This is a genomic window from uncultured Holdemanella sp. (assembly GCF_934772795.1).
In the GTDB taxonomy this organism is placed as follows: domain Bacteria; phylum Bacillota_I; class Bacilli_A; order Erysipelotrichales; family Erysipelotrichaceae; genus Holdemanella.
The window spans coordinates 1-54,800 of record NZ_CAKVMR010000007.1 but is presented as its reverse complement, the minus strand read 5'-3'; the positions used below and the strand labels follow the sequence as shown (position 1 = coordinate 54,800).

Here is a 54,800-nt window from a genome sequence, read left to right as displayed (position 1 = left end):
GCCGGACTCGAACCGGCACGGTATCGCTACCGGTGGATTTTGAGTCCACTGCGTCTACCAATTTCACCACCCGGGCATTGCTTGACTATTATACCAAAAGATAGAATGCCATGCAAGGATTTTTTTAAAAAAGCCACTAAAATCTAATTCAAAAAAATGCATCCTAAACAGATGCATTATAATACGTCGCAATATCACTCTCTGAAATATAGCCACACTCAGCCATTGCCTTTAATACGGCATATTGTTTTTGTTTGGCTTGGGTAAAATGATAAACTAATTCATAATTGTTTGGCGATTGGGGAATTCCTGCCAGTAAAGAAGCCTGAGCTATGGTCAGATCTTCAGGATCTGTATCAAAATAACCATAACTTGCTTCATAGATACCTGTATAGTTATTTCCATAATTGATCACATTTACATATAAGGCAATAATTTCATTTTTTGAATAATGCTTCTCCAAATAACGAGCCACAAATAATTCTGTACTTTTACGATCCCACGTACCATCAAACATGCCATATAAGTTTTTAGCGAGTTGCTGCGTAATCGTAGAACCACCACTCTTTAATAGATCATCATCAAATTGAGATACTAATGCACGCATAAGCCCAATATAGTCGACGCCACCATGATCATAAAAACGACGATCCTCTATCGCAACCGTTGCCCTTACAAGTTCAGGTGATAGATCATCATAACCTACAAAAGTAGATCTGGATGTAACTTCACTTACCACATCATCCACAGATTGAGATTGTGTGAGTTCTAAATAACCCCAATATCCTTTGCCAAAAAAGATGCCTACAAAGGCAATAATTAAGATTAATAATAATTTAAATATAAACTTAACAAACTTTTTCATAACTACACATTAACACAAAGAAAAGAACTTGTAAAATTACAAGTCCGTAAGATTAATCCTTTAAAGTCACATGTGAATCATCTTTGAAGATTGAATTTGCCGCAATCTGACCACGCACACGAGATAATGGATATACATTTGTGTGAGGACCAATAATCGTTCCTGGACAAAGTACAGAGTTACATCCAACTTCTACATAGTCACCCATAAAGGCACCGATTTTTCTTAATCCAGTCTCAAATTCTTCAACCACATTATAATTTTCATCTTTTCTTCTTAAGATGATATTGTCACGAGCACTCTTTAAATTACTAGTGATACCACCAGCACCCAAGTGAGAATGATATCCAAGAATACTATCTCCAACATAGTTATAGTGAGGTGTTTCTACATTATCAAATAAAATGCAGTTCTTTAATTCCACACTATTTCCAACCACACAATTAGCTCCTACTAAAGCACTTCCGCGCACAAAAGCACAATGACGAACCTCTGTTTCAGGACCAATGATACATGGAGCTCCTAGATATGCACTTTCAAAGACATGGGCACTCTTGTGTACCCATACATGCTCTTTAACTTCCACATAATCTTCTCCTAGGTTTTTACCTAGTTCTAAAATCAATTCTTTGATTCCTGACAAAGCTTGCCAAGGATATTCAAACTGTGCTAAATAATCCTTTGCCAAAGTATGATCTAAATCATATAATTCACTTATTTTGTACATAATTACTTTCCCTCTTTCTTACCACTCAGGCTCAAATTTAAATTCAACCTGAACGTTATTTTCATTTATATCTAAAATCGCATAGCTACATGGCTTACCATCTCTTGAATGCGATAAAGATCCTGGATTCAATAACACAACCCCATCGACTTTATCCAAATAAGATACGTGTGTATGGCCAAAACATACTATGTCACACCCTAACTCTTTAGCGCGATTTGCCATTTGTTCGTACCTTGAAAAATAAGAAAAGCGATGCGAATGCGTTACATAAATTTGATGTTTACCAATCGGTATGATTCTTTCATTCTCAAAACGACCAAAATAATCATTGTTTCCACGCACAATAATATAACCCGGATAATTCATCGGATCATCCTCTAAGTCACCACAATGAATAAACAATTTCGCATCCGGATGTTTTTCCTGGATCGTTTTTAATATATCGTTTCTTCCATGAGAATCACTCACAACAACTATTTTCATAAAATCTTTTACTCCAATTCATCCGGAAATGACATTTGTTCCATGCCCTTACCACTATCATGCATTAATTTTGCGGTTTTTTCACCCACATACCGAAGCATAAAAGGCTGATACCAATGTCCCGTCTTCTTTTCCTGCTCTTGTTGGTAACGAACCACAAAACCATAACGATACGCATTTTCTTCAAGCCATTCCATACGCTTCTTACTTTCTTCAGACAATTCTTCTTCGACTTTTGAATAATCATATTCATCATCGACATATTGCTTACAAAGATTGATCCATTCATCCTGCCCCTCTAATACGATCGTATACCCGAGTTGCTGCTCATTTTTACCGGCACTAAACATATAGTGGTCAACACCCTCATATTCTTTGGATGCATTGACATATTGATCTAGAATTTGTTCATAATTCAAATATCCACTGATCAAATTCAAATGATCCTGTCCATCCATAACCGACGCATACGAATCTAACATATTCGTTAGATCTTCGACCATGCATGTTTGGACAAAAACAGTATTAAATGTCGTAATCTTTTCTGGTATATACTTATATACCGTATTCTCCTGATTTAATATGACATATGGATTGGTTGGATCGGCAATCAATCTTAAATCTGAATATAATACAGCCTCATTTTCATAGAATGTCGTTAAATCGATATATGAATAGTGCATCAACAATTGTTTTAAAGAATCATACGAAAAATTCTTTCGAAAACGATTCACAAAATTGACGATATATTCATTATCCGCATCCTGCGTTTCTTTGGCTTCTTTATAATATAACGTGTTTTTCAAATTGAAATCTTTCAACTCAATAAAATCCATAAATTTATCCGGCGTAATATGTTGATTCACCAAATAATCAATATCATCACTATCTAGATATTTTAATAAAACATCACGATTTTCATCGGTTGTATAAGGATATCGAGCTAAAGGATCATACGATTTATCCATTGTATATAGACAATATAGGCCTACCGCTAGACAAACCACAATCAATAGAACACGTGCTCGCAATTCTTTTTTACTAATCAAAATAAGTACCTCACGCACCCCATTATACTAGACTATTAATTCTCATGCAAACGAGCATATAGAATCTTAGCCACATCTTCAGGAATCACTTCACTCAACTCGTCTACACTTGCCTGTCGCATTTGTTTCATACTCTTGAAATGCTTCAACAATTCCTTTTTACGCTTAGGACCAATACCACTCACCGTATCCAATACAGATTTTGTCATAGACTGATCACGAAGCTTTCTATGATATGTAATCGCAAAGCGATGCACCTCATCCTGCATACGAGTTAATAAGAAGAATAAGCTCGACTTAGAATCAATTGGAATCTCATTTAAATTCACATCCATCAAAGCTCTTGTCGCATGCTTATCATCCTTTACTAAACCAGCCACTCTTAAATCAAGCTGCAACATATCTATAATTTCTTTGGCCGCCGCAATTTGTGCAGCACCACCATCCACCAATAATAAATCGGGCATCGGTAAATGTTCTTTCAACAAGCGAAAATATCGTCGATAAATGACTTCTTTCATGCTGTCCACATCACTTCGATATCCATCTAATTTATAATGGCGATACGAATTCTTATCGGGCAAGCCATCCTTAAAGACAACCAAACCACTGACATTAAACGTACCTTGAATGTGAGAGTTATCAAACATTTCTACCGTATGAATATCCGCATTAAATATTTTTGACAACATTTCATTGGCCTGACGCAACTCATTATCCTTACGAAATACAAGCTTAAACTTCTGTTCATGGGCTTCCTTGGCATTTTTATAGACTAAATCAATCAATTTCTTCTTTTCCCCACGAATTGGAATATGCACATTTGTATTTAAAGCTTCCTTTAAAACATCCACCGGCGTTCCAGATGGCACCAAGATTTCTTTTGGCACTACATTCTTTTCATAATACTGCATGATAAAGCTAGTAAAGGCATCCATCTCATCTTCATACAATGGCGTAATCGACATATTTCTTTCCAACAATTTCCCTTGACGAATAAAGAACCCTTGAAAAGAAATGTATCCCGAATCCACATAATATCCAAACACATCACGATTCGCACGATCTTTAAAGTCAATCGTTTGTTTTTCAATCACATGCTCTAACGCTTGGATCGTATTATAGATTTCCTGCGCCTTTTCAAACTGCAAGTTTTCACTGGCCTCCATCATTTTTGCCTGCAAAGAATCCATGACCTCTTTAGTGTCTCCCTGCAAAAATTTCTTTATCTTTTTACGTATCTTTTCATTTTCCTTAGGATCCACCTCATTTATACAAGGACCTAGACATTGGTGCATATGATAGTACAAACATGGCGTATCCGGAATATGACGACATTTACGTACGCAAAAGATCTGATTGATCAATCTCACGATTTCATAAGCCGATTGACTACTTGGATAAGGACCAAAATACTCACTCTTTTTATTCTTGATATTACGTGTTGTACGCACCACAAAATTATTCTCTTTTGTGATCTCAATATATGGATATGTCTTATCATCCATAAACATGATGTTGTAAGGTGGCGTATGCTTTTTAATTAAATTGATCTCTAATAATAAAGCCTCTTTTTCACTGCCCGTCACAATAAATTCAAAATCACGAATATGCGACACTAAACGCGTCGTTTTATTGTTGTGGGTACCATGAAAATAAGAACGCACACGATTCTTTAATACTTTGGCCTTTCCCACATACAATATATTCTGATTTTCATCTTTCATGATGTAACAACCAGGAGAATCTGGAAGTAAGGCTAATTTATCTTGTAGATGTTTAGAAACACTCATTTTATCCCCTACTTTAATATAACAATCGTAGCCCCAAGTCCACCTTCACTTGGACCGGCACTGTTAAATTTAGAAACATTCGGCTGTTTCTTTAAATCCTTCCAAACAGCTGTACGCAAAGCACCCGTACCCATACCATGAATGATGCGTACTTGTTTAATGTGTTTCACAACAGCTTGATCTAAATATTTATCTAAAGCGGCAATTCCTTCTTCAACACGCATTCCAATTAGATTTAATTCTAAAGGAAAACGACTGGATAACGATTCTACATGCGCTTTATAACTTGTTTTTTGGATTTGTGGCTTATGCATAGGCTCCAACTTTGAAATCTTCACCTTCATCTTCATACCATTCGTTAAAACGGTAGCTTCATTTCTTCGAATATCCACAATTTCACCATGCGAATTCAAGCCTGTGATTTTTACATAATCGCCAACCTTAAATTCTTTCTTTTCTTCTTCAACCTCATCCACATGTTCATTTAAAAGATCCAATTCATGCATCTTTTCAATCTGTTTATGCTGCTTACCCGTCTTTTCTTTACGAAGCACAGTTAAAATTTCTTTGGCCTCTGCCTTTTTCTTTTCAAGCATCTCATTCAACTGTTCTTGATACGACGCATCCAGTTCTGCCTTACGCTTTTCGATTTCTTTTTCTTTTTCGTAAGCCTTTTTTTGAACACGATGCGCATCTTCAATCAACTGATTAAAACGCTCTTTTTGTTTCAAGACATCATTTTGAAGTTTTTCTAATTTCTCCAATTCTTTTTCGGTCTGTTTTTCATTTTCATTCTTTAAAAAATCCGCTCTTTTTAAGATGGACTGTTCCAAATTGTATTCTCTGGCAATATGGAAGGCATAACTAGCACCAGATACACCAGGAATATATTTATAAGTTGGTTTTAATGTTTCTGGATTAAACTCAACACTTGATACTAATACAGAATCATTGGCTTTTCCATATGTTTTTACTTGCGAATAGTGGGTTGAAGTAATGATCGTACTTCTTTTTGAGATCAAATACTCTAAAATCGCAACCGCAAGGCTGGCACCTTCTAATGGATCGGTACCATTTCCAATTTCATCCAATAAGATAAAGCTATTCTCATCACTCTTCTGACAAATAGTAGAAAGGCGAGAAATATGACTTGAGAAAGTCGATAAGTTGTTTTCAATGGATTGATGATCTCCAATGTCAAAATACATGGATTGATAGAATGGTAGAATGGCTTTATGACACAATACTGGAAAAGCTGCATGGGCTAAAGCCACAAATAGACCTATTGTCTTTAATGTGACGGTCTTACCACCCATGTTGGGTCCTGAAATCATAAGGCAGGCTTGTTTATCACTTAATTCATATGTGTTACAAACCACTTTCTTTTCATCAATCAAAGGATGTTTGGCATGTTCTAAATACATCGAGTGATCTCTAGATTGTAAAGATGGAATGCATCCATCATAGCGCACCGCCCATTTTGCCTTTGTGAAAGCTACATCGATCACGGTTAATGTTTCTAATGCCGAAGTCAAAGCCAACGCATTTTTCTTGACCTGCAAAGACAATTCTTTACAGATTCGTTTCTTTTCTTCTTCAATACGAATCATCAAAGAAGAAATCTCATTATTATCCGCTACAAAGCTGGATGGTTCTACATAATAGGCAAGTCCCGAACTAGATTGTCCGTGAATCATACCGCCAAAGGCATTTTTATCTTGGGCACGAACCAAGACGACAACACGTCCAGATACAGTTGTGGTCATATTTTCCATAAGTTTTGAACTGTTCTTCTTTAAAAACTGTCTTGATTTTGATTGTAAAGCTAAACGCGTATCCACCAATGCCTTATGCATACTTTTTAATGCAGGTGTCGCATCTTCTTTAACTGATCCTGTTAAATCGATTTTTGAGATAATTGAATCCATCAAGCGTGTACATCCATCCATAGATTGAGCTAGATTTGTCAGTTCTGGATAATCAGCTCCATCTAGGCTTTGTTTGGCTTGTTTAACAGCTGTTAAAAAATGGTAGATGGAAATTAATTCTTTACTTGTTAGTGTCATTTGTTTCGAGGCTTTTGAGACCGGTAAAGAAATATCATTCGCTCCGGATAAAGAAAGTAAGCCTCCGGCTTGTTCAAACTGAATGGCTTCTTTGGCATAGTTTAATTGTTCTTGTATTTCTAATTTATCAAATACAGGCAGCGCATTTAAAATCTTTTCTTTGGCACAAGAAAAGCTGGAAAATGCAGAGATTTGTGTTAATACACTTGAGAAATCAATGGCCTGGTTTAATTCGTTTCTAAAATTTTGTTCCATAAAACACTCCGTTCTTACCTATTTTAACACAAAATTTATGGTAAACTAAATAAGGTGATTAAAATGGCAACATTGACAAAGAATATGACAAAAGAGGAGATCTATCAATTAAAAGATCGATTATCTCCATTTATATTAAAAGAGAGTACGCCGCAATATACGTACTATCAAATCAAGACGAAAGAATGTTCCATCACGGCTTACACAAGTGGTAAAGTTGTATTTCAGGGAGCTGATCTTTCTTGGTTAGAACCAACACAAACGCATACAGAAGCTCAAGATCAAGCAGGCAGTGATGAAGTAGGTACGGGTGATTATTTTGGTCCAGTTGTAGTGGCTAGCTGCATCGTCACAAAAGAGGCTCGAGAAAAACTAGCACATCTTGGCATTCAAGATTCAAAACAAGTGGATGATGTAAAAATTCGTAAGTTAGCACCTATTATTAAGGAAGTGTGTCCACATAGTATTTTGATTGTTCCCAATTCAAAATATAATGATATGCATGATACTTGTAACATGGTGGATATGAAGTGTCGTCTGCATAACCAAGCTTATGTTAATTTGGTGCATAAAGGATATACGCTTCCTAAGCAGATCGTTATTGATCAATTTGTGCAGGAAAAAAGCTATTATCGCTACTTACAAGGCTTTCCTGAAGTTATTAGAGGCATCACATTTGAAACCAAGGCCGAAAACAAATACCTGGCCGTCGCTTGTGCGAGTATCCTGGCAAGAAATGCTTTTCTAGAAACGTGGGATTTAATGGAAAAAAAATATAATTTCAAATTTGAGAAGGGTGCTGGAAGCAAGGTGGATGTGTGTGGCAAGAAATTCGTACAAAAATTTGGAAAAGAAAAGCTTTACCAAGTGGCAAAGCTTCATTTCAAAAATACACAGAAGATTGGAGTTTGATTTCCAATCTTTTTTTATCGTCTTTTTCTTCGATCATTTTCAGCTAAAGAATAATAACGCTTTTTATCTTCATACATCTTATGATCGGCTTCTTGTAGAATTTCAGAAAGATTTGAACAAGTTTCTTTCCATACACAACCTGTCGCAACACTGATTTCTAGTTCTTTCATGCGTTTCAATAATTTTGAATATTGATCAAAGAATAAGAGTTCGGATACATCTTGTTCAATGACCACAAATTCATCTCCTCCTATACGATAAGAATTGTCTAAGAAGATTTCTTGTAGCGCACACGATGCGGAAATGATGAGTGTATCTCCTGCGATATGTCCCATTTTATCATTGATTTCTTTAAGTCCATTTAAATCTAAGTAAACGACACCTAAAGAATGGAGTTCTATATTTTTATTTTGTTCAATATATTCATTAAAATGATTGCGGTTTTGCGCATAAGTCAAAGAATCGACATAACTTAAATTCTTTAATCTTGTCTTCTCTTTTTCTCTTGCCATAGCTGTTTTAATAAAGAAACATAAAGATTCTAAGAAATCTTTTTGGTAGTAGTTCTGTTTTGGGTTGTCTACCGCAAAAACACCTTTGATTTTTTGATTATCCATAAATGGTACAACGATAATACTTTGAATCTTTTGTTGAATAAAACTCAAATACAATGGACTTGTAGAAGGTATTTCACGAGCCACATCTTCAATATAATAAGATTTTTGGTTTTCAAAGAATTGATTCACTAAATCCATATGTTCTAAACACAAACGAACCATGTTCTCAATATGAATGTCATCATGTCGTTTTCCATATTCATAGATGCCATTTACCTTTTTATTGTCCATATCCAAATCTAATACATAACATCTTTCGGCTTGATAGAACTCACAAATAATTTGAAGAATTTCATCAATCGTACTTTCTTTATATAGATCATTCGATAATTTTCGAACACATTGAATCAATGTATTGGATACATTTAAATCTTCAGTAAGTTCATTGGATTTTTTAGACATTCTACGAACTTTTGTGATATAGAATCCACAATACAGTAAAAGAATTAAGATTTCACAAATGACCATGACCATATAATTCTTTTTCAGTGTTAGAGCACTCGCAAAAGCATCCTCTTCGTCTATAGTAATTAATAGTTCCCAATTGTATATTTTGACCGGTTTATAAATGAGATATTTCTTATTACCCTCTTTTTCAAAAGCGACGGCCCCTGATTTTAAAGAATGGATTTGTTTCAAAACATTTTTCTTTGGTGACAATAATTTATATCCATTTGTAGTAGAAATATCATAATCAAGTATATCTTGATTATCCATCACGACCTGACCATCCGTTGTATCAATAATTAGGTTGTGTGTCTTTCCATTCAATATCTTTGTATAAAATTGCTCATCCAAAGTATCACATTGAAGTACACCTACCAAATAGGCAACAACCGTTTTATTTTGTAGGATAGGCACGTAATAATTGACACTTCGTTTATTTGTCAAAGTATCTGTATGGACTAGATCCATATATTCAGCCTTTGAATTCAATATCAAAAATTCATTGGAGTAGATTTGTTGAGTCTTATCATGCATCGTATATAACGTATTATTCTGCATCAATAAATCCACACGTTCAAACAAAGATACATCTTCAAAAGTACTAAGTCGATCTCGATATTCTTCATATGTCGGTAAATGATCGTCATTTGAAAAATCTTTTCCTATCAAGCGCAAATAATTCAAATCCTCATTCACACGATTTTGAATGCTTTGAACCATGGTTTCACTCGCATTTTCTAACCGACTAAAACATTCCTCTTCTTCTTGTCTTAAACTAATATTGTATGTTGCGACAGTCAATGCCAGTATCAACACCATAACTACAAGCGTAGGCATAAACTGAGTTAATTGTTTTTTCATAACTATTTCCTTTACATTCACTATTAATTATATACCTTGTGAACGAATGTTTACAACAAGAAAAATAACCAACAACACCAAAAAGGAGTAGCACTAGGCTACCCCTTTGTGTGATTATTCTTCAGAATCATCATCGTCATCAACATTTTTCCATTTACGTCCTACAAAGAATACCACGATTTGTACAACACCAATGACAACCATCCAGATTGTATATTGATCTGTCCAAGTCCAAGGTAAACTCATATCTTCAGTAATTAGGAAGAATACAATAGATAGAATTGTGATTAGAACGGCAAGTACACGAGTAAATAATCCACGTTTCTTTTCTTGTTCTTTAGATTCTTCATCCATTGTTTCATATTCTTCGTCATCCTCATCTTCAGATTTATGACGTTTACTAATCAACAACAATAAGCCAAATAATGCAGTCACAATAGCACAAATCAAGTTGATCAATGCCCAGAAGCTTTCTGGCTTAGCCTTTGGCGTTGCAGATTCTTCAACCTTTTCTTCCTTAGGAGTCTTTTCCTTCTTCACCTTATCTGTTGCATCCTTAGAAGCTTCAGAAGTTGTAGTTGTTGGAGTACTAGGAGTTCTTGTTTGTGTAGTTGTTGTTCCAGTTATTCTTGATGTATTTGTAGTCCCTGGATTTGTTGGTGTAGTTGGACTACTTGGTGTTACAGGAGTAGAAGCTGCTGTAATTGTTAATGTACCAACAACCTTAGTAATGTCATAGTTAGAAGCTAATGTCTTTTCATTCAATTTATATTCGAATGCGTTAGCACTATTTCCAACCTCTGTTTGAGTTCCAGTTACCTCATAAGAAGCACCTTCACCTTCTACGAATCCATCACCACTTACTGTAATAGAAGTATTCGTTAATGCACTACCATCATATACCTTACTTACTGTAGCACTTGTCAATGTTACAGAACGCTTAGTAATCTTATAAGTCTTAGTGAATGATCCTGTGTAGTTTCCTAATCCAGCAACCTTAATTGTTACTGTACCAGCATTTACTAGATCTGAACTGTAAGTTACTGAGTAATCTGTTCCAGCTACTAATTCTTTTGAAGTCTTAGTATCTGTTACGGTTAATACTTCTTTATGTTCCTTACCATCATACTTAGAATCACTTGGTTCACTTACTGTAATACCCGTCTTGTCTGAATCATCAGGAACGATAGATTTAGCTTTAACTGTTAAATCACCAATAGATTCCTTAGCCAATGTGTAGTTTGTTTCAGCAGCTGATTTCCATTCCAATGTGTAAGTATTCTTAGAAGTACCCACTTCAGTCTGACTACCCGTTGTAGTAATAATTACTTCTTCACCAGAAACAATACCCTCAACCTTACCACCAGCTGTTAATGCAGTACCAGAATAAGTCTTAGTTGCAGATTCAGTAGTTACTGTATATTCCTTAGGAGTTACTTTATAAGTACGTGTTACTGTTCCAGTGTAGTTTCCAATACCACTAATTGCTACTGTGATTGTTCCAGTTACATTTGTGAAATCTTCAGTTGAATAAGCTACTTCGTAATCTGTACCTTCAACTAATGCATTTCCTTCTTTATCTGCAACTGCAGGAGACCACTTGTGTTCCTTGCCATCATATTCAACATCCTTAGGCGCATTGACTTTAACACCCTTATAAGAATCTGGATTTTCAGGATCTGGCACAATAGATTGTGGAATAATCGTTAAAGTACCCTCAGATTTTTCAATCTTGTAGTTTGATTCTTTGAATCCCTTATTTGAATGAGTTGTATACGCAATTGTATTTTTAACACTCTTACCAGCCTCTGTTACAGAACCAATAGCCACTACATTCGTTACTTCACCTTCGACAAATTCACCAGTCACTGTAACATTTGGTTTTTTCAATGGAGTACCATCATAAACCTTAGAACCATCAGCACTCGTTAATTTAATAGAACAAGGTATAATTTGATAAGTACGAGTTACAGTACCTGTATAATTACCTGTACCTGTAATTGTGACAGTAATAGTACCAGTTACATTTTTACGATCCTCTTTATCATAAGAAACCTTATAGTCTGAACTACTCAATGCCTTTCCATCCGCATCTTTCACTTCAGGAACCCAAGTCTGATTTTTACCATTATATTCTTTATCATTAGGCGAATTCACTGTAACACCCTTATAAGAATCTGGATTTTCAGGATCTGGCACAATGGATTGTCGAGTAATCGTTAAAGTACCCGGAGCATATTCAACTTTATAGTTACCCTGAGTCATATCACCAGTAACGTTGATCACATGATCTCCAATATTTTCACCTTTAGCTCTAGATAATGTATAAATAACCTTATCATCACCAATTATTCCAGTTACTGTGGCTGTTAACTCAGGATCTTTTGTACCATAAATCTTCGTCTTATTATCAGCCTTAACTGTAACGACTGCAGGAGTTACTTCTAATGTATATTCACATGTTGCAGTTACATAGTTAGGATGAGTTGCTCTTGCGTACACTTTTAATTGACCTACATCTTTAATACTTGGAACAACTGTTGACCAATCTTTATTGTTTGTAGAATATTCAATTTTTGCACCTTCCACATTACATTCAGCTGTAGAAGACAATGCTTCACCATTATAAGTTCTAGTTAAACTATCTCCTTTTAATGTAGAGTCAAGAGTCATTACATTTGATGCACTAATTGTGAATTTACCAGGTTTATAAGATACAGAGTAGTTACCCTGATTTGCTTCACCAGTAACAGTAATTTTGTAATCTCCTACATCTTCACCAGCATCTCTTGAAACACTGTAATCAATCGTATCATCATTCAATGTTCCAGAAACTGCGGCTGTTAATGCTGGCTCTTCAGCTCCGTATGTTTTACCACTATCATTTGCCTTAACTGTAACCGCCTTTGGAGTTACTTCTAATGTATATTCAACTTCTTTTGTTTCGTAATTTGCGTTTTCTGCTTTCACAACAACATTCAATGTTCCTACATTTGTGATACTTGGAACTTCTGTAGTCCATGTTGTACCGCCATCTAATGAATAACTGATTGTTGTTCCTTCCATCACTGAAGCGGTTGCTCCACCAACCAATGCATTTCCATCATATTCTTTAGAACGATTATCCGCATTTAAATTAGCAGTCAAATTAAAATCATTCGATTTAGAAATTGTAAATGTTCCAGGATTGCAAGTTACTACATAGTTACCTTGTTTTGTCTTTGCTTTGGCAGTGATTTTATATGTACCAACATTTTCTCCTGATTTTCTTGAAAGACTATAAACAACAGTATCATTATTCAATGTTCCAGAAACTGTAGCTGTTAATGTAGGATCTTTAGCTCCATATGTTTTACCACTATTATTTGCGGTAACTGTAACTGTCTTAGGAGTTACTTCCATTGTATAATTCGCATAAACCGTTTCATAATTTGGATTTTCAGCCTTAGCCTTAACAATCAATTTATCTACATCTGTGATACTTGGAACCTCTGTAGTCCAATCCGTACCATTTACTGAATATTTGATTGTAGTTCCTTCTGTTACAGAAGCTTTTACCTCACCATTCAACGCCTCTCCGTTATATTCTTTTTTAAGATTATTAGCCGTTAAAGTTAATGCGTTCGATGCAGTGATTGTAAATGTACCAGGTTGGTAAGTTACAGTGTAATTACCTTGATTTGCATCACCAGTAACAGTAATTTTGTAATCTCCTGCATCTTCACCTTCAACTCTTGATAATGTATAAATAATTGTATCCCCATTAATGGCTCCATTTACACTTGCAGTTAATTCAGGATCATTTTGTCCATATACTTTACCAGTATCAATTGCCTTAACTATAACTGCCTTTGGAGTTACTTTTAATGTATATTCACATGTAGCTGTTACATAGTTAGGATGAGTTGCTCTTGCGTACACTTTTAATTGACCTACATCAGTGATGCTTGGAACATCTGTTGACCAATCTTTATTGTTTGTAGAATATTCAATTGTTGCACCTTCCACATTACATTCAGCTGTAGAAGACAATGCTTCACCATTATAAGTTCTAGTTAAACTATCTCCTTTTAATGTAGAGTCAAGAGTCATTTTATCAGATGCAGTAATTGTAAACGTGGCAGGTTGATAAGTAACTGAATAGTTACCCTGATTTGCTTCACCCGTAACATTAATTGTGTAATCTTCTACATTTTCACCAGCATCTCTTGATAATGTATAAACAATCTTATCATTATTAAAGTTTCCAATTACGTTTGCTGTTAACTGAGGATCAGTCTCTCCATACTTTTTAGTTTTATTTTCAGCTGTGACTGTAACTGGTGCAGGATTGATTTTTACAGTTGTTTCACCATAAACTGTATTATATCCGTCTTTTGAAACTTTATATTTAACTGTTAATGATGTAATGTTTCCATCCGCATCTCTTGTAACATTTTTCTTTGTAGGACTTTTAGTTAAATCATATTTACCTGTATTTTTATTCCAATATCTTATAGTTGCACTTTCCACATTAGTTGTAACGGTAATACCATATGATTTACCATCATATGTCTTTTCAACTGGATTTGCCGAAGCTTTTAAATTTTCTTTCCAATGTGCTACTAATGTGATTTCTTTTTTCTTTTCGCTCTCTGCTAATTTTGCATACTTTTGATTAGTTACTTTTGTACTACCATAATACCAACCATCAAAAATATAGCCTTCTTTTGTTGGTGTTTGGGAAGTATCAACAACATCATTATATTTCAATGTTTTATCCGCTACAGCTGAACCACCATTTGAGTCATATTTTACTGTATATGTTTCAGCTACATATTTACCATAATAGTTTGTATTCGCAGTAACACTTCCATTAAAATTAGCTTTTACTGTACATTCTTGATCTTTATACCATCCACTAAATGTATATTTGTTTCCTTCACTATCAGTTTTTTCGTTTGGAACCACTTTCGATGCGGGTTGCTTTAATCTACTTTCACTTGTTCCTGCATCTACACGCTGTGAATAATCATTTAATACACCATATGTAGTTTCTCCAGGATCCATCACATTATACGTAACTGTGTAAATATTTTTTTCATTCATTACAATCGTATAATCTTGATGATATGTTTTTCCAGATGCTGTAGGATTATAACTATTGTTTCCTGCATTAGCTCCATTTGCAATCATTACACGAGCAGGAATCAATGTATAATAACCCTCTTTATCAGCATTTTCGCTTCCTGTAGCTGCATATTTGTAAGTTTTGCTATTATAAGTAATGTCAGGATATAAAGTTTTAACTACTCCTTCTTGTTTATAAGTAAAATTACTTTGAATACCATACTCTAAACCACTTGGATTGCTAACTCCAGATATTGAAGTAACTCCTATTCCAAACCAACGTGAATCAGCACTTTCAGTTGAATCCATCAATTTACCAGGAATCAATGCATAATGATATAGTTTGTAAGTTTCACTATCAGAAGCCGTTTCTATATCATCCTCAGAATCATCTTCTCCTTTAGAATCCATCTTTGTTCCTTGAGCTTTTTTAGCTTTATGAGACTTTTGAACAGTTGACTTTTTATAAACAAATTTCACACTTGTCATACCACTCGCTACACACAAGCCATTCTCACTCGCTTGGTCTTTTGTGATCTTATTACCCTCATCATTATTAATGATGGCATAATCTAAAACATATTCCTCATGATTAGTATTAAATACATTTGAATCTTGATCCAATCTATAGCCAACATCATATGTATTTGTTAATGAATCCATTAAAGTTGATCCATCCTCTTCTGTTACATAAGAAATTTCTACAGTAACCTTTTCTATAGTTGTTGTTTCATCTTGAGACTGCTGATTTTCTTCTTGATTTACATCATCAGTCTGCACTTGATTATCCTCTGATGAATCTGCTTGTGGTGTTTTTGGCTCATTCTTTGATTCATCAACCTTTGTTGTCTCTGCTTGTTTTGTTTCTTCAACAGGCTGCTCATCATTCGCATTAATGTAATAAGAGTCTGTTAGCCCAAATTGAACTGCCATTGCCAATGACAAGATCATCGCAGAAGCTCTCTTTAAATTTTTCTGCATGTGAATTCCTCCCTTAAAAAAATGATAGTATTCCCAATCTATCTAGCGATAAAAGTATAAAATTCACATGGTTATATTACGGTTAGATAATGACTAATCACTCGTTTTTTTTGAATTTTTTGCAAAAAAGGCACGACAAAGGGAGTAGCACTAGGCTACCCCTTTGTGTGATTATTGACTTTCATTAAGCTTGTTGTGCCTGTTCGTCTTCATCATCGTTATCAACATTTTTCCATTTACGTCCTACGAAGAATACTACGATTTGTACTAATCCAATAACAACCATCCAAATTGTCCATTGATCTGTCCAAGTCCAACGAAGACTCATGTCTTCAGTAACTAGGAAGAATACGACAGATAGGATTGCGATTAGAACTGCAAGTACGCGAGTGAATGCTCCACGTTTCTTTTCTTGTTCTTTCTCTTCATCATCTTTGTTAGCTGCTTGTTGTCTAGTTTCATCATCCTCTTCTTCGTCATCTTTATTCTTATGACGTTTAGAAATCAACAACAACAATCCAAATAATACCGTAACGATTGCACAAATCAAGTTGATTAATGCCCAGAATTTCTCTGGTCTAGCCTTAGGCGTCTTCTCCTTTTCAACCTTTTCTTCCTTAGGCTCAGCCTTCGGAGTCTTTTCCTTCTTAACTTCCTCTTGTTGTGGAGTTGGAGCAGGAACTACTTGTTGAATGTATCGAGGTGTTGCTGGAGGAGGACTTACTGGAGTTGGAGTACTTGGAGTTACAGGAGCCGGAGCTGCTGTAATTGTTAATGTACCAACAACCTTAGTAATGTCATAGTTAGAAGCTAATGTCTTTTCATTTAATTTGTATTCAAATGCGTTAGCACTATTTCCAACCTCTGTTTGAGTTCCAGTTACCTCATAAGAAGCACCTTCACCTTCTACGAATCCATCACCACTTACTGTGATAGAAGTATTCGTCAATGCTTGACCATCATAAGTCTTACTTACAGTTGCACTTGTCAATGTTACTAAACGCTTAGTAATCTTGTAAGTCTTAGTGAATGATCCACTGTAGTTACCTAATCCACTAACCTTAATAGTTACTGTACCAGCATTTACTAAATCATCACTATATACTACTGTGTAATCCTTATCCACGATTAAATCTTTACCAGTCTTAGTATCTTTAACTGTTAATACTTCTCTGTGTTCTTGACCATCATACTTAGAATCTTTTGGATCACTTACCGTAATACCAGTCTTCTTATCATCTGGAGTACCTGGCTCATCAGGAATAATTGACTTAGACATTACTGTTAAATCACCAATTGATTCACTAGCTAATGCGTAGTTTGTTTCAATAGCTGATCCATTCCACTTCAAACTATAAGTATTCTTAGAAGTACCCTTGTTTGTCTGAGAACCAGTTACCTTGAATTCAACATCTTCACCATCCACGATACCTTCAATCTTACCACCAGCTGTTAATGCAGTTCCATCATAAACCTTATTTGCAGATTCTGTTGTTACTGTATAAGCCTTAGGTGTGATTTCATAAGTTCTTGTTACTGTTCCAGTATAGTTTCCAATACCACTAATTGTTACTGTGATTGTTCCAGTTACATTTGTGAAATCTTCAGTTGAATAAGCTACTTCGTAATCTGTACCTTCAACTAATGCATTTCCTTCTTTATCTGCAACTGCAGGAGACCACTTGTGTTCCTTACCATCATATACTTCGTCACTTGGGTTATTGACTGTAACACCATCATAGTTAGGATTTGGTTTTTCTGGATCTTCACCAGGATCGATTGTCTGTTCAGTTACTGTTAAATCACCAATTGATTCACTAGCTAATGCGTAGTTTGTTTCAATAGCTGATCCATTCCACTTCAAACTATAAGTATTCTTAGAAGTACCCTTGTTTGTCTGAGAACCAGTTACCTTGAATTCAACATCTTCACCATCCACGATACCTTCAATCTTACCACCAGCTGTTAATGCAGTTCCATCATAAACCTTATTTGCAGATTCTGTTGTTACTGTATAAGCCTTAGGTGTGATTTCATAAGTTCTTGTTACTGTTCCAGTATAGTTTCCAATACCACTAATTGTTACTGTGATTGTTCCAGTTACATTTGTGAAATCTTCAGTTGAATAAGCTACTTCGTAATCTGTACCTTCAACCAATGCATTTCCTTCTTTATCTGCAACTGTAGGAGACCACTTGTGTTCCTTACCATCATATACTTCGTTACTTGGGTTATTGACTGTAACACCATTGTATTTATGATCAGGATCATTTGGATCAATAGACTGTTGAGTTACTGTTAACGTTCCAACTGTTTCACTAATTTGATAGTTAGTAGATTTAGCTGTTTCATTCCATTTGATTGAATATGCATTCTTAGAATTTCCAACTTCTGTCTGACTACCTGTAGTAGTAAATGTTGCAGTTTCTTTGTTTACAAATCCACTGATTGTGCCTTCAGCCGTTAATGGAGTACCATCATAAACCTTATTTGCGCTTGGCGTTGTTACTGTCAATGTGGCTGGAGTAATAGTGATTGAACCAGGAACTTTCGTAATCTTCAACTTATTCGTTACATCTTTACCTTCTGCATTCTTAATAACTAATGTATCACATGTTGCTTCTCTAGCAGTTGTTACATCCGTAGCAGTAGCACTCGATGTTGCTTTGTCTAAAGAATATCCTGTTGGTAGAGCACTAACTGTAACTTCAGTACCATGAGCTAATCCATCGTATGTATATGAAGAATGTTTTGTTGTAACTACGATTTCATTTTCATTTTCAGTTACTGTTAACGTTCCAACTGTTTCACTAATTTGATAGTTAGTAGATTTAGCTGTTCCATTCCATTCGATTGAATATGCATTCTTAGAATTTCCAACTTCTGTCTGACTACCTGTAGTAGTAAATGTTGCAGTTTCTTTGTTTACAAATCCACTGATTGTTCCTTCAGCTTTTAATGGAGTACCATCATAAACCTTATTTGCGCTTGGCATTGTTACTGTCAATGTAGCTGGAGTAATTTTATAAGTTCTATCAAATGTTCCAGTATAGTTACCTTTACCAGTAATTGTGATCGTGATTTCACCAACATTTGTAAAGTCTGTTGTTGAATACGTTGCATCATAATCTGTTTCAGCTGATAAAATTACATCTCTAAAAATATCTTTGACTTCTAATACTTCCTTATGTTCAAGTCCATCATATACATGACCTTGTGGATCACTAACTGACATATTTTGATCATCCGGATTAATTGACTTAGGTATAATACTCAATGTACCTTCATTCTTAGAAATGTCATAGTTATTAATATTAAATTTAGTACCAACTGTATATTCAATTGCATTTGTTACTGGACTATCTTTTACTTCAGTTACAGTTCCAATTGCTTGAACACTAGTTACTTCATCCTTAACAAATCCATTACCACCAACTGTTACATTCGGTCTTGTTAATGGAGTACCATCATAAGTCTTAGAACCACCTTCACTAGTTAATTTGACTTGACGTTTCGTGATAGAGTAAGTTTTATTTACTGTACCAACATAGTTGCCTTTACCAGTAATTGTAATTGTGATTTCACCAACATTTGTAAAGTCTGTTGTTGAATAAGCTACATCATAATCCTTTCCAGATTCTAATGTCTTGTCTAACTCAGCATCTCTAACAACAAGTACTTCTTGATGTGGATTACCATCATATACATGACCTTGAGGATCACTAACTTTGATTTTTTGATCTTCTGTATTAATTGACTTAGGCGTAATCACCAAATATCCGTCTGTTACTGTAAATGTTACATTACTAAAGTTAGAACTGTTATTTTTAAACTGTTCAGCAGCCATTCCCATGTTATATGTACCAGCATCTGTACCTTTAGCAACCTTATTTCCACTAAATGTGAAATCTGCTTCATGATATTTATCATTATTAATTGTAACTGTATAGCCTTCAACTCGATGTTCATTACCATCATATCCAACTGTATCAGTTGCACCAACGATTTGAACTTTAACTTCAGCTTCCACTGCCGTAATACTTAACTTACCTTCAGTCTTAGTAATCTGATAGTTATTTTCATTGAATTTTTCGTTTGCAGTATAAGTAATTGTATTTGTTACTTCACCATCACTAACATTAGTAACAGATCCAGTAGCTTTAATATCTTTTACTTCACCATTTACAAATCCTAAACCACCAATTGCTACATCTGGTTTAGTTAATGCAGTTCCATCATAAGTCTTAGAACCACCTTCACTAGTTAGTGTAACTTGACGTTTTTTGATTGTTAAAGTTCCGTTTTGTTTTGTAACAACAACTCGATCCGTAACATCTTTACCATCCTTAGTAACTGTTGCTTCACCAGTAATTACATTGTTATAAGTACCAGCATCAGTACCATTAACAGATGCGCTTAATCCAGATACTGTATAACCATCAATTGTCAATGAGTTAAATCCATCTACTACATGATTATTTCCATCATAAGTAACTTCATCACTCTTAGCTACAACTGTAATCTTGGCTTTTTCAACCCAAACTGCATATAGAACGTTTTCACCATTCGCATCAATATTGATTGTTTGTCCATCTGCATAAGTTGCATTTCCTGTACTAGAATCAGCCCAACCTGCAAAGTAGTATTCTTTACCTTCTTCTACTGGAGCAGTAAAGCCTAATACATCAGAATCATGAGCTTCAATTGCTACTGCCTCATTATTCATGACATCAACTCTTTTAGCTGTACCAATTCCATTGCCAGGATCATAAGTCAATGTTGTAGAAGTTTCTGCATTACCCCAAGTTGCCGTTAAAATAATCTGATTATCCTTATTCGCAATGTCCTTGTTTACTTCAAATGATTGTCCAGGCTTATAAATATTTCCATTTAATTCCCAACCTAAGAACTTCATATTTTCAGTAGTCGTTGCATTACCAGCTACGGTAACCTTAGCTCCACCAGCATAAACCTTATCATCTGTAGGAACCGTTACATCCTTTTCAGTACCAGGATCATAAACAACTCTTAATTCACCTTTGTACAACCATTTACCAACGATACTTGTATCTCTAGTAATTGTGTTATTTGTATTGAATACTTCAGAAGTAATATTTCCATTACCATCTGCATAATACCAACCCGCAAATGAGTATTCATTGATTGTTGGAATACTTGGTAATACTGTATTAGCTACTGTACCAGCTTCAACCTTCTTAGTATCCTTAGCTACTGTACCCTCAGGATTATTCAAGTTATAAGTTAACTTAACATCAGAAGCCGTCCACTTTGCGTATAACGTTACATTTTGAGCTGGCATCTTCTTACCAGTAAAGTTATATGCTTCACCTTCACAAAGTTCGTTTTCATACCATCCATCAAATACATAATATTCTGGAAGTGAACTAGGTCTTGTAGGTGTATAGTTCTCACTTGAAATACTTTGTTCATACTTCTTAGTAACTGTCTTATCTTGTTTACCATTGTTGATAAACTTCAAGTTATAAGAATTACGTGTATAGTAGAACTTAGCTCCATTATATTTTTTACCAATTTTCGAACTAATATCTTTCTTAAAAGTAAATCCTTTTAATGGATATTGATCTTCTTCAGTAATACTGTATCCAGTACCTGGAGTAGTATCTGTGTGATCTAATTTATAGTAAATACCATTTACCAATGTGCCATTTTCACCAGGTAATACTTCTACATAGTAGGATGCAGATTCACTGCCCTGTCGAATTAAAGGTCCATAAAATTTAGCTCCACCTAAAGGCATCGTTGCAATATTAGCTTGGTACGGACCATTGCCATTTGTAGTACTCCATGTTGAACTATTACTATAAGTTGGCCATTTTTTACTAATATCTTGACCATATTTTGCAGTAATTCTTAAATTCGTATACTCTTCTGAAGGTGTATACCAAGATGAAAAACTGTAGAACTTAACATCATACACATTTCTCTTATAGTAAACACTAACGATTGTAGAGCCATCACCCTTAATTATCTTTTTAGTAACTGGCTGTGCAGTAAATCCTTCATAAGATTTTGCCTTTGCATTTGCTTCTGTTCCAGTAAGACCAGTTTTGTTTTCAGATACATGGAATGAATATCCATCATCATCGGCATTTTCCCACCAGTGAATAACTGTATAGCTAACTTCTTTTGCTTTCCAATGAGCCTTTAAAGTTATCGGTTTCTTGATTTCTGTGCCATTCTCTACTTTTGATTCGCCATCATACCAACCATCAAATGTGTAACCAGGCTTTGTAGGTGTTGTTTGATCATTTAGAGAGATTTTGTCAAATACGAATTGAGAATCAATTGCACTTCCACCATCAGAATCAAAAGTTACCCAATAACCTTCTTTAATAATCGCATATACATTTACAGAAGTACTTCCATCTGGAACTGTAATATTTTTTGCGATATCTTTTGTACCATTTACTTCAGCTGCCCAACCAACTAATTTGTGAGTTGCGTCAACATCATATGATACACTTGAGTAATCATGACCTTTGTGGTCTGCAACCTTTTCTGTACGCATGATCTGTGTTCCTTCTGGATTATAGAAGTAAACATATAATGCGTCTTCGTATTTTGCAGTAATTGTACGAGTTTCAGTCTTTGTAATTGTCTGTTCACCAAAACCATCAAACTTAGTTCCATTTTCTTGCCATTCCACAAATGCTTTTCCAGCAATATCTGGAGCCGTTGGAGTAATCAATGTATCACCCGTTTTAACGATTTGTGTACTTACTTTATTACCTTCGGCAACAAAGTTAAATGTTGTCAATTCGACTTTCTTTTCACCCGTAATAACATAAATTGAGAAGTGATTTGCATCAAAGCTTTGTGTATTTGCAGCAACCTCTGTTACTGTACTTGCATCATCAGTAACATGGTAAATATTTACTTCTTCACCACCAACTGCTACATTTTCAAAGCTAACATTAACAATTCCATTTGGTTGAATTTCGATACCATCTGCATTCACGATCGTAATATCCAGAGCTATAGCTGAATCAACCTCTTTATCCTTTTCCGTAACTGTTTCTTCAACAGCGTTCAAAATAGCTTTTCTTGTAACACGCTTAACGATTAATTGTGCACCACTCGGTAAAACACCTTCGGCCGCCGTTACATGAACGGTTACGTTTCCAGCTGTAGCACTCATATCAAATGCAGGATACTCTGGTAATTCTTCCTTCGCTTCTGGGTCTGCCTCAGCATCTTCTTCTGTTTTTTCTTCAGTTTTGTTTTCTTCTTGAGCTTCATTTGCTTCTGGGTGCGATTCTGTAATTACCTTCTGGTAAACAAATTTCACACTTGTCAAATCTGAAGTCACATTTAAATTTGCCTGGGCTGCAGCTACGACTTGTGAATCATTCATAACTACATCTTTTAGGGTATAACCATCAAAATTCAACATCACACTAGCATCCGAATTCAAGTTGTAATCGATCTCATACTCATGAGTGGTAGCATCTCTTAATATTGTTCCATCTTGGGCTACATAACTTAATGTTACAGACTTTGTTTCGGGCCCTTGTACAAACTCTTCCTCTGCATCTGTTGCAGGCATTTCAGTTTGTTCGACAGCCACTTGCTGCGAAGTATCTTCAACCGTTACCGGTTCTTGTTCTTGGGTTTCTTCTATTATTGGTTCTTCTGATAGAGTATTCGCATAGTAAGTATCTGCCAATCCGAACTGAACAGCCATCGCAAGCGACAACATGATCGCCGATGCTCTCTTCAAGTTCTTCAACATATTCAATTTTTCCTCCTTTTCTATTCTTAGATAGTTACCCTTCCCATCTACAACTAAAGTATAAAATTATTAAGGTTATAGAATGGTTATAAATTTGCTAACTTCGTCTTTTTTGTTACACAATTTTCAATCCATTTCAAAATAAAAAGCCATCCAATTTAGGATGACTTAACGATTATTGATCTTTGTTTCTACATCAATCTCATAAGGTAGCTGCACAAGCTTTACCCCTGCCTCATGAAACATGCGCTTACTGGCAATATTGCCTTCGGTTCCATCATACTTATCACTTTCATATACAACACAAGTAATACCAGCCTGAATAATGGCCTTTGCACATTCATTACAAGGAAATAATGAAACATATAAAGTACAACCATGAAGATCTTGAATACTATTTAAGATCGCATTCAATTCGGCATGTACGACATAAGGATACTTAGTCTCAAGAAATTCACCATCTCTTTGCCAAGGAAACTCCTCATCTTCACAACCATAAGGAAAACCATTGTATCCAAGTCCAACCACTCGCTTTTGTGGATTGACAATACAAGCGCCTACACGCGTATTTGGATCTTTTGAACGCTTTGCACTCAAATGAGCCATGCCCATAAAATATTGATCCCAACTTAATACATCGTCACGCATTATTCTTCACCTTCTCTAAGTTCATTTAAAACTCTTTCAAAAGTAGGTTCTAAACCAATCTCAAAACGCATTTTTTCATTTGTTGTAGGATGCACAAACTCCAAAGCACACGCATGCAACAACTGACCATTGGCCTGAATTGTTTTTCTTGGACCATACTTAGGATCTCCTGCGATTGGATGTTCAATATACTGCATATGCACACGAATCTGATGTGTTCTACCCGTCTCTAACTGACACTTGATATACGCAAACTTTTTAAAGTTTTCTAATACTGTAAAATGCGTAATCGCATCTTTCGAATTATTTGCGGTAACCGCCATCTTCTGACGATCCTTATCATCACGACCAATTGGCGCATGAATCGTACCATGCTCATGCGTAAAAGGATTATGTACAATAGCTACATATTCACGATGACACGTTTTATCCTGTAACTGCTGACTTAAAGATTCGTGAGCCACATCATTCTTGGCAACAACCAATAATCCCGACGTATCCTTATCAATTCGATGTACAATACCTGGGCGCATTACGCCATTGATACCACTCAAATCTTTACAATGATAAAGTAAGGCATTCACTAAAGTTCCAGAATAATGACCCGGAGCCGGTTGTACAACCATACCCTTTGGCTTATTGATCACAATAATATCATGATCCTCATATACAATATTTAAATCAATAGGTTCAGGAAGAACTTCGGTAGAATCGAGTTCAGGAATAGAAACCTCAATTTCATCTCCTACACAAACTTTATAACTTGCCTTCATCACCTTTTGATTGACCAAGACATTTCCTTCATCCAACAAATCCTTAATTCTCTTACGCGAAAAATCCAATTTTTCCGCAAGAACCTTATCCAAACGATCCAATTTAGTATCTTCATCTATCTTTAAGATTCTTGTTTCCATCTCTCATGCTCCTTCTTATCATCTATAAACATACTTACTAATATTAATGCGATACCCACTGTAATACAGATATCCGCTACATTAAATACGGGAAATGGATAGCCAAAAATATAGAAACTAAAGAAGTCTCTTACAAAGCCTAGCGTCATACGATCAATAAAGTTTCCAATAGCTCCCGAAAAAACGAGAGACAAACAAATCTGATAACGCGAATCATCCGTTTTAAAAAACATATAAACCATACCCACTAAGGCAATGATTGTTAGTGCGGCAAAAAAGCCCATACCAGCACCCGCAAACATACTAAAACCTGCCCCAGTATTACGAACATATGTCAAATAAAAGAAATGCTTGATCATTTCAACCGAATCATTTAATGCGATAGACCTCTCAATGGCCCACTTTGTCCATTGATCCAGTCCCAAAGTGACCAACACAATCAATAGTGAAGCCACTGCAGTTTTACCTTTTTTCATATACTTCCCCTTTAAAACGACTTATTTTTTCGATGCAAAAACAACATCTTGAAAAACAACCATACACTCATGCCAAGCGCAATAATATACCCAAAAAATCCAAGTGCAGGAATACCCATGATCATCGGCTTCATCTTTGTCGTGCAAATCAAACTTGAACCCATAACCAAAGCCGCAATCAACACACATACGATCAAACGATTCACCATCTGATCAATCTTGGCAAGTGGAGCTTGCGAACCCATTAGATTCAAATTGACCTTGATCTGTCCTCTTTGAACCATCTTCAACACATCACTTGCCTGCACAGGAATATCGATCGAACGAGAAAGCGCATCAATACTACGCTTAGCCGTTGACTTGATTTCTTTTTTCCAGTCAATCTGTGTCAAACTTGACTTATGACTCATCGCAATCTTCATCGTATTCATATTCGGATCTAAAGCTGTTAGTGTTCCTTCAATTGTCATCATGGAACGAGCTAACATACTAATGCCTTTTGGCAAAGAAATCGAATATACATGACAAATCGAAAACATATCCTGGATCAATTTTGCGACATCAATCTCTGAATATGGAACACTCAAATATTGATTCACGAAACGATCCATATCCGCACAAAAAGCCGTATAATCAATCTCCTTTTTACAATCCCCAATCATCAAGATACAATCCACAAGCTTTTGTGTATCTCGCAAGGCAATTGCTCGAACAGCCTCCTTCATTGTTTCACGCTCATTCGCATCTAAAGTTCCCATCATACCAAAATCGATCCATACGATTTGATTATCACGAATCCTTAGATTTCCCGAATGCGGATCCGCATGAAAGAAACCATTCTCAATAATTTGTGAAATATAATTAAACGCCAATTTATCCGCTATCTCACTACGATCATATCCAAGCTCATCTAATTCTTTAGAATCATTGATCTCAATACCATCCACATATTCCATCACAAGAATATTCTTTCTTGTGTATTCATCATAGATTTTTGGCGCATCAATAAACTTACAATCCTTATACTCATTCTTAAAGCGTTTCGCAAATTGAGCCTCAATCGTAAAGTCCATCTCCTGCTTTGCGGTTGTCCAAAATTCATCAATGACCATATCTAGATCTACTACGCTTGATACAATATCTGAAAGATTCAATATCTTAACAGCCTTTCTTAACAAGGCCACATCACGTTCCATCCACTCGTAGATCTTAGGGCGCTGAATCTTTAGCACAACTCTTTCTTTAGACTTCAAAGTAGCAGCGTGCACCTGCGCAATCGATGCGGAACCTAGACAAATCTCATCAATACTTTCAAACTCTTCTTGAAACAAATCGCCATACGTCTCTTGAATGATTTGTTCAACCATAGAAAAAGGCATGGGACTTGCCTGCGAGCGAAGCTTCATTAATTCCTTACAATACCGCTGGGAAAATAGATCCTGTCTTGTCGACATGATTTGCCCAATCTTAACGAAAGTAGGACCCAAGTCTTCAAGTATCATACGAAACTTAACGGGATCCATACCCTTTTGGATATGATGCTTTCTTAATATAGATACAATCTGCGCAAACCTTGCACTCGTTGACATCGTATTCGTATCACTCATCGTTTCACATCCTGCTTTCTACGTAAAGGCGTATTTGTCACTTTACCCCTTTTTAAATCCCTTAGCGAATTTGACTTCTTTTTATCATCCACCAGAATCATTCTCAACAAACGACTCCAGTCCCTATTATTTTTCACCATAACAGTATTTTAACACACTTGTTAGAAATCAAAAAGAAACAGTATAAACTGTTCCTTAATAGTAGTCATCTACCAATGTAATTTTATCCTTTAATGCCTTACCATATCGAAGACTTACATGAATTTCATTATTCTTTGCACAATACTCATCATAACTCTTTGATTTAAACGTATTAAAAATGGTTTGAAGATTCTTTGACATTTCATAATCATCCATCTGCAAATCTAATTTATCCTCATCCTGCACAACATGAAGCATTTTAGGATATGTGATCACCAACGAATTATCCGGTAATTGATCATCTTCCACCATTTCATCCACAACGACACGTACATCGCCAACCGAACTTAAATACGTCTTTGTATATAAATGACAGCTATCTGGCATTGTCGTTGTCATAGTCTGCGTTTCTTTGGACAAATCAATTTGATTTGGACTAATTTGACTCAATTCATATACAAACGTTCCACAACCAATCACAAATAATAAGATTGAAACAACAAGTAATACACCTAATTTACGCATTTGTATCCACCCTCTTTGGCCATGCACGAACTAACATCAATAGGATTGCCAAACTTCCTAATATAAAGGCAATGTCCATACAATATAATCCAGCACTTGTTGTGGCATACATAGCACTGACATAAATCAATACCACTAAACCAATGCCGCTGCCAATCAACACACACGCTACAGGAATCATAGCCAAGACTAAGATGACCTTTAAGACATCGGATTCAAGATGTCTTGGCTTTCTTTCATGATATAAAGGGCGCTCAGGCGTTGGAGGTAAATCACTCGATTTAATATTATCATTCCAAGTATCTTTGATGTCGTCCATCACACCCACGTTGTGCGCATGCAAACGATAACGCTCCACTCTTTTCGCCATAACTTTCACAAAGAAATAAATGGCTAAACATAAATATAGAATGCGACATAAACTCAACATAAAATCTGTGATCATATAGAATCCGACAAAGAATGAAAAAATCATCGACAATAAGAATTGGCATAAAATATCTACCACAATGACTTTTCCAATCAACAAAATCAATACTAAGACAATCGCATCAAATAAAATATGAAAGATTTCATTCATTGAAAAATTACCAAGCTTAGAAAACAATTCCTCCACCTTGGCATATACCTTATCAATCGTTTTATCCGCACGATTTGAGAATGGATCCATTGAATCCGTATTGATTTTATATGCATCTAAAATGTCTTTTACCAATTCATCCACATCACCAAAGCCAGCAACAGCCTCTTCTTCTGTAACACCACCAGCAATCTTGTCATCAATATACGTTCCATATTCTAATATGATGTCTTCTCTTTCTTTATCACTAATCAATGATAACTTCTGATTTAAAACATCTAAAAATTCCTTTTTTAACACCCTACTCCACTCCTTTCAAATATGCATTTACACTATCTGAAAAATCCGTCCACTCCGATAATAACGCATCATATCTTTCAAGACCCAAACTAGTGATGTGATAATACTTTCTAGGAGGACCTTCCGTAGACTCTTTTAAATATGACTCCAATAAATGATCATTCGACAGACGCTTCAATAAAGGATAAATCGTACCTTCATTTACTTGAATTACCTCATTGATACGAGATACAAGCTGATATCCATATAGATCATCGGATACGATAGCCTTTAATACAATCAATTCTAAAACACCTTTTTTAAATTGAGTATTCATGCGCTCCACCCCTATTCTTTCCCATTAAAGATGGTTGAAACACATCTACATACATCTTTTCCAAAGTTGTCAATGAAAGATTACGAATCGACTGTACATACTTAAAGTTTGGATTCATAATCCCATTCTTATATTTCAACTTCATTTCATACGCCTCATTATATTCAATGGCACCCACACCAATCACTTGCACACACATAAATAATTTTGAAGCTTTATTTAATCCCATGATTTTTCCATTACGAACCCAACCACAAAAATACACTGGAATATTCTGAAAGGAGTATCCTGAAATATGGTCAATCGAAATCACAGGAAGATTCATTTTTTTACCTAAACACTGCGCATATTCTTTTGTTGCCCCATGCTTAGAACAATAAATTACCGCTCTTGGCTGCATAATATCACCTCGTACGCTATTATAATATACACACTACCTTGGATTGTCAAGTACTGTGTTATACGTATTTGATTTAGATGAATTTAACATCGAATATTCACTTTATTTTAAAATATCTATCTAACGAAGATTTTAGTAGAATATAGGTGAAATAATATATAGTGCTAATTGATCCTTTAATGTATTAACACAAACACCTGGAAACATATAGGTATCTGGATAACAAAGGTCAACATACAGTGGATACAGTAGCTCAGATGGAATATGAAAGAATTAAAGAAGGAAAAATAAAATGAAATTTCAAAGATTTAAACGCGGAAGTGTTGTAATGGTGGAATTTTCACCATCTATGGGTAGTGAAATCAAGGGGAAACATTTAGCTATCGTTTTAACGAAAAATGATTCACCTAATAATGGTGTGCTAACGGTAATTCCATTAAGTTCAAAAAATAAGCCTTATTATGTTCCAATCGGTAATTTTTTTCTTAATGAAGCAATCCCTTTCTTAGATAAACAATTAAATGAATTCATAGAGAACATAAAAAATGTTACAGATGAAGAGAAAAAAGCAATGTTAGATAATGCAAATAAGTTTATTTTTGTTGCCAAAATGTATCAAAAAATGGGTGTTGACTCCTATGCAATGGTACAAAATATCTCCACAATCAGCAAATTAAGAGTTCTTAAACCAATAAACAAGTATGATCCCATTTTAAAAATTAGAGTTTCAGATGAAATCATGACAGTACTTGATAATAAATTAATAGAATTATTTACAAAGTAAATCTTTTGACTTTAGAGTTATGAGATGTTAATATACTTATGAACAACGGCCTTGGCGCCATTGATTATTACACAACGGCCTTAGCGCCATGTAGAAAGTCACTGATTTATTTCAGTGGCTTTTCTTTATTATCAAATCTTTGTGTGAATGTCAAATCTATGGCTGCTTAATTAATGCTGAAGAAGAGATTTTGAATGCAATTTCAAATTTTTAAGACCTAATTAAGATATAATACAACATAAAATCATTAAATCCCCTTTATGTAAAGGGGATTTGGCTTAGTTAGTAAATTTTTCGTAGAACTCCATACTCTCAAGTACGCTTGTATCCTGGATTGGATTATCATCCAAACGTAAAGCTTCTAATAATTCTAGATCTTTTAATGGAGTTACATCTGTAATGTAGTTTGCCTTCAAAGTTAGTGAACGCAAATATTTAAGTTTAGATAATGGAGTTAAATCTGTAATCGCATTGTGATCCAAACGCAAATAAGAAATAAACTCTAAATGTTCTAATGGTGTTAAATCTTCAATGACATTGTTGTATAGATCCACATCGCAAAGGTTTGTTAGTTCTTTTAATGGTGTCAAATCTTTAACATTATTGTTTTCCAAAGAAATGATTTCCAATTGCTTCATATCCTTTAAACAAGTAATATCCTTAATATCATTACGACCCACATTCAAATACACCATGTCTTTGGCATCCTTTAAAATACGAATATCCTTGATACGGTTTGTGAACAAATTTAAATGCTTCAATTGATGCGCATTCTTTAAGAAATTGATTTCAGTTAACTGACAGAACTTCGCATCTACACTTTCCAAATGCTCAACATTTGTGAATTTTTCTAGATTCTTTAAACGGTTTTTAGAAACATTCAATTCTTTTAAATCACCCAAGTTATTCAATAAAGACATATCTTTAAATCCAGACTGTTCCATAGACAAAGATTCTAAGTGGTTTAATTCCTTCAAGAAAGTAAAGTGTTCTGGTTCATTATAAGAAATATTCAAAGATTTAAGATTTGAAAATTCCTTTAATACAGAATAATCCTTTAAATATGGACAGTTAGAAACATTCAATTTCTTCAAGTTTTTCATTGACAACAATGGACTTAAATCGGACATTAAGTTTGTGTTTAAATCCAATTCTTCAACATTAGAAAGATATGTTAAATCTTCGATATTGAATAAACGCATACCACCCATATCCAATTTCTTTAATTTCTTGAGTACACCTAAGATGGCATAGCTAAAAGGACCATTTTCAGTATTGATATGAACCTCTTCTAACTTCTTACAATGCTCTAAATAAATCAAGCTATCAACTTTCGCCTTTGAAAGATTCAATACTTCCAAATCAATCATTGCAGCAACGCTTGAAATATCCATTGTATATAAATTGTTTCTTGAAATATTTAATTTTTTTAGTTGTCTAAAACCATGTAGAGCCTGTAAATCTCTTAATTGATTTCGAGAAACATTTAAACAAACTAAATTATGTAAATCCTTGATTGGATCCAACGTCTGTAACTTATTATTGCTCGCATTTAAAGTTTCTAGATTCTCCGCATACTGCAAACCTTCTAGAGTCTCTATTTCATGATCCTGTACTTCTAAATGGATCAATTCCTTCATCAAATCTTCGGTTAGTTCTTCTTCTTTAACACGCAAAGTACGCGCAATTACACTACGTAACGCATCATCTTGAATAAGCATAAAATAAATGCCCTCCTTTATATATTCATTATAATCAAAATATAACATAATAACTATATAAAAATGGTTTTTTTAATGACAATGTTGTTAGAAAATGCTAAAATGAAAGCAGTTAAGGATTAGACTCGTATTCTGATTGTGATAAATGCTATTGTATGCAAATACTTTCTATTTTAACGGTCAAAGGATATTGGCTTAGTCCAGGAGGTATAGGCATGAGCACAGGTAAAGTAAAATGGTTTAACGCTGAAAAAGGTTATGGATTCATTACCAGTGAAGATGGAAAAGATGTATTCGTACACTATTCATCAATTAATTCTGAAGGATTTAAAACTTTAGAAGAAGGACAAACTGTTACTTATGACGTTGTTGAAAGCGATCGTGGACAACAAGCTAACAATGTCACAGTTGTAGATACAGCTGCGTAGAAATTTGTTCGAATCAAGCGCACATCGTGCGCTTTTTTCATGAAAGAGAGGGATTTTATGTTAGAGCGATATGAAAAAGTAAAAGAATATGTATATTCTCAATATGCCAAAATTTATAATGAAGATTTAAAAGTAGCCGCCCTTACCCATACTGCGAGTGTGGACCTTTCCATTACATTTATTGCCATGGCAAGAGGCACCAATCTAGAACGAGCTAAAGTAGCTGCTCTATTTCATGACTATGCACAATTTATAGACAACTGCCCACATTCTCAACATGCCAAATTATCAAGCCTTCACGCCTATAAGTACTTAAAAGAAAGTGGCCTATTTAAAACTACAGAAATTGATGATATTACTTATGCGATTCGTCAACATTCCAAAAAAGACTCTTTTGATTCACCACTATGTGAAGCCTTAAAAGATGCTGACGTATTAGCACGTTTTCTAGAAAATCCCGAAAAAGAAATCACAGGAATGAAAAGACAGCGCCTGCTTAACGCCTGCGCTGATATTCAAAGTCATTAAAATTTTTGATAATACAGTTCGACACTCGCATCGAGCTGTTTTTTTAATTGGTTAAACACCTTCATAAATACATCTTTATCATACACGATCCAGTCAATGTAGGAAAAGCTCTTACCAATAGCTCCCCCAACCGCTTTACCTGCATGCACCTTAGAAATAGCTTCATCCAATTGTTTCGATAATTTCTGACGATACAAAGCATCTTCTTTATTATGGAAAGGATTTGAATAATACACATAACCAAACTCACCATCTTTACTCGATAGATCCGCAAGCACTTCTTCCTTTTCCTCAATCGTTTGTTCCACCAATAAAGGATGCGTAGTAAAAATAAGCTTCATATCTTTTCTTAAGGCATCGTGCGCAAAATCCTGAATTGGCTGATATACCGAATAAATATCAATTGGCTTATCATATACTTTCCAATGATTCTTTTCTACCAATCCCATAATCACTTCATAAAAATCAATCATTTGACAGAACTTCATATCTGAGTCTGGTGTATCAATAAAATCAACACGACAAATATATGCCTCATACGCAAGCTGCCCAATCGCAAGCTCCACAAGATACATACTCATTTCTTTTTTATTTTCCGGATTACCAATCAAGTTAAAACCAGGACAATATACTTTACAATCCAACATATCATTTTCAATTTGATAAAAGACATGAAAATCTGCCAAAGTATATTCCTCATTTTTGATCTGAACCATAGCCTGAATTGCCTTTTGCGACATAGGCGGTAAAGTCGCATTCATGATCCAGTTTTGTTTCACACTCTTAGGTGCAATGTCACAAAGCATCTGACATAAATATTGTGTTGTCTTATTTGGACCAGTGTCAAAAGTCATCTCAAAAGAATCATAAAAGCTTTCGACAAAGAAATGGGCACCACTAATTTCCATTACCTCTTCATCCAATTCTTGAATTAATTCATTTAACTCTTCATATTGTTCGGCCTTTAAACAATTAATAATTGCACCCTGTTTTTCTTCAAAATGCTTCCAGAACGCTAAACCATTTGTATAAGCACTCATTGATGATCTCCCTTCTTATAATTCTTTAATAATAGATATTAAGGCATCCGCCACAAGTGTATGACCCTTTTCATCCATATGGATCCCATCCAAACTTCCAGCTACAGCACTCGTATCAATCACTTCTACATTCAAACCAGAACAACCCTTTTCTAAGTATGGCTTTGTATTTTCTAAAATATCAAAACCTGCTTGACCAAAATTACTAGCTGTTCTTTCATTTTTTAATCCATCCACATTCATTTTAGGTGGACACACCACAATAAACTTAGGTAACTTAGATCCATCACGATAGTTTTCCGGATTTAAGGCTCTATACATCAAAGTACGAATCCCCTTCTCTATTGATATAGAATTCGTTGAAAACTGACGCTTCGCATCGTTTGTACCCAACATAATAAACACAACATCAATGGGAGCATGCGTCTTTAAAACCATTGAAATCATTTTTGCCCCATTACGATCCGCATCATATGGATCATCCAAACACAATGTTCGACCACATAAACCTTCCTCAATGATTTCATGTTCTTTAAAAGACTGCTTTATCAATTGTGTAAAACGATTTTTTTGTCTAGACGCATCCAAGGCATCATAACCCCACGTATTACTGTCCCCATAGAATAATATCTTCATTTTAGAATCCTACTTTCTGTAATAATCATATCTAACTTAATATCGGTTGGTTTAATATCAAAATTTGTTTCCTGCACATCAAAAGCTACACCAATCTTCAATGCAGAACTTTTACTTAAATACCTGTCATAATAGCCTTTTCCATACCCCATTCGATATGTACCAAAGAATCCAACGACTGGTACTAAAATCACATCTAAATCTTTTACTTCCTGTATTCCAATGGGTTCAATCGTTGAAAATGGACCCTTACTCTTTTCTTCATGATCCGAATAAAAGGCAATCGTAGTATCATCTAACATCTTAGGAATATATAAGTCAAATTTATCACGAAACATTGTATACACATCCACTTCATAGCGAATTGGAATATACGTTCCTATTTTTCCTTTTAAAAAAGGCAAAACACAATTTGTGATTGCCTTTTCCTTTTCAATTCTTTTAGAATTTGTTAATGAACTACGCCTTTGAATACACTCTTTACGCTTATCCAATGCTGTCACTCATATCTAGCTTCAACATTTGATTCAACTCAACCGCATATTCCATTGGAAGTTCACGCGTAAATGGTTCTAAGAATCCCATAACGATCATTTCAGTGGCTTGAGAACGAGTTAAACCACGAGACATCAAATAGAACAATTGTTCTTCACTAATGTTTGAAACTGTCGCCTCATGCTCAATTTGAGACGTATCATTATAAGATACATTCATTGGAACTGTATCACTACGTGATTTCTTATCTAAAATCAAAGTATCACATTCAACTTTACTCTTGGCATAGGCCGCATTTTTAGAATGTGTTACCCAACCACGATAGTTTACTTCACCACCATTACGCGCAATAGATTTAGAAATAATTGTACTCGAAGTATGAGGAGCCAAATGAATCATTTTACTTCCCGCATCCTGAATCTGGTTTTCACCGGCTACCGCAATTGAAATTGTTGTTCCCTTTGCGTATGGCTCAGCCAAGATACAAGCTGGATACTTCATATTTACATGCGAACCAACGTTTCCATCGATCCATTCCATGTGTCCATTTTCAAATACTTTTGCACGCTTCGTAACTAAGTTCAAGATATTACTTGACCAGTTTTGTACCGTTGAATAACGACATTTCGCATTCTTATGTACATAGATTTCTACAACAGCCGCATGCAAAGAATCCTTTGAATATGTCGGTGCCGTACACCCTTCTACATAATGCACATCAGCACCCTCATCTACAATAATCAATGTTCTTTCAAATTGTCCCATCTGCATAGAGTTAATACGGAAATACGATTGAAGTGGTTTTTCCAACTTCACACCCTTTGGTACATAAATAAACGATCCACCAGACCATACAGCCGTATTTAAAGCTGCATATTTATTATCTGTATAAGGAACAAGTTTACCAAAATATTCCTTTAATAAATCTGGACATGCCTTTAATGCAGAATCCGTATCCAAGAAGATAACCCCCTTCTCTTCTACTTCTTCTAACATATTGTGATATACAACTTCACTCTCATATTGTGTAGATACACCGGCTAAGAATTTTTGTTCCGCTTCCGGAATTCCTAGCTTATCAAACGTATTACGAATCGTGTCTGGCACTTCATCCCATGACTTTTCTTGTTTATCACTTGGTTTGATGTAGTATGTGTAATCATCAAAGTTGATTTCACTTAAATCTGGACCCCAATTTGGATTTTGTTGCTTTTCAAAAGAATGATATGCATCAAGTCTTAGCTGCAACATCCATTCAGGCTCCTTTTTGATTTTTGAGATCGTACGAACTGTTTCTTCATTCAATCCCTTTTGGGTTTTATAAACACTGACATCTTCATCATGAAAACCATATTCATATTCACTAGAAAGTGCGATATCTTTTTCGTTACTCATCTTTTCCATCCTCACTTTCCTTAATCATTTCACGCATAGCCTTCCATCCAATTGTGGCACAATTGATACGATTGGCTTGTTTTCCGACATTTTGAAACGCTATGGCCTCATCTAAAACATCTTCATCATATTCTTTTTGATCAATCATTTTGAAATAATTGTCCATGATTTCTTTTGCTTCTTGTGTTGTCTTTCCTTTTAATAATTCAGACATAATTGAAGTCGAAGCCGTTGAAATCGTACAGGCAACCCCATCAAAACGAATATCATCAATTTTTCCATCTGAAATTTTTGTCTGCACCGTAATATCATCAATACAAGAATCACTCGCCATATGACGTGACATGTAACCACTGTCTTTTGTCAATTCTTTATTACGAGGATAGTCATAATGATCCATAATAATCTGGCGCATCAACATTGGATCAATATTTGACATAATTAAGCTTCCTTCCTAAAAGAAAATGCTGACACAGTTTTCCACTGTCGCATTCTTCAAAGCATCAATCAATTGATCGACTTCTTCTTTTGTGTTGTACAAATAGAAACTTGCACGACAAGTACCCGGTGTCTTTAAAACTTCCGGAAGTAATTTAGCACAATGCTGTCCCGAACGAACGGCAATGCCAAACGTATTTAAATAGCTTGCGACATCTTGCGCAAAAATCATTTGATCTTTATCCTTCACATTAAATGTCACAATGCCACTCTTCGCATTTTCATTGTATACAACGATATTTCCTAAAGCTTTCGCTTTTTCTAAGAAATATTCCTTTAATTCAACTTCATGCGCATGGATATTCTCTTTTCCAATCGCATCCAAATAATCCATGGCAGCCGCCATACCAATGACACCCTCAATAGGTTGTGTTCCAGATTCAAACTTTAATGGCGTTTCCTTTAAAGTTAATGAACAAGACTTATCAAAGCGCGCATTACTTTCTCCACCATAGAAAATTGGTTCTAACTGATCCAACCATTTTTTCTTTCCATATAATGCACCTACGCCTGTAGGACCACACATCTTGTGGGCACTAAACGCATAGAAATCACAATCTAAATCTTGCACATCAATATTTAAATGGGGTGTACTCTGTGCTCCATCAATCACTAATAAAATGCCTCGTTCATGACAGATCTTGGCAATTTCCTTAACAGGAGCTACAAAACCTAAAACATTGGAAACCATCGCAATCGCAACAACTTTAACTTGATTGGTTAAGACACTTTTAAAGTTTTCAACTGTAATCTTACCCTCTTCATCCAAAGGAATATAATCAATTTTAGTTCCTTTTTTCTTTCCTGCCTGCATCCAAGGCAAAATACTTGAGGCATGTTCACTTTCATCGCTTAAAATGACATCCCCTTCATGTAAAAGCTGTTCTGTAACCATCATCGCTACAAGATTCAAGCCTTCACTCGAACCTGATGTAAATACGATTTCTTCTTTGTGTTTCGCATTTAAGAATTTTTGAGTACGAACACGAGCCCCTTCAAAAGCCGCATCGACCTGTGCACTCATTTCATAATCACCACGGTGAGCATTGGCACCAAGGTATGTATAATAATTTACTACGGCATCAATCACAGGTTGAGGCTTTAATGTCGTAGCTCCGTTATCTAAATACACTAGAGGCTTATCTGACATCTTACGCGTTAAAATCGGAAAATCTTTACGTATTTTATTGATGTCCATATAATCCAACCTTACTTTCCATTTCTTGACGAAGATTTTCTTTCAATTCTTCATCTTCAACTAAATCAATAACTGGCAAGAAATAGCCAACACTTAATAATCCTACAGCTTGTTTAGTACTCAATCCACGAGACTGTAGATAATACAATTGATCAGCATCAGGCTGTCCAATGGTTAGGGCATGGCTTGCCTTTACATCATTTTCATCAATTAATAATAGGGGAATAACTTTTGTCTTATGTCCCTGACCCAAAGTTAATACACGCGTTGCCTGATGAGACTGCGCATCGAAACATCCCTTTTTGATATTTCCATTGGCAACCATTTGATATTGTCCATGATCAAATAAAACGGCAAAGTTTTTCATTTGACCATTTGTATGAGGCGCATTATGTCTTACTTCCATATCACATACTTTTTCAATGTGTTCCTGACATAATTGACCACTTAAAATTTCATATTCAGCCCCCTGCTCTTTTAGATCCACATAGTGATTCCATTTCAATGGGCTTTTTTCTAGATCCAAGACACCCATTTGGCAATTGGCATCTTGTTTAAGTACCATATTAATATTTAATTCGCACGCATTTTCAGCATGGTTTAAAATAAAGAATTTTGAAAAAGAATTTTCTAAACATTCCACATTCAAATCTAATTTTGTACAATCTTTACTCAATTCAATTAAATATGATTTTTGATCATGACGATCAATTTGAATGTTTAAAGTTTCGCTATTGTGTACTTCCTTGCGATTAAGCATATTTTTTAGCTCCACAAGAACCTAAAGAAATAGGTTGTTTATCATCTTCTTTATTTGCGGTTACGTGGTACTCTTTTTCAATCCATTCATATCCATCCTGGTCAACTTTTTCAACCAAACTTGCATCACCAGATACAACGATTTGTCCATCCATTAATACGTGAGCATGTGTTGGCTGTAAATATTCATAGAAACGTGCATAGTGAGATACGATCAATAAACCAAGATCTGTTTGTTGCTGACATTGGTTGATGGCATCTGAAACAATACGCAATGCATCGACATCAAGTCCTGAATCAATTTCATCCAACATCGCAATGGCTGGTTTTAACATCATCATTTGAACGATTTCATTACGTTTCTTTTCACCACCACTAAAACCATCATTTAAGAAACGATGAGCCAAGTCAGGTTTCATTTCTAATTGTTCAATAGCTTTATCCATTTCTTTGATGAATTTAAATAATGAGATTGGTTTTTCTAAACGTGCATTGATGGCACTTCTTAAAAAGTCAGAGTTTGTAACACCAGAAACAACACTCGGATATTGCATACCCAAGAAAAGTCCGGCTTTGCTTCTTTCATCGACTGACATTTGTAGTACATCTTTTCCATCTAATGTGATTGAACCTGATGTAACTGTATATTTTGGATTACCCATAATGGCTGCAAGCAATGTAGACTTACCATTTCCATTAGGTCCCATTAGGGCATGACGCTCACCTGATTTTACAGTTAAGCTCAACCCTTTTAAAATTTCTTTATTCTCCACGGATACATGAAGATCCTTAATGACCAAATCTGCCATACCTTCTACCTCTTTTCACTGCAATATAATACCAAATAATTATTAAAATCTCAATTAATACGTCTCGAGCCTTCATTGCAATTTAAAAAGATATCTCGTATAATTGAAAAGACATTCTCAAGGAGGTTAATTATGACTGATATTTTACGAAATAACTGGTTTGTCGTACTTATTGCCATCATCATTATTGGTTTTATTGGCTACTTTATCTACGACACCAATAAAGATAATGTTTCCGCAAAAACAGCGAACAACGAACAAGTTGTTGCTTCTATTAATAAGGATGACATTACTGCTGATGATTTATATGATGAATCCACACCTTATGATGGCTCTACTATTTACAATATGTATAAAAATGCCGTTATTGATCAATCCATCAAAACTACAAAAGATTTAAAGAAACAAGCTAGCACATTAGAGTCTAACATCAAATCGAATGCATCGAGTCAAAGCGATGACTATGAATCCACACTAACAACAGAACTTGCTAAATATGGTTATGCATCCTATGAAGAGTTAAATGATTATTGCTTAACAAGTGTTAAAGAAAAAGAAATGAACAAAAAATACATCACGAAACATTTTGATGAAGTGAAAAAGGCTTGGGAAGAAAAAAGTCCAAGAACCGTATCTATTATTAAGATGGAAGTTAGTGATGCCGATAATCTAACAGAAACAGAAGCGAAAAAGAAAAGTAATATTGAAAAGGCTTTAGAAAAAGAAAGTTTTGCGGATGTTGCCAAAGCCTTCTCTGAAGATTCAAATACCGCTAATAAAAAAGGATTTGCAGGATACATTGATTCAGATTCTACAAGTTCGGATTCAAGTTCAACATCTACGGTTCCTGCCGACGTTGTAACAGCCGCCATTGCTCTTAAAAAAGGTGAAACAAGCGACTGGGTTACAGTTACAAGTTCAAGTGGAACAAGCTTATATAAAGTATATGTAAAAGAAACAAACGCAAAGAAGATCTTCAATGCGAAAAGTGACACTGTTTCAAACCAAGCATTGTATGCCATCTTAAACAGTGATTCTTCTCTTTCATATAAGATCTTAGATTCTTATGCGAAAAAATTAGATATCAAATTCAACGATAAAGACACAAAGAAAAAATTCGACAGCTATGTAAAAACAACTTATGGAGGTGATCAATAATGAAAAAGACACCTATATTATTCGTATGTGCGGCTATGATGTTGACAGGATGCTCTGGGGCAACCGCAAATATCAAAGATAAAGATGAAACAATCATGACTATTGGTGATACAAAATACACTAAGGGTGATGAATATGAATTATTGAAAGTATCGACAGGTACAGATCTTACAATGGAACTTGTAAAACAGGCTATCTACAAACAAGAAGTCAAAGTTACAAAGGAAATGAAGGAAAAAGCACAAGAACAAGTCGACAACTACAAAGAAAACATGGAAAACTTTGATGAACAAATTCAATCCTTGGGCTATAAAAATAGTAAACAATATATGAATAAAGTTCTAATTCCAAGTTTACAAGCAAGTGAATTAACTGAAAAATACTTCACAGACGCAAAGAAAGACATCCAAAAAACATACAAACCAAGTAAAGCTCGTATCATTCAATGTGAAAATAAGGCTACAGCTAAAAAAGCATTGAAGGCATTAAAGAGTGGAACAGATCCAGAAGAAGTCGCTCAACAATATATGATTGAGTCTGCAACATATTCTGGAAAAGAAACATTGGTAACGACAAAGACAACGGATTTATCAACTCGTTTGATCAATAAATTGTCAAAGACAAAAAAAGCCGGAGTTATCGATGAAGTCTTCACAAACGAAAGCAGCGGAAATACATATGCCTATGTTGCTGTATTAGTATCCAATACATACAAAGACATTAAAGATGAAGTATACACTACATTAAGCAGTGACGATGACATCACAAAAGAATGCCTTGTTTATTATTTAAAGAAATATAATTTTGAAGTACACGATCAAGATGTATTCAATAATTTAAAGGCAAACAATCCTGAATATCTAGTTTCTAGACCAGATTTATCTGAATCAAACGACTAAAAAAAGGCCATTAGACATTAAGTCTAGTGGCCCATTTTTTTCATCATTTCATCCAGTTCAAACCGAAAATTAAATTCTTCTATATCCTGTAACCCTATATAGAACAAACAATCTATATCCTCATGATCAAATACGTAACAATGCTCCTTATCCATGTAGCCTTCTGGCCATAAACATCCCGCATAATCATAGAGCTTTTTGGTCTTCACATTTTGTTGAAGACGACCAATGATCATTAATTTCTTTGTCCCCTCTTTTAAAGTGACGACACTACCAATCGGTAATAAATCTTTCATGCCTACTCCTTTCTAATAACTTACGTTGATTTTAAAGCCCAGTCCTGCTATAAAGCCAAGTTTTGAGCCGATTTCCCACTCTCGGCTTGAAAAATGATAAGAGAAATTTGCCTCTGCACTACCTACACTTCCCTGTGCTGTTAAAGTGACTTTTGCGCCAAGAATGTTCAATACACAACGTGTCTCGCCACGTAATGCGGCAACACCAACGCCAGCTTCAAACGACTGCTCTTTGGCAGAAAAAGCGGCTTTACAAGTCGCATACGCAACACCGACTTGACCCGTCGCCCTTGCACTCGCATAGACTTTTGAATTTCCAATACGCGCATTCACTGTAGAAGATAGTAACGCAAGACTTGACTCTGCATTTAAAACAATACGCGGATCAAACTTCTTGTTCTTCCATATCCTTGCACTAATACTCGATTTAATTTCTCCATCAAGCAGTGTGGCATTAGCTCCTACATGGAAATAAGGCTTTGTGTAATTTTTATTCCATTCTTTAAATGACTTTGTATAACGAATCGATCCATACGAATACCGACTCTGTTTTGTCAGTTGTGAAACTAGATTTAAGTTTGTATACTTGATCAAATTCACCTTTCCAGGTTTCCAAGTACTTTGTTTGTGCTCACAAGACTCAATTAAAGATGCACTCTTCGACAAATAATTCGCAATATCCATGATTTCTTTGGCAATACGATATTGCCTTTCATTGATTGTCGGATCTTTCGAATAAATCTGTCGAGATGCCAATGCCTTATATTCAAGACTTAGATTTTGACAAGCTGCACTATCGGCGTTCACGATTCATGATCCCCTGAATCTGAATTTGAATCAAATATTGAATTCGATTGATTTTTTGATTCACATAGACAAACTCTTCATTCGATACAACATTTTTTGTTTGATTTAACAACGCATTTAAATCACTAGACAAAGCATTGTAGAAATTTATCTCATTCATAACGCATCAAAGATTGTTCATTTTCCTGATATAGATTTGCGGTTTGATGTAAGTACGTAGAAAAACGAGCTAACGTATCTAAATACGACATCATTGCTGGATTCAACTTTTGAAACTCTTCCATAAAATGCTTAGATGCAGGAGATTGCCAAATTGATTCCACATAATACATTCTAGATTCAATTTCGTTAAATACAGTTCGAATCTCATTGGCATACGCATCCACCTGCTTAGAATATGCCATTACATCTTCACTTGATATTTGAATTTGTGCCATACTTTTCTCCTTCTACAATAACAGCCTAGCTTGCGCAACACGATCTTGCTGAAGCTGTTCATAAACCGAAGCTGTCTGCTTCAATACATTGCTGTATTCTTGAATCACTTGATACATTTCATTTAATGAAGGTCTGAATTCTTCGAGTTGATTTTGAAAAGCTAAGTGATCCACACCTTGCCAGATACTTTGCATCTGTTCCACCTTTTTGTATAAATTTTGAATTAAATCATTATAGCTATCCGCCTTGTTTTTCACATAAACACTCGCTTGATAGACTTCAGAATAATCCACTGATATTTTCATTTTTACCTCCCGTAAATTAAGATATCGCCATGAGCGATTTGATTTTCTTGAAACGTTTTATTTAAATCTAAAAAATAATTTCCTGTCACGTTAAACACATACAGTACTTCATAACCTAAAAACTCATTTAAAAACATTTTCACTACATACAATTGAGATACATATACCATTCTTAGATCAAAAGACAGATATATTCCAACCTCATTCACAAATACCAATCCCTTCATTTTGATCTTTAAAAAAGACACAATCAAAATGTTCATATGGAAGCTTACGCTTTAACATATATCCATATTCTTTTAAGCCATAACCAACCCATACAATCTGGGCGTTGTATAGTTTCTTTTGAAACACCTCTTGATTTAACAGCTGCATGTCCACACACACTACATATACATCACTCTCTTTATGCCAATCTCTTGTGATCATGAGATGGGCTAAACTTTCACATATGCGATTGATTTCCAATTCATACTCCGTATGCATATACAAAATGAATAATTTTTTTGTTTCATCCATAAAAACCGGTCGATCACTCTTACATTCAAAACCAATACAGTTTTTTTCCTTATTGAATATCATTGATTTTGTATCTCTTAATTTCAGATCTGTTTCTTTGATCTTTCGATATAAAATTTCAACATATGCATTGTGATACAACGTCAAGTTTAGATACGAAGGCAGATGGTAGGTGTCAAAAAATATTCTTTTATCATCTAAACTCTCTATATCAAATACATACTTATTTAAAATCCATTTAAAATTTGTGTTTTCATTATTCGTAACCACAAATGAAATTACATGTTGATCCAATTCAGAAAGATCCAAATTCTCATCTTCGAAAATAATACAAACACCCTCATGAATCATTGAAAAATAACGAGATTGAAAGAAACTAAAATCAACATAAGAATCCAACCTGTTTGTTCCATATACATAGATTGTTTCATTTTCAAAATACTTGATCAAACGATATACAATATCTAGACTTTTTGTATACAACAACTGTAATGACATGAATTCAATCTCACATTGTCTTTGTTCAAAAGGAAGATCTAACACACCGAATACATGTTCAGGAATGTTTTTAGGTAATAACACCCATTCTCTTACTTCCTTTAAATCATGAATTTGATCCTTTAATACATCTATGACGCGCTGACCTGCATGATAGTTTGAATGCAGTACTTCCTTTTTCTCATTGATTTCGCGCCAAGCTATTTCATCGATTGAACTCTGCAAATAAAAACTTCGACAAGATTGATTTTTTTGTTGGTGCAAAAGAATCATATCTCCTGGATTTTTTAAATGATACGCCATTTCATTTTGAAGCATTTCCCGACTATCTTGTACGCTGCTCACATGAAAACAAGCTCGCCAAGTTGTATTTGACCAAACTTGATCATCAATAATACCAGCAGGTTTTTGTGTACTTAAAACCAAATGGATGCCAAGTGATCTTCCAATGCGTGCAATTTCCTGTAACTGCGACATAAATTGTGGAAAGCGCATTTTTAATTGGGCAAATTCATCCACAAAGATCCATAAATGTGACATTGTATGAATCTTATTGTAGGAATGAATATCTGATACCTTTTCTTTTAAGAACAATCTCTGTCTTTTCTCCAGTTCATAATTCATGCTCTGAAAAAAACGTTCCATAGATTGTGCATCTAAATTGGTCACAATTCCTGCACAATGCGTAAATTCATAAAATGGTTGTCCAAAGGCACCACCTTTAAAATCAATCAATATATATTGAAATTGTTGAGGCGTATTATGCCATATCAGCATCATTAAAAGAAAACTAATAAATTCACTCTTGCCAAAGCCCGTCATACCTGCGACTAAGCCATGAGGACCATACGTTTGAAAATCCATATATACAATTTGTTGGGTATCATCGATTCCTACTGGTACTTTCATTACATACTCAGATTTTCGTATAGGACCCATTTTGATCAGTTCATCATAGAAATCTGTATATTCATTTCGTAACACAAGTCGTTTTCGATTGCAGCTTAATTCTGTTATCGCAATCGTTTGAATTTGGTAGTCATAATGGAAAGATGGTTTTTGATTTCCCACATAAATCAAACAATAATACGACTTAGGAAGATATGTCCCTTCTACATCAACGACAATTGTATCCGCATCGATTTTTTCATGAATTGCACAATAGGGATTTAGAAGAATTCGTTTCATTCCATTAAATTCCTGCAGCCATACCCATTTACGCTTTTGTTTGGAATACCACAAATAATTCTCAAATAAAACCAAGCTGTCCTTCACATCGCCTTTGATCCAACAAACCTCTCCTTGTTTCAAAAAGACTGGAACTTGAACAGATTGATTTAAGTTTGAAATCAACTGTTCTCTTTTCTGCATCAAATCATTGAGTGCATATTCATACGAAACTTCACGATAACTGACTTCACACCACTTGTCGTATGTACACCCCACATAGATCACATCTCTGTTTTCGTGTTGATATGTATCTATATATTTAGAAATATATTCATCAATCTTCTTTTCAAATGCTCCTTTAGATACAGCACCCTTTTCATACATCTTCTCAATGTAGGCATTATACATATCGATACTTTTGGTGCTCTCTTTTACACTTAACTTATATTGATAATTCCGGTTATATAAACCATACACCATAAAAGTAAATGCCATTGTCAAAGAACTGATCATACTTGTGAAGAGGGTTTCTATTCTTTGTTTTTGAAGATATCCAATTAGAATGGAAGAAATAAAACCCGAACTTGCGATCATACAACTCGGTCCTATCGCACTAAATAGACTTTGTTTTTGTACAGTACGCATAATTTGCGGCATCTGAATATCAAACTTTTGAACCTTTGGCATTTCAACATTTAAATCAGACGGATAATACGCTCTATTTTTACAATCTAGCTCTGCATTTATATACGGATTATTGACCATATCCAAAAGTACATAGTCTTTTAAATAAATCATGCGAATATTCGCAAACACGATTTCATCCTGCATACAAAGACTGCAACATTTTACTCGTTTTGAATTGACATACGTACCGTTTAAACTATCAAAATCCTGTAATACACCTTCTTCAATTTGAAAATGATATCTAGATACGCCATTTGTACATAATTGAATCTCACACGCATCACTTCTTCCAACCTTTATCTTTTTAGAAATCGGAAAATGACACATTGTACTTTCCTTTTCTTCTAGATAGAATAAAGCTTCTTCTAAAATGCATGATTCGCCATACCGCAACAGTTTTTTAGATTGATTCCATACGATACACACACCATTTCTTCTTTTTTCAAAGGAATACTTTAAAAATGACTTTATGCAGTTTAAATCAAAGTAGTGACAGGATGAATCTGTGTATACCCATAGTTTGATCATAATTTAAAGATTTGTTTAAACCACATCCGTATTTTCTGCATAAAAGTGATTCTCACAGCTGACCTTTTAATTTCCTCTTTTTTTAATACTTCGCGATGCTTTGTCTTTACCTCAATCGACGTCTTTTTCTTCTTCAAAGAAATTTCAACATAATCGTGTCCCACCACATCTTTTTCAATTGGAATACACTTACCATTGACTAAAACATACTCAATCTTATCTTCAGACCATATTTGTACCTTGTTCTTTTTACGCGTATAGTGAATTTTGGGCTTAGAAGCCTTTTGAATATGCTTCGTATTCTTTTTTAAGACCACTTCATTATCTTCATTCACAACCCAGACACGTTCAAATTCAACCACTTCATCTTTTTCTAGAACTTGTTCACTTTTTGAAACCATTTCAATCTCTTTATCGGGACTAAACACAAATTCATATTCTTTCTTTTCTAGATTCATTAACGCATCACTTGTATATGTCACAATTTTTAATACATCATCTTTGACCATACGATTAAAGACTTTCTCAAAATCCATATCCATGAACGTATCATTTAAATAGTACTCCACTCGCATGTACGCATTTGAATCATCAAACTTGTACTCTAAACTTGGCAGCTTCTTTAATTTCATGCGATTCACAACCACTTCATTGTTCATAAACAATTGACTCGCAGGGGCCTTTTTATCAATTTGGACATAGATTTGATCACTTACCTCATGTCCATATATATCTTTGGCATATGCACTCACACAATAGATGACATCCTGATTATGTATGGCTGGTAAACGAATTGTTTCATTGAGCGCATAGCGCGTCTTAATACCATTAAGATCTACATCGATATATCCTCTTTCTAATTTTGATACATTGCGAATCGCATTCACGATAACATCTTCATTGGATAGCTTACTTGAAGGCGTTAATGTGACTACCGGCAAAATATTCGAATATTCAATAGAACCTTCAATACGTTTTTTAAATTGTGGATACACTTTGTGTTCTAACTCAAATGTATACTTTCCATTTTTTGAATGATCGATTACCACTTGATCTTTATCTTCTAAATCAAGCGAATAGTAATAAATGCCATCACAATACACGTGCAAATTAAACGCCTGTTTACATATCGATTCAAATTGAAGATTTGAATGATTTTCTTTTGTATACACGGCAGAATTTAATAGGCATTCAGGATATTCAATAGGTAAGATTTTAATTTCTCTTTCCACCTTATTTTGTGCAATATCCGTACAAACGATTCGTAAAGATTGATTTTTAGATGTAACATCCACATCAAATTCAAGACCTTCACAATCTATTTGTTCATCATCTAAATAGACCTGAATACTTTCGACGTTTTCTTCGAAGATCTTTACATGAATGGTTTCTTTATCTTCTAAAGGAAGTACATCTAGAATCTTTTGATTATTTGTATTCAATACAATATCTGGCATTGTCGTATCTAATAGAATTGTCTTTTCACCTTCCTGTAAAGCATAGCCATCTACATCTTTTAAAATATATACAAGCTGTGTGATTCCTTCTTTTTGAATGTCGATAAAAGTATGTTCATTATTTAAATCAATTTCTTTGCCATCATAAAGAACTAAACTAGAATCTCGATCCACTTTTTCATCAAAAAATAACTCAATATTTCCTGTCGCAGAAGCTACACCATTAATAAAGTTTTCTGTTTCCTGCCAATATATAAAATCTGTATATTCAACATCTTGTAGAGAAATCATAAACCCCTCCAAAATTCATAAAGATTTTTCCATCTTTCACTTTTCAAATTGTCAATAAAAACCACTGGAATTTCCATATTCTCACTCTCCTTATTTCGTAATAAAAGTACATATTCCAAGTAATTACATCCTAGATTTTCAAATTCGGCTTGATACATCTTTAATGTCTCTGCATCCATACTTTCAATCCATTCTTTAATCGGTTGAATCGAAATTTTAATTTCTTTATGCAAACCAAGCTGTAGGCATTGATTTAAAACATCCAATTTATCTTTTAGAAGCAAGTTATTCGAATGAACTAACTTAATACACGCATCAATATGCTTGGCATCCGGATTTAAATACACCAATACGAGTGCTTGTAGCTCTGGCCATTTTTCTAAAGAAACACGATCATATACATATCGAATCAAAGTAGCATCTTTTGTCGCCATTGCCTCCTCCATTAAAAATAAAGATGCTTGTTCATTGACATATACTTCATCTAAAATCCAGCCATTATAGATCCACGTATATAAACGATCTTTTTTATCAGACTCTTTATACGCTTTTTCAAATAAGGCAACTTGATGATGGTTGTAGTACGCATCAAAGACACTTTTTGGACTTGTACGGAAGACAGACAGAATACATATAGAAAGTACAAGTAGGATTCGAATGATGATATGTATAAAAATCAAGTTCTTAAATGTGGATAATCGAGATATTCTTCGCTCTTGTTTTTGATGACACAAAAGAATCACAGGCATCATGAAAAAACCAAATAGTTCTTGTACTAAAGAGCCAAGCGCATAGATATCACAACGAATATCCTTTTCACTCAGTGTGAGTAATTCAGGTGCACAATTGGATTTGGATGCCATCACTGCCACATGTGAGTGATTTTCAATACATGCATTAAAATCAATCAAATAAAAATGGTTCTGATAATAAATAATGTTTTCAAGTTTTAAATCAATATAGAGATAGCCAATCTGATGCAGATCTTGCAGGACTTTTAAAATATCAAAAAGTAATTGATACTTCTTAAATACACAACGATGTTTTTGAAAGTATTGTTTCGCATTCATTCCTGGAATATACGTTTCGACAAAGCATTGCGCAAAGTCTTCTTCAAAACAAGTGATCAAGCTAGGGGCATGAATCGAATTTAAGTTAGAGAGCACATTGATTTCCGTTTTAAATTGATGTTTATATCGTTCTGTTTCATGATCTGGACAGATTTTTAGAATATAAACACACGTACTCATTTCATCCATGACACGATAGACATTGGCATTATAGGTATGTATGATCTTATATCTATTGTTCTTTAAATTCACACACGACATCACCAAACCGTATCATCATGCCATCTTTTAATCGCATCTTACGCTTTACTTCTTTTTCGTTCAGATACGTCTTATTCGTACTCTTTAGATCTTGTATATAATACCGATCATTTTCACATACGATTTTGGCATGTTTTAAAGAAACACTCGCATCTTGTATACGTACATCACATACCATCGCTCTTCCCACTAAATTGATTTCATTGCTCAATGCATATTTTTCCTGATTCCATAACAAGTAGGCACAAAAGTCTACTTTTACTTGTAAAAGCTGTGTTTTTTCTTCCAAAACAGATTCAACAGGCTTCGACTTATGGAAAGCTTGTATGGGTTCTTTGACTTTAAATGTCTGCATCCTCTTGTTTTTAAAGAAAGAAAACTTTTTCGGATAATATAAATTTCGTATGTTATCCAGACCTAAGACAAGATTGGGTAAGCTGAACTCTGCACTCTTTAAAAACTTCAATAAAAATCCAGGGATTTCAAAAGCCGTTGTAGTCTGCATTGTTTTTGCGATGTACTCCACCCATTTTTCTGACATATCCTTTTGAAACATCCAATTCGATATTTGAATGGGCACCACGACAAACGCAAAGCAATCACCAAAACTAGACACAAACACATAGTCTGGATCAAATAGAACGGGCTTGTTGCGGTTGGATGCGATAGCTTGTTCAAATAACTGATGCAAGAATATATAGCCTTCTTCTTTTTCAAACACATACTGACTTAAAAAATCATGTAAAGGAATATAGCCTTCAATCGCATACACCATCGATGCTGTTTTTTCATTCGTCAACATACATGGCAGACAAAAATCATCGTTCGATAGTCGATCAAAAATGGATAGGTCGAGTAATTCTGGATTTTTCAAATGAACATACAAGTGATTTTCATCCATGTGATCTTGTTCAATCCATTCGGACATCTCATCACCTCCATACTCTTAAACGTTTTTTTTAGCACTTTTTCCAGAAAACTTTCATTATTTTTTTGATTTTTCGCACTTTTTTGTCTAAAATGAAACAATGATGAAATTTCTAACTTATATTCACGTTTATTTAATCCAAACCATCCTGAATTTCCTTCCATTTTTCTGGATTGACGTCTTCTATGACAACCAAACCTATATTGGAAATCAGTTGCATCATCCCATCTATTTATTTTTATGGGCACTAAGTTCATCAATCGGATTTTATTATTATTCAAAAAAAATATGGGAAAAATATAACGTAAATTACAATAAAAAAAATCATGCCCTAATCTGTTTAGGCATGATTCTTTCTTGTTCAATTCCATATAACGATATTACGATTTTAAAAGATCTACACGTATGGCTTTCCATTCTTTTTGTAGCCTGGTTTATCCTTGAATGGTTTCTTTATATTCCGGTTAACTTAAATAAAAACTCAATCCTATTTTTTATCAACATTGGATTGAGTTTTGTGTTCACATTTATGTTTGGCCACATTACTGGCTTTTGCGAAATCTATTTTTCATTCACTATGAATATTCTACTTCATCACTGGATGTTTCAGGATTGATCTTTTCAATCTTATCTAAGTAGTTTTTCGCTTTTTTCACAAAATACATACGATTTCCAAGCTCAAGTACTTTTTCAAAATACAAGCGAGCCAATTTATAATCTTCTTCTACAAAGGAAATCAAAGCGATGTAGTAACATGAATCTACTTGCTGGAAAGGAAAAGCCGCTCTTTGTAGACCTTTTAAATAATATTTCTTACAAGTATTCAAATCCCCATCCATAAGATGAATCTTATTTTCAATAGCCGCCATTTCTTCACTTTGAATCATAACACCTGCACGTCCATAATGAAGACGAATATTTTGAGCTTCTTCTTTACAACGAGATAAAGCCTCTTCATCCTTCAACATATAATAAATATACGACATCAATGACCAATATTGTAAAGAACTTGCGGCATCCTTACGTGGATAACTGATCAATATATCTTGAGCCAATTCAGGATCATTTAAATAAATCAAGCATTGCGCAAACAATGTATGCTGACTCAAACGCGTATGTCCTTTTGAATTTGTGCAATAATAAATAATAGCACTTGCACAAGCTTCTGGATTACAATCTTCATATAATAATTTTGTGATTGGTAAAAGGGATACAGCACGATAACGTAACACCAAATTAAACGCAAATAAGTAGAACATCAATAATACAGCTAGAAGCATCATGTTATTCACGGCAATTAAAATCACAAATAAGGCAACAATACCTAACGCATAAATGCCTGTTAATTTACGCACATTTTTACGACAAGTCTTTGCGAGATCCTTATAAGACTCATCCAATTCATGATGGATCTTATACATACGAACCAATTCATCATCACTTGTAAAATTAAATTCGCGACGCTCTTTCGAAATACTTTTGCGCAAACTTAACATTCCATAAATACATACAATAAATGCAGGCACAACCAAGATGGCACCAATATAGATCATATATTCAGGTAAAAAGAAAATCAAACACATAACGATCCATGGGCTGATGTTGAATCGCGCTGTTATATATTGTCCAATATAAATGATATTGATGATACCTGAAATTAATAAGGCATCACCCACATATAAGATCCACATATTATTTTGTAGATACGTTAAAACCTGTTTCAGTGATTCTGTATCTACCCCGGGTACAGAACTTAATGAACTCGACAACATGTCTGAACTCATATCTATACCACTCGTAAATACAACCGCACTTAAGCCAAGTCCAACTAAAAAAGCTACGACTAAAGCTATTAAATGGGATTTACAACGATATTTCCACATACAACCACCTATTTCTTCTCTATAATTCTTGCAGGAATACCCACTGCAGTTGCCCCTTCAGGAACATCTTTTAAGACGACCGCATTTGCTCCTATACGACAACCCTTTTTCAAAGTAATATTTCCTAAACATTTAGCACCACAGCCAATATATACACCATCCTCTAAAGTTGGATGCCTTTTGACATGCTGCTTTCCAGTACCACCCAGTGTTACACCATGATAAAGCTGACAATCATCACCGATAATTGCCGTTTCCCCAATCACAACTCCCATACCATGATCAATCATCAAACCACGACCAATCACAGCACCCGGGTGAATTTCAATTCCTGTCCAATGCCTTGCTCGATTACTTACCCAACGTGCTATAAATGTATGATTGTGTATCCAAAACCAATGGGCAATACGATGAAAACCAATGGCCTTAATATGTGGATACAACCAAAACACTTCCCATTTTGAATGTGCAGCAGGGTCTAACTGCATTGTTCTTTCTATGTTATATAATCCATCACGGATAAAAGATCTCTTCTTTTTTTCTGACATGATAAAATTTTAGTTGATTTGTGTCTAAATTTCAAGTTTAGTGTTTATTTCACATAAACTTCACATAGTGAATCATCTAATACCTTACCAATCGAATCATGAATCACAAGATCCGCCTTTGAATCCATATTTGTACTATCTTTATTGATCAAAACCAAATGTTTGCCATGAAAATAGTTAATTAAACCAGCTGCAGGATATACGACAAGACTTGTACCACCTACAATTAAAAGATCTGCCTGCTCAATCGCATGAACAGCCGAATACAATGTATATTCATCTAAGCCTTCTTCATACAAAACAACATCTGGCTTAATGATGGCACCACACTTTGGGCATCTAGGAATACCTTCATCATCTCTTAGCTTCATCATATCCTCTAAAGAATACTTTGTTTGACAATGCGTACACGTATTTCTTAAAACACTTCCATGCAATTCAAAGACCTTTTTAGAACCGGCCATTTGATGTAAGCCATCAATATTCTGTGTCACAATCCCTTTTAGCTTACCCATTTCTTCAAGCTTTGAAAGAGCATAATGCGCCTTATTCGGTTTAGCATTTGGATAAATCATCTGATTAAAATAAAAATCAAAGAATTCTTTAGGATGACTCAAATAAAAACTATGCGACAACATAATCTCAGCCGGATATGGATACTTCTTTTTATATAATCCATTATCACTACGAAAATCTGGAATGTTACTTTCTGTAGACACACCAGCACCACCAAAAAATACTATATTATTACTTTCTTGAATCCAATCTTTTAAAGACATAAACATCACTTCCCGAAACTATTATACCCCTAAATAAGAAAAGAAAGGAAGATAATTAACTATAGTGATTACGCATGAAATAATCTTCGAATTTTCGTGATTTAAGATTATTTATTTTTTTATGTACTTTAATAGTGT

Annotated in this window: 48 protein-coding genes; 8 read left to right on the top strand and 40 right to left on the bottom strand. The window is 34.7% G+C overall.

Annotated features, from left to right (window positions below):
- Positions 1–163: 163 nt before the first annotated feature.
- From Q0F04_RS02890 to Q0F04_RS02865, 6 genes are read right to left on the bottom strand one after another with little or no spacing between them, the layout of a single operon-like run.
- A complete protein-coding gene (locus Q0F04_RS02890; RefSeq protein WP_117571291.1) occupies positions 164–865 on the bottom strand; it encodes a biosynthetic peptidoglycan transglycosylase in 702 nt (233 codons plus the stop codon).
- A 52-nt stretch (positions 866–917) separates the two neighbouring features.
- Complete coding sequence (locus Q0F04_RS02885) at positions 918–1,592, bottom strand: UDP-N-acetylglucosamine pyrophosphorylase (protein ID WP_295749935.1); 675 nt, start codon at positions 1,590–1,592, stop codon at positions 918–920.
- 18 nt (positions 1,593–1,610) lie between these two features.
- Positions 1,611–2,078, bottom strand: a complete 468-nt coding sequence (locus Q0F04_RS02880) for a metallophosphoesterase (protein ID WP_295749934.1) — start codon at positions 2,076–2,078, stop codon at positions 1,611–1,613.
- Between the two features lie 8 nt (positions 2,079–2,086).
- Positions 2,087–3,127 (bottom strand): D-alanyl-D-alanine carboxypeptidase family protein, encoded by a 1,041-nt coding sequence (locus Q0F04_RS02875; RefSeq protein WP_295749932.1) that lies wholly within the window; start codon positions 3,125–3,127, stop codon positions 2,087–2,089.
- A 35-nt stretch (positions 3,128–3,162) separates the two neighbouring features.
- Entirely contained in the window at positions 3,163–4,920 is a 1,758-nt protein-coding gene (gene uvrC, locus Q0F04_RS02870; RefSeq protein WP_295749930.1) for an excinuclease ABC subunit UvrC, read from the bottom strand.
- Positions 4,921–4,928: 8 nt separating this feature from the next.
- Positions 4,929–7,241: a Smr/MutS family protein gene (locus tag Q0F04_RS02865; RefSeq protein ID WP_295749928.1), complete on the bottom strand. Its 2,313-nt coding sequence runs from the start codon at positions 7,239–7,241 to the stop codon at positions 4,929–4,931.
- A 63-nt stretch (positions 7,242–7,304) separates the two neighbouring features.
- On the opposite strand from Q0F04_RS02865, the gene rnhC reads away from it, so the two are divergent.
- A complete protein-coding gene (rnhC, locus tag Q0F04_RS02860) occupies positions 7,305–8,153 on the top strand; it encodes a ribonuclease HIII (protein WP_295749926.1) in 849 nt (282 codons plus the stop codon).
- 14 nt (positions 8,154–8,167) lie between these two features.
- Here the strand turns inward: rnhC and Q0F04_RS02855 are convergent, their stop codons facing one another.
- The 12 genes from Q0F04_RS02855 to Q0F04_RS02800 form a co-directional block, all read right to left on the bottom strand.
- On the bottom strand, positions 8,168–10,078 hold the full coding sequence (locus Q0F04_RS02855; protein ID WP_295749924.1) for a diguanylate cyclase: 1,911 nt from the start codon (positions 10,076–10,078) through the stop codon (positions 8,168–8,170).
- 114 nt (positions 10,079–10,192) lie between these two features.
- Positions 10,193–16,168, bottom strand: coding sequence for an MBG domain-containing protein (locus tag Q0F04_RS02850; protein WP_295749922.1), 5,976 nt, complete (start codon positions 16,166–16,168; stop codon positions 10,193–10,195).
- A gap of 184 nt (positions 16,169–16,352) precedes the next feature.
- Positions 16,353–23,942 carry an InlB B-repeat-containing protein gene (locus tag Q0F04_RS02845; protein WP_295749920.1) on the bottom strand — a complete coding sequence of 2,530 codons (7,590 nt, stop codon included), beginning with the start codon at positions 23,940–23,942 and terminating at the stop codon, positions 16,353–16,355.
- A 168-nt stretch (positions 23,943–24,110) separates the two neighbouring features.
- Positions 24,111–24,593, bottom strand: a complete 483-nt coding sequence (locus Q0F04_RS02840) for a dCMP deaminase family protein (RefSeq protein WP_295749938.1) — start codon at positions 24,591–24,593, stop codon at positions 24,111–24,113.
- Positions 24,590–25,504, bottom strand: coding sequence for an RluA family pseudouridine synthase (locus tag Q0F04_RS02835; RefSeq protein ID WP_295749918.1), 915 nt, complete (start codon positions 25,502–25,504; stop codon positions 24,590–24,592). The genes Q0F04_RS02840 and Q0F04_RS02835 overlap by 4 nt, the downstream gene beginning before the upstream one ends.
- Positions 25,486–25,980 carry a signal peptidase II gene (lspA, locus tag Q0F04_RS02830; RefSeq protein ID WP_295749916.1) on the bottom strand — a complete coding sequence of 165 codons (495 nt, stop codon included), beginning with the start codon at positions 25,978–25,980 and terminating at the stop codon, positions 25,486–25,488. The genes Q0F04_RS02835 and lspA overlap by 19 nt, the downstream gene beginning before the upstream one ends.
- An 11-nt stretch (positions 25,981–25,991) precedes the next feature.
- A complete protein-coding gene (locus Q0F04_RS02825; protein WP_295749913.1) occupies positions 25,992–27,587 on the bottom strand; it encodes a lipopolysaccharide core heptose(II) kinase RfaY in 1,596 nt (531 codons plus the stop codon).
- Entirely contained in the window at positions 27,584–27,727 is a 144-nt protein-coding gene (locus Q0F04_RS02820) for a hypothetical protein (RefSeq protein WP_295749911.1), read from the bottom strand. Before Q0F04_RS02820 ends, Q0F04_RS02825 begins: the two co-directional genes overlap by 4 nt.
- 55 nt (positions 27,728–27,782) lie before the next feature.
- Positions 27,783–28,253 carry a hypothetical protein gene (locus Q0F04_RS02815; protein ID WP_295749909.1) on the bottom strand — a complete coding sequence of 157 codons (471 nt, stop codon included), beginning with the start codon at positions 28,251–28,253 and terminating at the stop codon, positions 27,783–27,785.
- Positions 28,246–29,133 (bottom strand): DUF1700 domain-containing protein, encoded by an 888-nt coding sequence (locus tag Q0F04_RS02810; RefSeq protein WP_295749906.1) that lies wholly within the window; start codon positions 29,131–29,133, stop codon positions 28,246–28,248. Before Q0F04_RS02810 ends, Q0F04_RS02815 begins: the two co-directional genes overlap by 8 nt.
- Before the next feature lies 1 nt (position 29,134).
- Positions 29,135–29,449: a PadR family transcriptional regulator gene (locus Q0F04_RS02805; protein WP_295564253.1), complete on the bottom strand. Its 315-nt coding sequence runs from the start codon at positions 29,447–29,449 to the stop codon at positions 29,135–29,137.
- Complete coding sequence (locus Q0F04_RS02800; protein WP_295749903.1) at positions 29,433–29,849, bottom strand: hypothetical protein; 417 nt, start codon at positions 29,847–29,849, stop codon at positions 29,433–29,435. The genes Q0F04_RS02805 and Q0F04_RS02800 overlap by 17 nt, the downstream gene beginning before the upstream one ends.
- Positions 29,850–30,141: 292 nt before the next feature.
- Between Q0F04_RS02800 and Q0F04_RS02795 the strand changes: the two genes are divergently transcribed.
- Together Q0F04_RS02795 and Q0F04_RS02790 are read left to right on the top strand one after the other, a co-directional pair.
- Positions 30,142–30,633: a type II toxin-antitoxin system PemK/MazF family toxin gene (locus Q0F04_RS02795; protein WP_295749901.1), complete on the top strand. Its 492-nt coding sequence runs from the start codon at positions 30,142–30,144 to the stop codon at positions 30,631–30,633.
- A gap of 38 nt (positions 30,634–30,671) precedes the next feature.
- Positions 30,672–30,803: a hypothetical protein gene (locus Q0F04_RS02790; RefSeq protein WP_295749899.1), complete on the top strand. Its 132-nt coding sequence runs from the start codon at positions 30,672–30,674 to the stop codon at positions 30,801–30,803.
- A 108-nt stretch (positions 30,804–30,911) separates the two neighbouring features.
- On the opposite strand, the gene Q0F04_RS02785 is transcribed toward Q0F04_RS02790, so the two are convergent.
- Positions 30,912–32,354: a leucine-rich repeat domain-containing protein gene (locus tag Q0F04_RS02785; protein ID WP_295749897.1), complete on the bottom strand. Its 1,443-nt coding sequence runs from the start codon at positions 32,352–32,354 to the stop codon at positions 30,912–30,914.
- A gap of 215 nt (positions 32,355–32,569) precedes the next feature.
- Here Q0F04_RS02785 and Q0F04_RS02780 point away from each other — a divergent pair, with 215 nt between their 5' ends.
- Together Q0F04_RS02780 and Q0F04_RS02775 are read left to right on the top strand one after the other, a co-directional pair.
- Positions 32,570–32,782, top strand: a complete 213-nt coding sequence (locus tag Q0F04_RS02780; protein WP_040466022.1) for a cold-shock protein — start codon at positions 32,570–32,572, stop codon at positions 32,780–32,782.
- Between the two features lie 57 nt (positions 32,783–32,839).
- The gene (locus Q0F04_RS02775; protein WP_295749895.1) at positions 32,840–33,310 is read left to right on the top strand and encodes an HD domain-containing protein; all 471 of its coding nucleotides are present in this window, start codon (positions 32,840–32,842) and stop codon (positions 33,308–33,310) included.
- Here Q0F04_RS02775 and Q0F04_RS02770 read toward each other — a convergent pair.
- The 8 genes from Q0F04_RS02770 to sufC are packed head-to-tail and all read right to left on the bottom strand — an operon-like array spanning position 33,307 to position 40,140.
- Complete coding sequence (locus tag Q0F04_RS02770) at positions 33,307–34,350, bottom strand: hypothetical protein (protein ID WP_295749893.1); 1,044 nt, start codon at positions 34,348–34,350, stop codon at positions 33,307–33,309. The two genes, Q0F04_RS02775 and Q0F04_RS02770, sit on opposite strands and share 4 nt — an antisense overlap.
- A 15-nt stretch (positions 34,351–34,365) precedes the next feature.
- On the bottom strand, positions 34,366–34,986 hold the full coding sequence (locus Q0F04_RS02765; RefSeq protein WP_295749890.1) for a GDSL-type esterase/lipase family protein: 621 nt from the start codon (positions 34,984–34,986) through the stop codon (positions 34,366–34,368).
- Positions 34,983–35,480 (bottom strand): 5-formyltetrahydrofolate cyclo-ligase, encoded by a 498-nt coding sequence (locus Q0F04_RS02760; RefSeq protein ID WP_295749888.1) that lies wholly within the window; start codon positions 35,478–35,480, stop codon positions 34,983–34,985. Before Q0F04_RS02760 ends, Q0F04_RS02765 begins: the two co-directional genes overlap by 4 nt.
- Entirely contained in the window at positions 35,473–36,876 is a 1,404-nt protein-coding gene (gene sufB / locus Q0F04_RS02755) for a Fe-S cluster assembly protein SufB (RefSeq protein ID WP_295749887.1), read from the bottom strand. The genes Q0F04_RS02760 and sufB overlap by 8 nt, the downstream gene beginning before the upstream one ends.
- Complete coding sequence (sufU, locus tag Q0F04_RS02750) at positions 36,869–37,315, bottom strand: Fe-S cluster assembly sulfur transfer protein SufU (RefSeq protein WP_117571484.1); 447 nt, start codon at positions 37,313–37,315, stop codon at positions 36,869–36,871. Before sufU ends, sufB begins: the two co-directional genes overlap by 8 nt.
- A 15-nt stretch (positions 37,316–37,330) precedes the next feature.
- Entirely contained in the window at positions 37,331–38,572 is a 1,242-nt protein-coding gene (locus tag Q0F04_RS02745) for a SufS family cysteine desulfurase (protein WP_295749886.1), read from the bottom strand.
- The gene (locus Q0F04_RS02740) at positions 38,559–39,332 is read right to left on the bottom strand and encodes a SufD family Fe-S cluster assembly protein (protein ID WP_295749885.1); all 774 of its coding nucleotides are present in this window, start codon (positions 39,330–39,332) and stop codon (positions 38,559–38,561) included. The genes Q0F04_RS02745 and Q0F04_RS02740 overlap by 14 nt, the downstream gene beginning before the upstream one ends.
- Positions 39,325–40,140, bottom strand: a complete 816-nt coding sequence (gene sufC, locus Q0F04_RS02735; protein WP_117571487.1) for a Fe-S cluster assembly ATPase SufC — start codon at positions 40,138–40,140, stop codon at positions 39,325–39,327. Before sufC ends, Q0F04_RS02740 begins: the two co-directional genes overlap by 8 nt.
- A 132-nt stretch (positions 40,141–40,272) precedes the next feature.
- Here sufC and Q0F04_RS02730 point away from each other — a divergent pair, with 132 nt between their 5' ends.
- Together Q0F04_RS02730 and Q0F04_RS02725 are read left to right on the top strand one after the other, a co-directional pair.
- Positions 40,273–41,298: a peptidylprolyl isomerase gene (locus tag Q0F04_RS02730; protein ID WP_295749884.1), complete on the top strand. Its 1,026-nt coding sequence runs from the start codon at positions 40,273–40,275 to the stop codon at positions 41,296–41,298.
- On the top strand, positions 41,298–42,197 hold the full coding sequence (locus tag Q0F04_RS02725) for a hypothetical protein (RefSeq protein WP_295749882.1): 900 nt from the start codon (positions 41,298–41,300) through the stop codon (positions 42,195–42,197). Before Q0F04_RS02730 ends, Q0F04_RS02725 begins: the two co-directional genes overlap by 1 nt.
- 23 nt (positions 42,198–42,220) lie before the next feature.
- Here the strand turns inward: Q0F04_RS02725 and Q0F04_RS02720 are convergent, their stop codons facing one another.
- Genes Q0F04_RS02720 through Q0F04_RS02675 form a run of 10 tightly spaced genes read right to left on the bottom strand, consistent with a single transcriptional unit; the run spans position 42,221 to position 51,452 of the window.
- The gene (locus Q0F04_RS02720; protein ID WP_117571490.1) at positions 42,221–42,493 is read right to left on the bottom strand and encodes a DUF4176 domain-containing protein; all 273 of its coding nucleotides are present in this window, start codon (positions 42,491–42,493) and stop codon (positions 42,221–42,223) included.
- A gap of 12 nt (positions 42,494–42,505) precedes the next feature.
- A complete protein-coding gene (locus Q0F04_RS02715; protein WP_295749879.1) occupies positions 42,506–43,300 on the bottom strand; it encodes a hypothetical protein in 795 nt (264 codons plus the stop codon).
- The gene (locus tag Q0F04_RS02710; RefSeq protein WP_295749877.1) at positions 43,287–43,460 is read right to left on the bottom strand and encodes a hypothetical protein; all 174 of its coding nucleotides are present in this window, start codon (positions 43,458–43,460) and stop codon (positions 43,287–43,289) included. Before Q0F04_RS02710 ends, Q0F04_RS02715 begins: the two co-directional genes overlap by 14 nt.
- Positions 43,453–43,737, bottom strand: a complete 285-nt coding sequence (locus Q0F04_RS02705) for a WXG100 family type VII secretion target (RefSeq protein WP_117571492.1) — start codon at positions 43,735–43,737, stop codon at positions 43,453–43,455. The genes Q0F04_RS02710 and Q0F04_RS02705 overlap by 8 nt, the downstream gene beginning before the upstream one ends.
- A gap of 12 nt (positions 43,738–43,749) precedes the next feature.
- Positions 43,750–44,043 carry a WXG100 family type VII secretion target gene (locus Q0F04_RS02700; RefSeq protein ID WP_117571493.1) on the bottom strand — a complete coding sequence of 98 codons (294 nt, stop codon included), beginning with the start codon at positions 44,041–44,043 and terminating at the stop codon, positions 43,750–43,752.
- 2 nt (positions 44,044–44,045) lie between these two features.
- Complete coding sequence (locus tag Q0F04_RS02695) at positions 44,046–44,270, bottom strand: hypothetical protein (protein WP_147325330.1); 225 nt, start codon at positions 44,268–44,270, stop codon at positions 44,046–44,048.
- Positions 44,245–47,445, bottom strand: a complete 3,201-nt coding sequence (locus tag Q0F04_RS02690) for an FtsK/SpoIIIE domain-containing protein (RefSeq protein WP_295749874.1) — start codon at positions 47,443–47,445, stop codon at positions 44,245–44,247. Before Q0F04_RS02690 ends, Q0F04_RS02695 begins: the two co-directional genes overlap by 26 nt.
- Complete coding sequence (locus Q0F04_RS02685) at positions 47,442–49,193, bottom strand: hypothetical protein (protein ID WP_295749872.1); 1,752 nt, start codon at positions 49,191–49,193, stop codon at positions 47,442–47,444. The genes Q0F04_RS02690 and Q0F04_RS02685 overlap by 4 nt, the downstream gene beginning before the upstream one ends.
- Positions 49,190–50,515, bottom strand: a complete 1,326-nt coding sequence (locus Q0F04_RS02680) for a protein kinase (RefSeq protein ID WP_295749870.1) — start codon at positions 50,513–50,515, stop codon at positions 49,190–49,192. The genes Q0F04_RS02685 and Q0F04_RS02680 overlap by 4 nt, the downstream gene beginning before the upstream one ends.
- Entirely contained in the window at positions 50,496–51,452 is a 957-nt protein-coding gene (locus tag Q0F04_RS02675; RefSeq protein WP_295749868.1) for an FHA domain-containing protein, read from the bottom strand. Before Q0F04_RS02675 ends, Q0F04_RS02680 begins: the two co-directional genes overlap by 20 nt.
- 100 nt (positions 51,453–51,552) lie before the next feature.
- Here Q0F04_RS02675 and Q0F04_RS02670 point away from each other — a divergent pair, with 100 nt between their 5' ends.
- Positions 51,553–52,068, top strand: coding sequence for a hypothetical protein (locus tag Q0F04_RS02670; protein ID WP_295749866.1), 516 nt, complete (start codon positions 51,553–51,555; stop codon positions 52,066–52,068).
- On the opposite strand, the gene Q0F04_RS02665 is transcribed toward Q0F04_RS02670, so the two are convergent.
- From Q0F04_RS02665 to Q0F04_RS02655, 3 genes are read right to left on the bottom strand one after another with little or no spacing between them, the layout of a single operon-like run.
- Positions 52,028–53,335: a hypothetical protein gene (locus Q0F04_RS02665; RefSeq protein WP_295749863.1), complete on the bottom strand. Its 1,308-nt coding sequence runs from the start codon at positions 53,333–53,335 to the stop codon at positions 52,028–52,030. The two genes, Q0F04_RS02670 and Q0F04_RS02665, sit on opposite strands and share 41 nt — an antisense overlap.
- A gap of 8 nt (positions 53,336–53,343) precedes the next feature.
- Positions 53,344–53,883, bottom strand: a complete 540-nt coding sequence (epsC, locus tag Q0F04_RS02660; RefSeq protein ID WP_295749860.1) for a serine O-acetyltransferase EpsC — start codon at positions 53,881–53,883, stop codon at positions 53,344–53,346.
- A gap of 44 nt (positions 53,884–53,927) precedes the next feature.
- Positions 53,928–54,668: an NAD-dependent protein deacylase gene (locus Q0F04_RS02655; protein WP_295749857.1), complete on the bottom strand. Its 741-nt coding sequence runs from the start codon at positions 54,666–54,668 to the stop codon at positions 53,928–53,930.
- Positions 54,669–54,800: the final 132 nt, after the last annotated feature.

Excerpts from the sequence above, each read along its gene's own strand:
- Q0F04_RS02835 (WP_295749918.1), bottom strand. The coding sequence starts at position 25,504 with ATGGAAACAAGAATCTTAAAGATAGATGAAGATACTAAATTGGATCGT.
- Q0F04_RS02790 (WP_295749899.1), top strand. The coding sequence starts at position 30,672 with ATGAACAACGGCCTTGGCGCCATTGATTATTACACAACGGCCTTAGCG.
- sufB (WP_295749887.1), bottom strand. The coding sequence starts at position 36,876 with ATGAGTAACGAAAAAGATATCGCACTTTCTAGTGAATATGAATATGGT.
- Q0F04_RS02805 (WP_295564253.1), bottom strand. The coding sequence starts at position 29,449 with ATGAATACTCAATTTAAAAAAGGTGTTTTAGAATTGATTGTATTAAAG.
- Q0F04_RS02670 (WP_295749866.1), top strand. The coding sequence starts at position 51,553 with ATGATGAAATTTCTAACTTATATTCACGTTTATTTAATCCAAACCATC.
- Q0F04_RS02700 (WP_117571493.1), bottom strand. The coding sequence starts at position 44,043 with ATGAAAATATCAGTGGATTATTCTGAAGTCTATCAAGCGAGTGTTTAT.
- Q0F04_RS02720 (WP_117571490.1), bottom strand. The coding sequence starts at position 42,493 with ATGAAAGATTTATTACCGATTGGTAGTGTCGTCACTTTAAAAGAGGGG.
- Q0F04_RS02800 (WP_295749903.1), bottom strand. The coding sequence starts at position 29,849 with ATGCAGCCAAGAGCGGTAATTTATTGTTCTAAGCATGGGGCAACAAAA.
- Q0F04_RS02785 (WP_295749897.1), bottom strand. The coding sequence starts at position 32,354 with ATGCTTATTCAAGATGATGCGTTACGTAGTGTAATTGCGCGTACTTTG.
- Q0F04_RS02855 (WP_295749924.1), bottom strand. The coding sequence starts at position 10,078 with ATGAAAAAACAATTAACTCAGTTTATGCCTACGCTTGTAGTTATGGTG.
- Q0F04_RS02865 (WP_295749928.1), bottom strand. The coding sequence starts at position 7,241 with ATGGAACAAAATTTTAGAAACGAATTAAACCAGGCCATTGATTTCTCA.
- Q0F04_RS02695 (WP_147325330.1), bottom strand. The coding sequence starts at position 44,270 with ATGAAGGGATTGGTATTTGTGAATGAGGTTGGAATATATCTGTCTTTT.
- Q0F04_RS02685 (WP_295749872.1), bottom strand. The coding sequence starts at position 49,193 with ATGATTTCTCTACAAGATGTTGAATATACAGATTTTATATATTGGCAG.
- Q0F04_RS02780 (WP_040466022.1), top strand. The coding sequence starts at position 32,570 with ATGAGCACAGGTAAAGTAAAATGGTTTAACGCTGAAAAAGGTTATGGA.
- Q0F04_RS02815 (WP_295749909.1), bottom strand. The coding sequence starts at position 28,253 with ATGCGTAAATTAGGTGTATTACTTGTTGTTTCAATCTTATTATTTGTG.
- Q0F04_RS02710 (WP_295749877.1), bottom strand. The coding sequence starts at position 43,460 with ATGAATGAGATAAATTTCTACAATGCTTTGTCTAGTGATTTAAATGCG.
- lspA (WP_295749916.1), bottom strand. The coding sequence starts at position 25,980 with ATGAAAAAAGGTAAAACTGCAGTGGCTTCACTATTGATTGTGTTGGTC.
- Q0F04_RS02725 (WP_295749882.1), top strand. The coding sequence starts at position 41,298 with ATGAAAAAGACACCTATATTATTCGTATGTGCGGCTATGATGTTGACA.
- Q0F04_RS02795 (WP_295749901.1), top strand. The coding sequence starts at position 30,142 with ATGAAATTTCAAAGATTTAAACGCGGAAGTGTTGTAATGGTGGAATTT.
- Q0F04_RS02705 (WP_117571492.1), bottom strand. The coding sequence starts at position 43,737 with ATGGCACAAATTCAAATATCAAGTGAAGATGTAATGGCATATTCTAAG.
- Q0F04_RS02740 (WP_295749885.1), bottom strand. The coding sequence starts at position 39,332 with ATGCTTAATCGCAAGGAAGTACACAATAGCGAAACTTTAAACATTCAA.
- Q0F04_RS02885 (WP_295749935.1), bottom strand. The coding sequence starts at position 1,592 with ATGTACAAAATAAGTGAATTATATGATTTAGATCATACTTTGGCAAAG.
- uvrC (WP_295749930.1), bottom strand. The coding sequence starts at position 4,920 with ATGAGTGTTTCTAAACATCTACAAGATAAATTAGCCTTACTTCCAGAT.
- Q0F04_RS02775 (WP_295749895.1), top strand. The coding sequence starts at position 32,840 with ATGTTAGAGCGATATGAAAAAGTAAAAGAATATGTATATTCTCAATAT.
- rnhC (WP_295749926.1), top strand. The coding sequence starts at position 7,305 with ATGGCAACATTGACAAAGAATATGACAAAAGAGGAGATCTATCAATTA.
- Q0F04_RS02770 (WP_295749893.1), bottom strand. The coding sequence starts at position 34,350 with ATGAGTGCTTATACAAATGGTTTAGCGTTCTGGAAGCATTTTGAAGAA.
- Q0F04_RS02765 (WP_295749890.1), bottom strand. The coding sequence starts at position 34,986 with ATGAAGATATTATTCTATGGGGACAGTAATACGTGGGGTTATGATGCC.
- Q0F04_RS02880 (WP_295749934.1), bottom strand. The coding sequence starts at position 2,078 with ATGAAAATAGTTGTTGTGAGTGATTCTCATGGAAGAAACGATATATTA.
- Q0F04_RS02745 (WP_295749886.1), bottom strand. The coding sequence starts at position 38,572 with ATGGACATCAATAAAATACGTAAAGATTTTCCGATTTTAACGCGTAAG.
- Q0F04_RS02845 (WP_295749920.1), bottom strand. The coding sequence starts at position 23,942 with ATGTTGAAGAACTTGAAGAGAGCATCGGCGATCATGTTGTCGCTTGCG.
- Q0F04_RS02825 (WP_295749913.1), bottom strand. The coding sequence starts at position 27,587 with ATGAGTGATACGAATACGATGTCAACGAGTGCAAGGTTTGCGCAGATT.
- Q0F04_RS02675 (WP_295749868.1), bottom strand. The coding sequence starts at position 51,452 with ATGTCCGAATGGATTGAACAAGATCACATGGATGAAAATCACTTGTAT.
- Q0F04_RS02820 (WP_295749911.1), bottom strand. The coding sequence starts at position 27,727 with ATGGTGAAAAATAATAGGGACTGGAGTCGTTTGTTGAGAATGATTCTG.
- Q0F04_RS02850 (WP_295749922.1), bottom strand. The coding sequence starts at position 16,168 with ATGCAGAAAAATTTAAAGAGAGCTTCTGCGATGATCTTGTCATTGGCA.
- epsC (WP_295749860.1), bottom strand. The coding sequence starts at position 53,883 with ATGTCAGAAAAAAAGAAGAGATCTTTTATCCGTGATGGATTATATAAC.
- Q0F04_RS02730 (WP_295749884.1), top strand. The coding sequence starts at position 40,273 with ATGACTGATATTTTACGAAATAACTGGTTTGTCGTACTTATTGCCATC.
- Q0F04_RS02690 (WP_295749874.1), bottom strand. The coding sequence starts at position 47,445 with ATGATCAAACTATGGGTATACACAGATTCATCCTGTCACTACTTTGAT.
- Q0F04_RS02890 (WP_117571291.1), bottom strand. The coding sequence starts at position 865 with ATGAAAAAGTTTGTTAAGTTTATATTTAAATTATTATTAATCTTAATT.
- sufC (WP_117571487.1), bottom strand. The coding sequence starts at position 40,140 with ATGGCAGATTTGGTCATTAAGGATCTTCATGTATCCGTGGAGAATAAA.
- sufU (WP_117571484.1), bottom strand. The coding sequence starts at position 37,315 with ATGTCAAATATTGATCCAATGTTGATGCGCCAGATTATTATGGATCAT.
- Q0F04_RS02655 (WP_295749857.1), bottom strand. The coding sequence starts at position 54,668 with ATGTTTATGTCTTTAAAAGATTGGATTCAAGAAAGTAATAATATAGTA.
- Q0F04_RS02665 (WP_295749863.1), bottom strand. The coding sequence starts at position 53,335 with ATGTGGAAATATCGTTGTAAATCCCATTTAATAGCTTTAGTCGTAGCT.